The 48,877-nt window shown below is 74.5% G+C and carries 45 protein-coding genes and 2 pseudogenes; 27 read left to right on the top strand and 20 right to left on the bottom strand.

What is annotated here, in order from left to right:
- The 4 genes and pseudogenes from ACWDNY_RS20295 to ACWDNY_RS20280 form a co-directional block, all read right to left on the bottom strand.
- Positions 1-242, bottom strand: a pseudogene (locus tag ACWDNY_RS20295) (RNA polymerase sigma factor SigF); the annotation flags it as partial.
- Positions 243-414: 172 nt separating this feature from the next.
- Positions 415-870: a hypothetical protein gene (locus ACWDNY_RS20290; protein ID WP_451647162.1), complete on the bottom strand. Its 456-nt coding sequence runs from the start codon at positions 868-870 to the stop codon at positions 415-417.
- Complete coding sequence (locus ACWDNY_RS20285; RefSeq protein WP_451647161.1) at positions 867-1,916, bottom strand: YihY/virulence factor BrkB family protein; 1,050 nt, start codon at positions 1,914-1,916, stop codon at positions 867-869. The genes ACWDNY_RS20290 and ACWDNY_RS20285 overlap by 4 nt, the downstream gene beginning before the upstream one ends.
- Positions 1,917-2,072: 156 nt before the next feature.
- Complete coding sequence (locus tag ACWDNY_RS20280) at positions 2,073-2,636, bottom strand: Dps family protein (protein ID WP_451647160.1); 564 nt, start codon at positions 2,634-2,636, stop codon at positions 2,073-2,075.
- Positions 2,637-2,989: 353 nt separating this feature from the next.
- Between ACWDNY_RS20280 and ACWDNY_RS20275 the strand changes: the two genes are divergently transcribed.
- The 3 genes from ACWDNY_RS20275 to ACWDNY_RS20265 all read left to right on the top strand — a co-directional run bounded on the left by ACWDNY_RS20275 (position 2,990) and on the right by ACWDNY_RS20265 (position 5,828).
- Positions 2,990-3,970, top strand: coding sequence for a hydroxyacid dehydrogenase (locus ACWDNY_RS20275; RefSeq protein WP_451647163.1), 981 nt, complete (start codon positions 2,990-2,992; stop codon positions 3,968-3,970).
- A 672-nt stretch (positions 3,971-4,642) separates the two neighbouring features.
- Positions 4,643-5,290: a CBS domain-containing protein gene (locus ACWDNY_RS20270; protein WP_451647159.1), complete on the top strand. Its 648-nt coding sequence runs from the start codon at positions 4,643-4,645 to the stop codon at positions 5,288-5,290.
- Between the two features lie 25 nt (positions 5,291-5,315).
- Positions 5,316-5,828, top strand: coding sequence for a CBS domain-containing protein (locus ACWDNY_RS20265; RefSeq protein WP_451647158.1), 513 nt, complete (start codon positions 5,316-5,318; stop codon positions 5,826-5,828).
- A gap of 442 nt (positions 5,829-6,270) precedes the next feature.
- On the opposite strand, the gene ACWDNY_RS20260 is transcribed toward ACWDNY_RS20265, so the two are convergent.
- On the bottom strand, positions 6,271-7,968 hold the full coding sequence (locus ACWDNY_RS20260; protein ID WP_451647157.1) for a GAF domain-containing protein: 1,698 nt from the start codon (positions 7,966-7,968) through the stop codon (positions 6,271-6,273).
- Positions 7,969-8,325: 357 nt separating this feature from the next.
- On the opposite strand from ACWDNY_RS20260, the gene ACWDNY_RS20255 reads away from it, so the two are divergent.
- The 12 genes from ACWDNY_RS20255 (at position 8,326) to ACWDNY_RS20200 (ending at position 19,847) form a co-directional block, all read left to right on the top strand.
- Complete coding sequence (locus ACWDNY_RS20255; protein ID WP_451647156.1) at positions 8,326-9,984, top strand: multicopper oxidase family protein; 1,659 nt, start codon at positions 8,326-8,328, stop codon at positions 9,982-9,984.
- A 263-nt stretch (positions 9,985-10,247) separates the two neighbouring features.
- Positions 10,248-10,493, top strand: coding sequence for a ferredoxin (locus tag ACWDNY_RS20250; protein WP_451647155.1), 246 nt, complete (start codon positions 10,248-10,250; stop codon positions 10,491-10,493).
- Positions 10,483-11,877, top strand: coding sequence for an NAD(P)/FAD-dependent oxidoreductase (locus tag ACWDNY_RS20245; RefSeq protein WP_451647154.1), 1,395 nt, complete (start codon positions 10,483-10,485; stop codon positions 11,875-11,877). The genes ACWDNY_RS20250 and ACWDNY_RS20245 overlap by 11 nt, the downstream gene beginning before the upstream one ends.
- A gap of 54 nt (positions 11,878-11,931) precedes the next feature.
- The gene (locus ACWDNY_RS20240) at positions 11,932-13,170 is read left to right on the top strand and encodes a cytochrome P450 (protein WP_451647153.1); all 1,239 of its coding nucleotides are present in this window, start codon (positions 11,932-11,934) and stop codon (positions 13,168-13,170) included.
- 220 nt (positions 13,171-13,390) lie between these two features.
- Positions 13,391-13,594: a hypothetical protein gene (locus tag ACWDNY_RS20235; protein ID WP_451647152.1), complete on the top strand. Its 204-nt coding sequence runs from the start codon at positions 13,391-13,393 to the stop codon at positions 13,592-13,594.
- 45 nt (positions 13,595-13,639) lie between these two features.
- Positions 13,640-14,110: a hypothetical protein gene (locus tag ACWDNY_RS20230; RefSeq protein ID WP_451647151.1), complete on the top strand. Its 471-nt coding sequence runs from the start codon at positions 13,640-13,642 to the stop codon at positions 14,108-14,110.
- Between the two features lie 358 nt (positions 14,111-14,468).
- Positions 14,469-16,022, top strand: a complete 1,554-nt coding sequence (locus tag ACWDNY_RS20225) for an ATP-binding protein (RefSeq protein ID WP_451647150.1) — start codon at positions 14,469-14,471, stop codon at positions 16,020-16,022.
- Positions 16,019-16,423: a roadblock/LC7 domain-containing protein gene (locus ACWDNY_RS20220; RefSeq protein ID WP_451647149.1), complete on the top strand. Its 405-nt coding sequence runs from the start codon at positions 16,019-16,021 to the stop codon at positions 16,421-16,423. The genes ACWDNY_RS20225 and ACWDNY_RS20220 overlap by 4 nt, the downstream gene beginning before the upstream one ends.
- Positions 16,420-16,767, top strand: coding sequence for a DUF742 domain-containing protein (locus ACWDNY_RS20215; protein WP_451647148.1), 348 nt, complete (start codon positions 16,420-16,422; stop codon positions 16,765-16,767). The genes ACWDNY_RS20220 and ACWDNY_RS20215 overlap by 4 nt, the downstream gene beginning before the upstream one ends.
- Positions 16,748-17,374 carry a GTP-binding protein gene (locus ACWDNY_RS20210; protein ID WP_451647147.1) on the top strand — a complete coding sequence of 209 codons (627 nt, stop codon included), beginning with the start codon at positions 16,748-16,750 and terminating at the stop codon, positions 17,372-17,374. Before ACWDNY_RS20215 ends, ACWDNY_RS20210 begins: the two co-directional genes overlap by 20 nt.
- Entirely contained in the window at positions 17,371-18,594 is a 1,224-nt protein-coding gene (locus tag ACWDNY_RS20205; RefSeq protein WP_451647146.1) for a cytochrome P450, read from the top strand. Before ACWDNY_RS20210 ends, ACWDNY_RS20205 begins: the two co-directional genes overlap by 4 nt.
- Entirely contained in the window at positions 18,591-19,847 is a 1,257-nt protein-coding gene (locus ACWDNY_RS20200; RefSeq protein ID WP_451647145.1) for a cytochrome P450 family protein, read from the top strand. Before ACWDNY_RS20205 ends, ACWDNY_RS20200 begins: the two co-directional genes overlap by 4 nt.
- Before the next feature lie 89 nt (positions 19,848-19,936).
- Here the strand turns inward: ACWDNY_RS20200 and ACWDNY_RS20195 are convergent, their stop codons facing one another.
- On the bottom strand, positions 19,937-20,908 hold the full coding sequence (locus ACWDNY_RS20195; protein ID WP_451647144.1) for a pyridoxal-phosphate dependent enzyme: 972 nt from the start codon (positions 20,906-20,908) through the stop codon (positions 19,937-19,939).
- Between the two features lie 674 nt (positions 20,909-21,582).
- Between ACWDNY_RS20195 and ACWDNY_RS20190 the strand changes: the two genes are divergently transcribed.
- On the top strand, positions 21,583-21,990 hold the full coding sequence (locus ACWDNY_RS20190; RefSeq protein ID WP_451647143.1) for a peptidoglycan-binding domain-containing protein: 408 nt from the start codon (positions 21,583-21,585) through the stop codon (positions 21,988-21,990).
- Between the two features lie 146 nt (positions 21,991-22,136).
- Here ACWDNY_RS20190 and ACWDNY_RS20185 read toward each other — a convergent pair whose 3' ends face one another.
- The 3 genes from ACWDNY_RS20185 to ACWDNY_RS20175 form a co-directional block, all read right to left on the bottom strand.
- Positions 22,137-22,355, bottom strand: coding sequence for a DUF1918 domain-containing protein (locus ACWDNY_RS20185; protein ID WP_451647142.1), 219 nt, complete (start codon positions 22,353-22,355; stop codon positions 22,137-22,139).
- 189 nt (positions 22,356-22,544) lie between these two features.
- A complete protein-coding gene (locus ACWDNY_RS20180) occupies positions 22,545-22,838 on the bottom strand; it encodes a hypothetical protein (RefSeq protein ID WP_451647141.1) in 294 nt (97 codons plus the stop codon).
- Between the two features lie 536 nt (positions 22,839-23,374).
- Positions 23,375-23,794: an STAS domain-containing protein gene (locus tag ACWDNY_RS20175; protein WP_451647140.1), complete on the bottom strand. Its 420-nt coding sequence runs from the start codon at positions 23,792-23,794 to the stop codon at positions 23,375-23,377.
- 362 nt (positions 23,795-24,156) lie between these two features.
- Here ACWDNY_RS20175 and ACWDNY_RS20170 point away from each other — a divergent pair, with 362 nt between their 5' ends.
- From ACWDNY_RS20170 to ACWDNY_RS20145, 6 genes and pseudogenes are all read left to right on the top strand, one after another.
- Positions 24,157-24,531 (top strand): VOC family protein, encoded by a 375-nt coding sequence (locus tag ACWDNY_RS20170; RefSeq protein ID WP_451647139.1) that lies wholly within the window; start codon positions 24,157-24,159, stop codon positions 24,529-24,531.
- Between the two features lie 318 nt (positions 24,532-24,849).
- On the top strand, positions 24,850-26,574 hold the full coding sequence (locus ACWDNY_RS20165; RefSeq protein ID WP_451647138.1) for a SpoIIE family protein phosphatase: 1,725 nt from the start codon (positions 24,850-24,852) through the stop codon (positions 26,572-26,574).
- A gap of 178 nt (positions 26,575-26,752) precedes the next feature.
- On the top strand, positions 26,753-27,205 hold the full coding sequence (locus ACWDNY_RS20160; protein WP_451647137.1) for a hypothetical protein: 453 nt from the start codon (positions 26,753-26,755) through the stop codon (positions 27,203-27,205).
- A 265-nt stretch (positions 27,206-27,470) separates the two neighbouring features.
- Positions 27,471-28,637: a carboxylate-amine ligase gene (locus tag ACWDNY_RS20155; protein WP_451647136.1), complete on the top strand. Its 1,167-nt coding sequence runs from the start codon at positions 27,471-27,473 to the stop codon at positions 28,635-28,637.
- Between the two features lie 328 nt (positions 28,638-28,965).
- Complete coding sequence (locus ACWDNY_RS20150; RefSeq protein ID WP_451647135.1) at positions 28,966-30,750, top strand: N-acetylglutaminylglutamine amidotransferase; 1,785 nt, start codon at positions 28,966-28,968, stop codon at positions 30,748-30,750.
- A gap of 2,165 nt (positions 30,751-32,915) precedes the next feature.
- A pseudogene (locus ACWDNY_RS20145) lies at positions 32,916-33,887 on the top strand (alpha/beta hydrolase family protein); the annotation flags it as partial.
- A 130-nt stretch (positions 33,888-34,017) separates the two neighbouring features.
- Here ACWDNY_RS20145 and ACWDNY_RS20140 read toward each other — a convergent pair.
- Positions 34,018-34,398, bottom strand: coding sequence for a hypothetical protein (locus tag ACWDNY_RS20140; protein ID WP_451647134.1), 381 nt, complete (start codon positions 34,396-34,398; stop codon positions 34,018-34,020).
- Entirely contained in the window at positions 34,395-34,682 is a 288-nt protein-coding gene (locus ACWDNY_RS20135; protein WP_451647133.1) for a hypothetical protein, read from the bottom strand. The genes ACWDNY_RS20140 and ACWDNY_RS20135 overlap by 4 nt, the downstream gene beginning before the upstream one ends.
- 947 nt (positions 34,683-35,629) lie before the next feature.
- On the opposite strand from ACWDNY_RS20135, the gene ACWDNY_RS20130 reads away from it, so the two are divergent.
- Positions 35,630-36,079 carry a hypothetical protein gene (locus tag ACWDNY_RS20130; protein ID WP_451647132.1) on the top strand — a complete coding sequence of 150 codons (450 nt, stop codon included), beginning with the start codon at positions 35,630-35,632 and terminating at the stop codon, positions 36,077-36,079.
- Positions 36,080-36,272: 193 nt separating this feature from the next.
- Here ACWDNY_RS20130 and ACWDNY_RS20125 read toward each other — a convergent pair whose 3' ends face one another.
- The 5 genes from ACWDNY_RS20125 to ACWDNY_RS20105 all read right to left on the bottom strand — a co-directional run bounded on the left by ACWDNY_RS20125 (position 36,273) and on the right by ACWDNY_RS20105 (position 41,204).
- On the bottom strand, positions 36,273-36,680 hold the full coding sequence (locus ACWDNY_RS20125) for an SRPBCC family protein (protein WP_451647131.1): 408 nt from the start codon (positions 36,678-36,680) through the stop codon (positions 36,273-36,275).
- Between the two features lie 115 nt (positions 36,681-36,795).
- Positions 36,796-37,953 (bottom strand): AI-2E family transporter, encoded by a 1,158-nt coding sequence (locus ACWDNY_RS20120; protein ID WP_451647130.1) that lies wholly within the window; start codon positions 37,951-37,953, stop codon positions 36,796-36,798.
- Between the two features lie 462 nt (positions 37,954-38,415).
- Positions 38,416-39,159, bottom strand: coding sequence for an SOS response-associated peptidase (locus ACWDNY_RS20115; RefSeq protein WP_451647129.1), 744 nt, complete (start codon positions 39,157-39,159; stop codon positions 38,416-38,418).
- A 188-nt stretch (positions 39,160-39,347) separates the two neighbouring features.
- Positions 39,348-40,268: an amino acid kinase family protein gene (locus tag ACWDNY_RS20110; RefSeq protein ID WP_451647128.1), complete on the bottom strand. Its 921-nt coding sequence runs from the start codon at positions 40,266-40,268 to the stop codon at positions 39,348-39,350.
- Positions 40,269-40,286: 18 nt separating this feature from the next.
- On the bottom strand, positions 40,287-41,204 hold the full coding sequence (locus ACWDNY_RS20105; RefSeq protein WP_451647127.1) for a universal stress protein: 918 nt from the start codon (positions 41,202-41,204) through the stop codon (positions 40,287-40,289).
- Between the two features lie 428 nt (positions 41,205-41,632).
- On the opposite strand from ACWDNY_RS20105, the gene ACWDNY_RS20100 reads away from it, so the two are divergent.
- The gene (locus tag ACWDNY_RS20100) at positions 41,633-41,827 is read left to right on the top strand and encodes a hypothetical protein (RefSeq protein ID WP_451647126.1); all 195 of its coding nucleotides are present in this window, start codon (positions 41,633-41,635) and stop codon (positions 41,825-41,827) included.
- A gap of 198 nt (positions 41,828-42,025) precedes the next feature.
- Positions 42,026-42,673, top strand: a complete 648-nt coding sequence (locus ACWDNY_RS20095) for a CBS domain-containing protein (RefSeq protein WP_451647125.1) — start codon at positions 42,026-42,028, stop codon at positions 42,671-42,673.
- 299 nt (positions 42,674-42,972) lie between these two features.
- On the opposite strand, the gene ACWDNY_RS20090 is transcribed toward ACWDNY_RS20095, so the two are convergent.
- Both ACWDNY_RS20090 and ACWDNY_RS20085 read right to left on the bottom strand, forming a co-directional pair.
- Positions 42,973-43,857 carry a universal stress protein gene (locus ACWDNY_RS20090; RefSeq protein ID WP_451647124.1) on the bottom strand — a complete coding sequence of 295 codons (885 nt, stop codon included), beginning with the start codon at positions 43,855-43,857 and terminating at the stop codon, positions 42,973-42,975.
- 267 nt (positions 43,858-44,124) lie between these two features.
- Positions 44,125-45,087 carry an Acg family FMN-binding oxidoreductase gene (locus ACWDNY_RS20085; RefSeq protein ID WP_451647123.1) on the bottom strand — a complete coding sequence of 321 codons (963 nt, stop codon included), beginning with the start codon at positions 45,085-45,087 and terminating at the stop codon, positions 44,125-44,127.
- A 216-nt stretch (positions 45,088-45,303) separates the two neighbouring features.
- Between ACWDNY_RS20085 and ACWDNY_RS20080 the strand changes: the two genes are divergently transcribed.
- Both ACWDNY_RS20080 and ACWDNY_RS20075 read left to right on the top strand, forming a co-directional pair.
- A complete protein-coding gene (locus ACWDNY_RS20080; protein ID WP_451647122.1) occupies positions 45,304-45,561 on the top strand; it encodes a DUF1876 domain-containing protein in 258 nt (85 codons plus the stop codon).
- A 509-nt stretch (positions 45,562-46,070) separates the two neighbouring features.
- Positions 46,071-46,526 (top strand): Crp/Fnr family transcriptional regulator, encoded by a 456-nt coding sequence (locus ACWDNY_RS20075; protein ID WP_451647121.1) that lies wholly within the window; start codon positions 46,071-46,073, stop codon positions 46,524-46,526.
- A gap of 283 nt (positions 46,527-46,809) precedes the next feature.
- Here ACWDNY_RS20075 and ACWDNY_RS20070 read toward each other — a convergent pair whose 3' ends face one another.
- Both ACWDNY_RS20070 and ACWDNY_RS20065 read right to left on the bottom strand, forming a co-directional pair.
- Positions 46,810-47,250 (bottom strand): pyridoxamine 5'-phosphate oxidase family protein, encoded by a 441-nt coding sequence (locus tag ACWDNY_RS20070; protein ID WP_451647120.1) that lies wholly within the window; start codon positions 47,248-47,250, stop codon positions 46,810-46,812.
- A 138-nt stretch (positions 47,251-47,388) separates the two neighbouring features.
- Complete coding sequence (locus ACWDNY_RS20065) at positions 47,389-48,459, bottom strand: zinc-dependent alcohol dehydrogenase family protein (protein ID WP_451647119.1); 1,071 nt, start codon at positions 48,457-48,459, stop codon at positions 47,389-47,391.
- Positions 48,460-48,877: the final 418 nt, after the last annotated feature.

Raw genomic sequence — 48,877 nt, 5'->3', positions numbered from 1 at the left:
ATCTCCTCCGGCCCACGACTGCGGAACCGCGCCGCCGCGAACCGCACCAGCGACATGTTCATCTCGATCAGCGTGTTGCGCGCGTACTGGTACTCGGGCGTCCCCTCCTCCAGCACCGCCAGCTGATCGAAGAACACCCGGCTCAGCTCCCGCGCGTCCCGCGGAGCCACCTTCGAGGGATCGGCGACCTCCGGCAACCGGGTTGCTTCCGCGTCCGTCCTCGCCGTCGTCATCGCCGTCATGCTGTGCCCCTCCCTGTATGTTCACGTCACCGTGTCCGCCACAGTGCCCGACGAAGGGCCGCCTACCCCTGTTTCCGGGGTGCACACCCCCCGCTTCGCACCCGCCGCGCGTGGCGTGCGACACATCCGCCGCCGGCGTCCCGTGAGACGGCCCGGCGTCCCCCGTGCCGTCTCACGGCATGGGTCCGGTGTCCGGGCGTGCCGTGTGGTCGGGGTGCCCGCTGGTGCGGCGGCCCTCCTTCAGCTCCGCCTCGTACAGGTGGTCCTTGCCCTCGGCGAGGTCGCTCAGAGCGGCGGACTCGAGGTCCCTGAACGGCTCGTAGTAGGTGGTGTTGTAGGCCTCGACGATCTGGAAGGTCCAGTGGCCGGGGATGACGTTGCGGCCCAGCACCTCCCGTTCGACCCGCTCGGCCCACTCGTGGTGCCCGGCCCGGCGCAGCAGGTCCACCGCGCGGTCCAGTTCGAAGTCGGCGGTGCCGGTGAGCTGGTGGAAGGAGTACAGATGGCCTCGGGCCCGCTCGGTGGTCTCCAGCGCCTTCGACAGGGCGCCGAGCGCCTCGACGGTGGTGTCCGTGACACCGGCCGGCCGCCGGTGGGCCTCGTCCGGGCCGTCTCGTCGATCACTCATGTCCTAGGGCTCTCCTGCGTCGGCTGCGGTGCGTCGGCTGCGGTGGCACTGCTGTCTTCGGGGGACGACGCCCGGCCGGATGCCGGACCCCGGGGCGGACCCTGGTCCGCGGGCGGACGGTGGGCGGCCGCCGGGGGCGGCCGGTGCGAGGGTGCTTCGGTCAGTTCGGCCGTGAACTGGGCCCCGGACAGCAGGGCGAGGTTCGACAGCCACAGCCAGATCAGGAAGACGACGACGCCGGCGAGGGAGCCGTAGAGCCGGCTGTAGGCGCTGAAGACGGACGCGTAGAAGGCGAAGCCCGCCGACACGGTCAGCCACAGGGCCGCCGCCAGGAGCCCGCCCGGCAGGCTGTGCGCGCGGCGGCGGGCGGCGGGCGGTCCGGTGCGGAACAGGACGACGACGAGCAGGGCCACCAGGCACAGCAGCATCGGCCAGCGCAGCAGGCTCCAGGCCCAGGTCACGGTGGTGTCGAGACCGAGGAGGCGGCCCGCGCTCTCGGCGACGGGGCCGGTCACGAGCAGCAGGAGCGCGCTGAGCGCGAGCAGACCCAGCAGCGCGAGCGCGGTCAGCACGATGCGGTGGGCCGTGCGCCAGGCAGACCGCCGGTCCTCGGTGTGGTGCATGCGGTGCAGGGCGCGGCGGAAGACGGCCAGGTAGCTGGAGGCCGACCACAGGGCGCTCGCCGCGCCCACGAACAGCACGGTCCAGGCCGCCGAACTCGGCCTCAGCATCCGGGCCAGCAGTTCGTGCAGGGAGGACCCCGACTCGGCGGGCGCGTAGGCGGTGACGTGGGCTATGAAGTTTCTCGCCGTGCCCGGGCTGACGAGGCCGAAGGAGATCACCGTGACCAGCAGCGCGGGCAGCACGGCGAGGATGGCGTAGTAGGTGAGGGCGGCGGCATAGTCGGAGATGTCGTCGCGCCACATGGACGCCGGGGTGCGGCGGAGGGCGGGCCACCACGCGGCGGGCGTGGCCGGGCGGTGACCGGCCGGGTGCCTCGGCCGGCGTGTACGGCCGCCGGACACGGCGTGCGGCTCAGCGGACATGCTCCTCCACCTCGGCCCTCGACGTCGTGGCCGGCGTTCGGGCGGCCGACACGGCCGCCACGTGATGACGGCAGCGGACGGCGTCACCGTCCGCTGCCGCGCCTCGCTCCCGGCGGTGTCCCCCCGTGGGCCGGGGACCGGGGGGCGGGGCGGGGGTCAGCCGAGTTCGGCGCCGCGCGAGGCGGCGTCCGTCTCGGTCGAGACACCGGACGTGGCCAGCTTGCCGCCCGCGCTCTCCAGGTGTGCCCGGACGAACCACTGGAACTGCTCGAGGTCACGCAGCTGCTCGATGAGCAGGTCCTCCGTGGCCGGGTCGACCTCGCCGGCCTCCTTGACGGCCGCACGGACATCCGTGATCACACCCGTGTAGACCAGGTCCAGGGCGCCCAGGTGGGCGATGGCGTCGGCCCGGCCGATGGAGTAGTCCTGCCAGGTCCGCTCGCTGACGAGCGCGCCGGGCGTGCCCTGGGCCACGCCACCGAGCGCGGCGATGCGTTCGGCGACGTCGTCGGCCATCTCACGCACTCGGTCGACCTGGGGATCGATCATCTCGTGGACGGCGATGAAGTGGGGGCCCACGACGTTCCAGTGCACGTGCTTGAGCGTGAGGTGCAGGTCGTTCAGTGCGTGCAGGCGCGTACGGAGCACTCCGATGAGCCGGCCGGCGGCCTCCAGTTCGATGCCGGGAACGGTGTACTGCGGAGTGAGGTCCTGTGCCATGAGTTCTCATACCTTCCGTGTTGCATCGCTGGCCCTGGGGCCTGTCTGACACCCGTCTGCCGCGCGACGCCATGCACGCTCCCTCGGCGTGCGGCCGCCCTGCGGGCGACGACGGGAATTGTCGGACAGGCCCTAGCACTGGTGCCCCGAGATACCGTCGGCAGACACGCTCCCCGATGATCAGGGACCGTTCGGGCCAGTGACGCGCGACACGCGTGGGGCGCCTGTGAGGTGCGCACGTCCAGCGTCCCGCTCGGCGCCAAGCTCGGGGGCGTGCACGACGACCGAGCGAGGAGACCCCCGTGAACGCTGCGACACCGTCTTCCGGCTGCCGGCCCCGTGCGGTCGCGGCCATGTCCGCGGACGCCGCCGCGGCCGTCCTCGACCCGCCGTCGCTGCGTACCCTGCGGGCGGTCTGCGACCTGGCCCCGCTCCCCGCGCTGGACGACTTCGGCACGCCGCGCGCCCGGTCGCTGCTCGCCGAGGCCGATCTGCTGGTCACCGGCTGGGGCTGTCCGCCGCTCGACGCGGCGGTGCTGGACGCGGCGCCCCGGCTGCGGGCCGCGGTGCACACCGCGGGCAGCGTGCGCGGGCATGTCACCGAGGCGTGCTGGCGGCGCGGTCTGGAGGTCTCCTCCGCGGCCGCCGCCAATGCCCTGCCCGTGGCCGAGTACACCCTCGGCATGATCCTGCTGACCGGCAAGCACGTCCTGGAACGGGCGCGCGACTACCGTGCCTCCCGTGCCCGGGAGGACTGGTCGCGCACGCCCCGCACCGTCGGCAACTACCACCGCACCGTGGGCATCGTGTCCGCGTCGCTGGTCGGGCGCCGGGTCGTGGAGCTGCTGCGCCCGCACGACGTGGACGTGCTGCTGTACGACCCGTACGTCACCGACGAGGAGGCGGCGCGCCTGGGGGTGCGCCGGGTGGGGCTGCCGGAGCTGTTCGCGCGGTGCGACACCGTCAGCGTGCACACCCCGCTGCTCCCGGCGACCCGGGGCCTGGTGGACCGCTCGCTGATCGAGGCGATGCCCGCCGGCGCGGTGCTCATCAACACCGCCCGCGGTGCGGTCGTCGACCAGGGTGCGCTGACCGACGCCGTCCTCGCAGGGCGCATCCGTGCCGTGCTCGACGTCACCGACCCCGAGGTGCTGCCGCCGGAGCACCCGCTGTGGAGCTGCGACGACGTGCTGCTCACCCCGCACCTCGCCGGCTCCCAGGGCAACGAGTGGCGGCGCCTGGCCGGCCTGGCGGCCGCGGAGGTGGCGCGCTGGGCGTCCGGAGAAGGCTTTCTGCATCCCGTACTACGGGACAGGCTGGCCTTCACGGCCTGATCCTGCCGTTCGACTTCCCGCCGGGGACCGCGGGCTGAGCCCCCGCACCGGCCCCGCCCCCGGGCCGGGCGGCCGGGCAACGGTGGCGGACGGGGTCCCGGCCGGCGGAGCGCACCCGGCGGCGCCCCGCCCTACCGTGCCCGGCCGCGCGCGTTCCGGCAGCCGGCGGTGCGGACCTCCGTCCCGGCTCGGGGAAACACGGGACGGAGGCCCTGAGTCCATTCCGCCCCGCCTCCGGCCCGGGGCGCAACCGGACGGACACGGACGTGGCTGCCGCGGGCTCCGCCCGGAGTACCGGAGGCGCACGGCGGCGAGGACACGGCGCCGCGGTACGCGGACCCCGCGGACGGCAGCCCGTGCGCGGCCTCCTCGGCATGTGCCCCTCGCGGAGAGAGCGGCACCTCCGGCCCGGGCGGCCGGCGCGGCCGGTTCACCCGTTGCGGGCCGTGCTGCCGCGCCGTGCTGCCGCCCGGCCTGGCGCGAGGCGCGCCGGCAGCCGGTCCCGGAGCGGAGAGAGGCGCGGTCGCGGAGCCGCCGGGCCCGGTCGACGGCACGGTGATCCGTCCGCGGGGACCGGCGGGGACCGTTCGGCCCTGTGCGCGGTGCCGGGTCCGCGCACACCCTGGCTTCATACGGACGGGATCCGCAGGGCGACCGAGAGGAGCCGGCGCGATGAGGCACCGCAGCGTGAGTGACCTGATGACGCCGACCGCCGTGAGCGTCCAGCGAGGCACCGCGCTCAAGGAGGTAGTGCGGCTCCTGGAGGAGTACGACATCACGGCCGTGCCGGTCGTCGACGACGGCCGTCCCGTGGGTGTGGTCTCCGAGGCCGACCTGATGCGCCGGCAGACGGGCGGCGGGGCCGTGAGGGTGGCCGAGGACCTGATGACGAGCCCCGCGATCGTCGCCGAGCCGGACTGGAACGTGATCCGGGCGGCGCGGACGATGGAGAGGCACCACATCAAGCGGCTGCCGGTGGTGGACGGCCTGGGCCGGTTGATCGGCGTGATCAGCCGCAGCGACCTGGTGCAACTGTGGCTGCGCCGGGACCGGGCGATCCAGGAGGAGATCCTGGAGGAGATCATCGTCGGCACGCTCGGCCTGCCGCCGTCCGCCGTGACGGTGCAGGTCGATGACGGCACGGTCACGCTGAGCGGCACCGTGACCAGCAGCAGTCTCGTGCCGGTCGTGGTGCGGCTGTGTGAGGGCGTCGACGGCGTCGTCGAGGTGGTCGACCGGCTGGGCTTCCACCGGGACGACACCGTCGTGGCATCGGCCGGGTCCGACGGCTCCCGCCCCGGGCCGGGGACGCCGAGGTGAGGACCGCCGCCGAGGGAGCCGCCGTATGAAGGTGTCCGACATGATGAGCGCGCCGGCGGTCTGCGTCACGCCCGGGACCTCGCTGGCGGAGGTGGCGGGCCGGCTGGCCGGCGACGGCGTCGGTTCCGTGCTGGTCGTCGAGGAGGGGACGCTGCGCGGCATCATCACCGACCGCGACCTCGCTCTGCGCGGGCTGGGAGCCGGCGCGGGGGCGCGGGCCGACGCGGTGATGTCGCCGGACGTCGTCACGGTGCGCGCGTCCGACGACGTGCACGTGGCCTACCGCGCGTTCCGCAGGTGCGGGGTGCGCCGTCTGCCCGTGGTGGACGACGGCCGGGCGGTCGGCGTGCTGACGGTGGACGACGTGCTCCTGGACGTTTTCCAGCGGCTGGCGGACCTCCTGGGGCCGGTGGCCTGGAGCGTGCTGGAGGAACCGCCCGGCCCCCCGTCGGCGCCGGTGCGGCCGGGCGCACGGCCCTCCGGCCCGTCCCCGGCCGCCTCGGAGTCGGAGGCGGCACGGCGCGAGAGCGGCGTCTGAGCGCGGCTGCCGCACGGGTCGAGCCGGGTACGCGACGGTGCCCCCGCCTGACGGGTCGCCGACGCGCCACGGTCACGGCACCTCGGCGCGTCGTGGCGCCGTCCTCGCAGGTCCGGCACGCGGTGGGTCCCCGACCGTGCTGCCCACCGCGTCGGACTTCCGGCCCGGCCTCGTCCGACCGGTACGACCTCCGACCGGCATGACGCCCGACCGGCGCTGCGCCCAACCAGCACGGCCCCGACCGGCACGACGCCCAACCGGCGCTGCGCCCAACCAGCGCGACTCCCAACCGGGACGACCGCCGCCCGGCGTGACGCCCGGCCGACGCAACGCCCGACAGGGGGATGGGCCCGCGGCGCTTCCCCGGCGCTCCGCAGCGGTTTCCCCGGGCGGCGAAGCCGGCCGGTGCGGCCGTGCGGGACGGCCGTGCGGGACGGCCGGCTCACCCCGGGTCGCCGGGTCCCGGCGACCCGGCGGGCAGCGGCACGCTCCAGCGCAGAACGGTGCCGCAGGGCTGCCCGCGGGTGACGACGAAGCTGCCGCCGAGTTCCTCGGCCCGGCTGCGCAGGTTGGCCAGTCCGCTGCGCCGCGTCACGGCGGGGTCGACCCCGCAGCCGTCGTCGGCCACGACCAGCCGCAGCACACCGTCCCGCACGTCGACGTCGATCCGGACCGAGCCCGCGTCGGCGTGCCGGGCGGTGTTGGAGAGCGCCTCGCGCAGCACGGCCAGGAGGTGCTCGGCGTGCGTCGCGGGCACCTCGGTGTCCAGCAGACCGGTCATGCGCAGCGCCGGGCTGAAGCCCAGCGTCTGCGTCGCCGTGTCCGCCAGGGCCACCAGCTGGCCGCGCAGCCCGGTGCCGCGGTCCGGGCCGTCGCGGTGCCGCAGACCGAAGATGGTGGTGCGGATGACCTTGATGGTGTCGTCCAGGTCGTCCACGACCCGCTGGATCCGCACCACCGTCTCGGGCCGGTCGGCAACGCGTCCGAGGGCGGCCTGGAGGGTCAGCCCGTCGGCGAAGAGACGCTGGATGACCAGGTCGTGCAGGTCGCGGGCGATGCGATCGCGGTCGCCCGCCAGCGCGAGCTGTTCGGCGTGCTGCCGGTGCTCGGCCACCTGGAGCGCCAGGGCGACCTGGTCGGCGAACGTGCGCACCATCTCCAGGACGGTGTCGTTGAAAGGGGGACTGCCCGGCGCGTCGGCGACCTGCAGGACGCCGCGCACCCTCTCCCGGCCGCCGACGGGCACGAAGAAGCCCGGGCCGAGCGGGACGACCGAGGCGCTGCCACCGGAGGACCGGGAGTCTGCGCTGAGGTCGTCGCTGCTGATGGTCTCGCCCGTCGCGAACACCTTCGCCGCCAGCGTGGTCGGGGACAGCGCCAGGCCCCGCACCAGAGATGCCGCCTCGCCCGCGGCCGTCTCCACCACCAGGTCACCGCTGTCCCCCACCGGCAGGGCGAGCGTCACCAGGTCCGCGCCGGTCATCTCCCGTACGGTGTCGGCCAGCGAGCGCAGCGTCTGCGCGGGGGGCTCTCCGGACAGCAGTGCCCGGGTCAGGTCGGCGCCCGCGGTCAGCCGGCGCTCGCGGTGCCGGCTCTCCTCGTACAGGCGCGCGTTGTCGACGGCGACGCCGGCGGCCGCGGCCAGGCTGCGCAGCACCGACTCGTCGTCCTCGTCGAAGGGCCGCCCGCCCCGCTTGTCGGTCAGGTACAGGTTGCCGAAGATCCTGTCCCCGACCTGGACGGGAGTGCCGAGGAAGCCGCGCATGGGCGGGTGCCCGGCGGGGAAGCCCACCGCCTCCGCGTGGGCACCGAGGTCGTTCAGGCGCAGCGAGCGGGGCTCGCGGATCAGCAGGCCGAGGATGCCGTGGCCCTCCGGGTAGTGGCCGATCCGCGCGATGGTCTCCGCGTCCATGCCGACGGTGACGAACTGCTTGATGCGCCCCTCCTCGCCGAGGACGCCGAGCGCGCCGTAGCGGGCGTCCACGAGATCGACCGCGGACTGCACGATGCGCAGCAGCAGGTCCTCCAGCCGGAGGTTGCTGCCGATGGCCACGACCGCGTCCAGCAGCGTCTGCATCCGGTCCCGGCGGCCGCGCACGCGCTCGACGTGCTCCTGCAACTCGCTGAGCAGCGCGTCCATTCGCAGGCAGGGAGCGGTGCCTTCGCCCCCCGTGCCCGGTCGGTCATTCACCGCGACCGTCCTCGCCTTCTGGCTTCGTCACATGTCGACGACACGCCGCACGGCCTTACAGAACACGACACCATGGTGCCGCGAACGCGGCAAACCCGCCGCACGGCGGGCCGGCCGGATGTTCCCGGCCGCCGCGGTCCCCCCGGGCGCGGGGAGGCGGCGTTCCCCTTCCGTGCGGCGGCCCGGCCGCCATGGGTCCGCGTCCCTCCCGCCGACGCCCCGAGCGTGGGTGATCACGACCCGTCTTCCCGAGACGCGCCGCCCCGGTTACCGCGCACATCACCACCCAACGTGTGTTATTCATCCATGCACACACCTTCGCGGCGCACTCTGCTCAGTGCCTCGATGGCGGCCGCCGGCTCGGGAGCCCTGGCCGCCTGCTCCGGGGCCGACTCGCCCTCGCGTCCCGGTGCCGGGTCACGCTCGCACCCGAGGGCCGCCCCAGGTGTCGGTCGCGGCCCCTTCGTCCCCGAGGGCCCGAAGGGGTACGTGAACCCGTTCGACCCCGAGGTGATCGCCGCCGAGCGGAAACGTGGTTCGGGTCCGGTGCGCAAGGTCCGGTTGACCGCCGCCGAGGGCTCCTTCGACCTGGGCGGGCGGACGGTCAGGTCCTGGGGGTACGGCGACTCGCTGCCCGGCAAGGAGGTCCGGGTCACCGCGGGGGACATCCTCGACCTGACGCTCGCCAACCACCTGCCCGCAGCCACGACGCTGCACTCGCACGGCGTCCGCCTGCGCTGCGACATGGACGGCGTTCCGGGTCTCACCCAGCACGACATCCGGCCCGGCGCCGACTTCCGGTACCGCTTCGCCGTGGCACACCCGGGCACGTACTGGCTGCACTCCCACTCCGGCATGCAGCTCGACCGCGGTCTGTACGCCCCGCTGATCGTGGACGACCCCAGGGAGCCGCTGTCCTACGACAAGGAGTGGGTCGTCGTGCTCGACGACTGGCTGGACGGCGTGGACGGCTCCACCCCGGACGAGGTGCTCGTGCAGCTGCGCAAGGGCAGGCCCGCGCCCATGTACATGGGCGGGGCTCCGGGCGAGGCCGCCGGAGGCGACGGCTCCGGCCATGGCACGGCCGGTGGGCACGGGCCGGCCGGGAAGCGGTCCCGGGGCGGCCCGTCCCGCGTGCTGCAGCACTCCCGCAGCGACATCCTGCAGAGCCACGGCGGGCACGTCGACTTTCCGTACTATCTGGCCAACGGCCGGCTGCCGAAGGCTCCGTCGGTGTTCCGGGCCCGCCCCGGCGACCGCATCCGGCTGCGGATCATCAACGCGGGGGCCGAGACCCCTTTCCGCGTGGCGCTGGGCGGCCACCAGATGACCGTGACCCACACGGACGGCTACCCGGTCGAGCACAGCACCACGGACGCGCTGATCATCGGCATGGCCGAACGCTACGACGTACTGGTCACCGCCCAGGACGGGGTCTTCCCACTGGTCGCCCTCGCCGAGGGCAAGCGGGGACAGGCGGTGGCGGTGCTGCGTACCGGCGGCAAGGAGGACCTTCCCGGGCCCTCGGTGCGCCCGGAGGAGCTCGACGGCCGCATCGTGCCGGCCCGGCGACTGGTGCCGCACGAGTCCGTGGCCCTGCGCGAGGACGAGCCGGACCGTGAGCTGCGGATCAGGCTGACCGGCAACATGAAGAACTACGACTGGGGCTTCGACCACCAGCCGTACTCGGTGAAGCAGCGCCACCCCGTCCGTCAGGGTGAGCGGATCCGGGTGACGCTGATCAACGCCACCGACATGTGGCACCCGATGCACCTGCACGGCCACACCTTCGCCATGACCGGCCTCGACGCGTCCGGCGCCCGCAAGGACACCGCGATCGTCCTGCCGCACCGCAAGCTGGTGATCGACTTCCGCGCCGACAATCCGGGGTTGTGGATGCTGCACTGCCACAACCAGTACCACTCCGAGTCGGGCATGATGACGATCCTCGGCTACCGCAAGTGACGAGCGGCCGCCGGGCCGCCGCCGCGTCTGCCGACGCCTGCGGCCGCGGCGCGGTCCGCGTTCACCGGAACACCGTGACGCCGTGACGCCGTGACGCCGTGGGCCCCGGTACGGCGGCGGTGCGGCCGGTCACCCCGTCGGCGGGTGCCGGCGCGCGGACGCGCTGCGGGTCCCCGATGCTGGCCGGGGGACGACCGCCGTCCGCGGGTGCCCGGTGCGGGGTGGGACCCCGCGGACCTGACTCCCGGAAGGGCGCTGCGGTGATGAGGCTCGTCGTCGATCTCAACCGGTGCCAGGGTTACGCCCAGTGCGCCTTCCTCGCGCCCGACGTGTTCGTGATGCACGGCGAGGAGTCACTGGTCTACAACCCCGGGCCGGACCCGGGACAGCGGGAGAAGGTGGCACGTGCCGTCGCCGCCTGCCCGGTGGGCGCCATTACGGCCGACGGGCCCGGCACCCCGCGGGGCAGGTCCGGGGAGCAGGCACGGGAGACGCCCGATGCCTCCTGAGGACTTCCACGCATGGCTCCGCCGGGAGGGCCGGATCGTCATCGTGGGGGCCTCGCTGGCCGGTCTGCGGGCCGCGGAGACGCTGCGCGCCGAGGGCTTCACCGGTTCCCTCATGCTGGTCGGCGACGAGCCTCACGAACCGTACGACCGGCCGCCGCTGTCCAAGGCGGTCCTGCTGGGCAGGGCACGGCCGGACCGGACGGAGCTGCCGAGGCGCCGGGAGATCGACGCCACCTGGCGTCTGGGGGTGGCGGCGACCGGGCTGGACATGACCGCCGGGCGGGTCCGGCTGGCCGACGGCGACGAGGTGCCCTACGACCGGCTGCTGATCGCGACCGGTGTCCGCGCACGGCCATGGCCGCAGGAGGGGGAGGCCCAGCTCGACGGGGTGTTCGTGCTGCGGACCCGGGACGACGCGGTTCGCCTGCACCGGCGGTTGCGGGCGTCACCGCGCCGGGTGTTCGTGATCGGCGCCGGGTTCACGGGTTCGGAGATCGCGTCGGCCTGCCGGTACCGGGACGTCCCGGTCACCGTGGCGGAGCGGGCGGGCGCGCCCCTGGTGGGCGCCCTCGGCGGGGTGATCGGCGCGGTGGCCGCCGACCTGCACCGGGACAACGAGGTCGACCTGCGCACCGGTGTGACGGTGGCCGGGCTGGAGGGGGACGCGGCGGGCCGGGTGCGGGCCGCTCATCTGTCCGACGGCGCCGTCGTGGACACGGACGTCGTGGTGGTGTCGCTGGGCGCCATCCGCAACACCGACTGGCTGGCCGGCTCCGGGCTGGGGGCCGGCCCCCGCGGCATCGCGTGCGACGCGGGATGCCGGGCCTTCGACTTCCGGGGCATCGTCACCGACGACGTCTACGTCGCGGGCGACGTCGCCCGGTCCCCGCACGCGCTGTTCGGCTATCAGTTCCTGTCCCTGGAGCACTGGGGCAACGCGGTGGCCCAGGCCGAGGTGGCGGCGCACAACATGATCAGCCCCAGCGCGGAGCGCCGCCCGCACCTGTGGATGCCGGCGTTCTGGTCGTCGCAGTTCGGCGTGAACATCAAGTCCGTGGGGGTGCCGTCCATGGGCGACCACATCATGATCACGCAGGGGTCGCTCGCCGAGCGCCGGTTCGTCGGCGTCTACGGCTACCAGGGGCGGGTGGTCGCGGCGGTGAGCTTCGACAGCGCGCGGTGGCTGGAGTTCTACCAGCGGCTGATCGAGACGGGGGCGCCGTTCCCGGTGGAGTTCCCGACGGTGGACCGGCGGCCGGAGGGCCGGCGGCCGGTCCCGGCGGACTTCCCCGACCCGTCCCTGCCGACGCACGGCCCCACCGTGACGCTCAGCGGCTACTCACCGGCCGACCGGCGCCTGGTGTTCACGCCGGCCCGCGCCTGACCGGGCGCCGCCCGCCCGCGCCGCCCCACGACCTCCACGCCCGAAGGACGCCTCATGACGGACGCCCCGCTTGTGCACCGGATCACCGACTACGCCCACCGCGCGAACCCGTACCCGCTGTACACGGAACTCCGCCGGACCCCGGTGCTGCACGAGGAGGAGGGCGGCCCGTACGTCGTCAGCTCGTACTGGGACATCGAGAGCCTGCTCCACGATCCGCGGATCAGCTCCGACGCCGCGAACCTGGCCGAGCCGGACGACGACGAGCTCGCGGGGGCACAGGAGACGGGCCTGCCGCCGAGCTTCATCCGCCTGGACCCTCCCGAGCACGACCGGCTGCGGCGGATCGCCAACCGCTCCTTCGGCCCGCCGCACCGGCCGCACCGGATCGACGCGATGCGCGGCGAACTGAGCGGGATCGTCTCCGGCCTGATCGACGGTCTCGGCGACGCCCGGCAGATCGACGTGGTCGACGGGTTCGCGTATCCGTTCCCCGTGACCGTCATCTGCCGGCTGCTGGGAGTGCCGCGCGAGGACGAGCCGCGCTTCCGCGGCTGGGTCGACCCGATCGTCGCCGGCCTGGATCCGGACACCCGCAGGGAAGGGGGCGCCGGCGCCGGGCGCGCCGCGCAGGAGGCGCGGATGCAGCTCGGCATGTACCTGGTCGGTCTGATCGAGCGGCGCGGCCGGGAACCCGGGGAGGACCTGCTGTCGGACCTGACGGTGAGCCACGGGCCGGACGGTCCGATGTCGGTCATGGAGGTGCTCAGCACCGCGGTGCTGCTGCTGATCGCCGGCCACGAGACGACGGTCAACCTCATCACCAACGGCATGCTGACCCTGCTGCGCCACCCGGACATGCTCCAGCGGCTGCGCGAGGAACCGGGATGGGCCGTCGACGTCGTGGAGGAGCTGCTCCGTTACGAGCCGCCGGTGCAGCTTCTGCCGCAGCGCACCTGCATCGCCGACATCGAGGTGCACGGGGTGACGATTCCGAAGGGTTCGAGGATCTGGCTCGTCCTCGCCGCGGGCAACAGGGACCCGGAGCGCTTCCGGGACCCCGACCGCTTCGACCCCGACCGGGAGGATCTGCAGCACCTCGGGTTCGGCGGCGGCGTCCACAGCTGCTTCGGAGCGCCGCTGGCCCGGCTGGAGGCGCAGATCGCGCTGTCGGAGCTGGCCCGCCGTCTCGTAAGTCCCCGCCTGTTCGAGGACCCGCCGCCCTACCGGCGCAACGCGGTCCTGCGGGGCCCGCGCCATCTGAACGTCGCCGTCGACGGGATCCTCCCGTGAGGCCGGGTCCTCGCCGCCGGCGGGATGCGCCCGTGACCTGTTTCCCGGCTCCGCCCGGACTCGCCCGTGGCCTGTTCGTCGGCCTCGACGGCTCCCGTGTCCGCGGCACCCGCCTGCCACAGCAAGCGGAGCGTTCATGACCCAAAGTAGTGATAGACATCTCACGAAAATCGGACAAAATGGACGCACCCCCACTGCAACTTCTGAGGAGCCGCCCCCTATGGCGCACGGAGCCCGTCACAGCCCCACCCCGCCGCCCCACGCCGACCTCGGTCCGGCTCGCGACTGCGAGCAGTGCCTCGGCTGGGGAACCGTGATCACCCACGACGGTCACCACGAACTCTGCAGCACCTGCCAGTCGCAGAACGACGACGAGGATGCCCACTCCGCCGCACGAGTGGTGCGTCCCCCGACATGGTCGTAGCGTCGGTACAGGTTCGCTCGTCGTCAGCGGGAGGACGGTACGCCCATGGGTGCACACACAGTGAGAGCAGCGGTGATGGTCTGTACCGCCGCGTCGCTCGCGACGCTGACGGGAACGGCGACCGCCGCGCCGGCGGTGACCGGGTCGGACCCGGGCGCCGTGACCCGGCAGCAGTCCCTGCGACCGGTGCTCGTCGACTGCTTCTGGCACCCGCGGCAGCGTCCCGACGGCTTCATCCTCGCCTGCGGTGACGGCAACAGCCGGCTGGAATCGCTCAGTTGGTCGCACTGGAGCCGGAACTCGGCGACGGCCAGGGGCGTCAACATGGTCAACGACTGCGTGCCGTACTGCGCGGTGGGCACGTTTCACGCGTACCAGGTCGTCGTGCGGCTCGACAGCCCGAAACCCTGGAAGAAGCACCCCTCGCTGCAGCACTTCACACGCATCAGCCTGGCCTACCCGGACGGCAGGCCGGACGGCTTCGAGCGCGTCATGATCATCCAGCTGTGGGACTGATCCAGCCCCGCTTCACCCCGACGCCCCCCGGGGCCCGCGCAGCCCCACGGCCGCACGGGCCCTGAGGCGTTCCGCCGGGCCCGGGCCTCTGAACGCGCGGCGGCACCGGAGGGCGCCCCCGGGACGCCGGCACCCGGGCGGTTCCCGGCGCCTCATGGCCGGGTGGGCGCGTTTCTGCTCCCGATTGTCGCGATGTCGCTGACGATGGCCGTGAAGCGTTGCCCATCTGATCAGGAACTCTCGTATAGTGACGGCGAGTTGAGCCCCACGTGTCACGTCCCATCAACCCCGGACCTGTGTGTCCGGGACCGGACCGATGGCCTCCCGCGACGAGGGCGGCCGCCCTAGGACCCGATTGATGACCGCGCCCACGCATCACGGCGAGCGACCCACCGTCCGCACCGTCGCCCCCCTTCCCGTACTCACCGCCGTCCTCGCGGCGGCGGCGGTCGCGGCGGCGGTCGCCGCGGCTCCCACGGCGATGCGGATTCCGCTCCTGTGGGGCGCGGGTGGCGGCGCCCTGGCGCTGTGTGCGGCCGTCACCTGGGCGGTGCACGCCAGTCAGACGGCCCGCGTTGCACGCCGCCGGCTGGAGGCGGCGGCCGACGACGCCGGCCGGCTGGCGCGGGAGCGGGCCAGGGACGCCGAGGAGGCCCGCCGGGAGCAGCAGCGTCTGATCGACGAACTGGCCCGGCAGCGAGCTGAGTTCGCCGACGCACTCGCCCAGGAGAAGGACCGTCTGCAGAGCGGGAGCGACCGCCTCGCCCGCGACAACGCCCGTCTCACCGAGCAGCTGCGGCAGGCCGCCCGCGAGCGCGCGACGGCGATCTCCGCGACCTCCAACGCGGCGGCGCGCCTGCAGGCCCTGGCCACCGCGACGCTCGCTGACCTGAGGTCCATGGAGGAACGTCACTCCGACGAGGACGTCCTCGCGGACCTGCTGCACCTCGACCACCGCACCGCCCAGGCCGGCCGGCTGGCCGACTCCGTCGCCGTCCTCACGGGCGCCCGCTCGGGCCGCCGCTGGGCCCGCCCCATCGCGATGGAGTCGATCCTGCGCGGCGCGATGGGCCGTATCAGCGGCTACCAGCGGGTGCGCGTCCACGCGACGAGCGAGAGCGCCGTCGCCGGCCACGCGGCCGAGGGCGTGATGCACGCGCTCGCCGAACTCCTCGACAACGCCGCCAACTTCTCGCCCCCGACGGCCGAGGTCCACGTCTACGTCGAGGAGGTGCCGGCCGGCGTCATCGTGTCCGTCGAGGACAGCGGGCTGGTCATGAGCGACGTGCAGCTGCGGCGGGCCGAGCAGGCCGTCTCGGGCGACACCTCGGGGCTCGGCGGCCTCACCGGCACCCGGCTGGGTCTGTCCGTGGTCGGCCGGCTGGCCAGGAAGTACGGACTGAAGGTCTCCTTCCGCCCGTCCGCGCGCGGCGGCACCGGCGTACTGATGCTCATCCCGCAGGACATTCTCACCAGCCCGGCCGCCCCCGAGCGGCCCACGCAGGGCCTGCCCCGTCCGGCGGCCGGGCAGCCTCCGGCGGCCCGCGCACCCCACCTCGACGCCGCCCCCGTCCACGAGGCGGCCGCCGACGACGCGGACGAGCGCCCCGCGGGCCTGCCCAGGCGGCGCCGCGGACGCACCCTGGCGCAGGCCGAGCGGGCACGGTCCACGGCCGGCTCCGCCGAGGCGCGCGCCACTCCCGTCCCCGAGGACGCCAGGGCAAGGGCCGCCCGCTTCAGCAGTTTCCGCGAGGCGGTCCGCACCTCCGCCCAGCACCAGGCGACCGGGCAGGCCCCGGTTCCGCGTCCCGGCACGGAACGCGAGGCACACAGCGCGTCCGAGCAGCCGGGCACCACCTCCGGCACCCCCACTCATCCGTCCGCGCACCCGGAAGGCGACACCACTTCATGACCGGCACCACTGCCGACGAGAAGCTCACCTGGCTCATCGAGGGGCTCCTGGAGCGCACCCCGGGCGCACGGCACGCTCTCGTCCTGTCCCGCGACGGGCTGAAGCTGTGCCGCACCCCCGAACTGACCGTCGACCAGGCCGACCAGCTCGCCGCCATCGCCGCCGGCATCCAGTCGCTGTCGCACGGGGCGTCCGTGGAGTTCGGCGACGGCAGCGGAGGCGTGCGCTCGGCTATGACGGAGTTCTACGGAGGCGTGCTGTTCATCGTCGAGGCAGGTGACGGCGCGCACCTGGCGGTCGTCACCGCCGAGGACGCCGACGCCGGGCTCGTCGGGCACAACATGAGCGAACTCGTGGAGCAGATCGGCGAGCACCTCACCGCGCAGCCCCGGACGTCATGAGCCGTCCCGGCAGGGACGACGCTCCCGACCGCCTCTACACCATCACCGGCGGGCGCAGCAGTTCCGGTCCCGACAACCCCTTCGACCTGGTGACGCTCGTCGTCGCCGAGTCGGGACCCACGCCCGGGATGCAGTCGGAGCACGCGGACATCCTGCGCATCGCCGAGCTCCCGACGGCCGTGGTCGAGATCGCCGCCGAGCTGAGTCTGCCCGTGAGCATCACCAAGGTCCTGCTGTGCGACCTCCTCGCGGCGGGCCGCGTCAGCGCCCGCCATCCGCGCAGGGCAGCCGTCCCCGACCCCGACATCCTGGAGCAGGTGCTCGTTGGACTCCGCAATCTCTGACGCGCGCACCCCGCTGGGTGCCTCCGCCGACAACGGCCTGAAGATCGTGGTGGTCGGCGGCTTCGGCGTCGGCAAGACCACGCTGGTCCGTTCGGTGAGCGAGATCCGTCCCCTCAACACCGAGGAGACGATGACCCAGGCGGGCGCGACGGTCGACGACGTCAGCCAGGTGCGCGGCAAGACCGGCACCACCGTGGCCTTCGACTTCGGCCGCATCACGCTCGACGCGCGCAACGTGCTGTACCTGTTCGGCGCGCCCGGCCAGGAGCGCTTCTGGTTCCTGTGGGACCGGCTGTTCTCCGGCACCCTCGGCGCAGTGGTCCTGGTCGACACCCGGCGCATCGACGACTCGTGGTACGCCATCGACCGCCTCGAACACCACGGCACGCCCTTCGTCGTGGCGTGCAACGACTTCGGCGGTCCCGCGTACGCCCCCGGCGACGTCCGCGCGGCCCTCGACCTCGACCCGCAGGTGCCGCTGCTGACCTGCGACGCGCGCTCCCGCGAGTCCAGCAAGCAGGTCCTCATCACGCTGGTCCGGCACGTCCGGGACCGGTACGCCGGCCAGGCCGCCCCGGCGGCCCTGCCCCGACAGGAGTTCGTGTGACGTCCGACGCCGTCCCCCTCAGCGGCCCCCGGTTCCAGACCGAACCCGCGCGCCTGTACCGGGAGATGCGCAAGGAGCACGGGGCCGTCACCCCGGTGCTGCTCGACGGCGGCATCCCCGCCTGGCTGGTGCTCGGCTACCGCGAGCTGCACCAGGTCACCGGCGACCCGGTGCTGTTCAGCCGGGACTCCGGTCTGTGGAACCAGTGGGAGAACATCCCCGACGACTGGCCGCTGCTGCCGATGATCGGCCGTCAGCAGCCGTCGATCCTGTACACGGTGGGCGAGCGCCACCGCGAGCGCGCGGCGATGGTCAGCGACGCGCTGGAGGCCGTCGATCCCTCCGAACTGCGCCATCACGCCGAGCGCTTCGCGGACGAGCTGATCGACGCGGTGTGCCTGCGGGCCGAGGCCGACCTCGTCGCCGACTACGCGATGCTGCTGCCGGTGCGGGTGCTCGCCCGGCTCTACGGCTTCTCCGACGAGGAGGGGCCGGGGCTCGTCACCGCGCTCAACGACATGATCGACGGCCGTGAGCGGGCGATCGCGGGCCAGACGCACCTGGCCGCGTCGATGGCGCGGCTGCTCGCCGAACGCAAGGCGCATCCGGCCGACGACGTCGCCTCGCGGATGCTGGCCGACGTCAGCGGCTTCAGCGACGAGGAGATCGCCCAGGACCTGATGGTGATGATGGCGGCGGGTCACCAGCCGACGGCGGACTGGATCGGCAACTCGCTGCGCCTGATGCTGACCGACAGCCGCTTCGCGGCCTCGCTGTTCGGCGGCCGCAACAGCGTGGCCGAGGCCATGAGCGAGGTGCTGTGGGAGGACACGCCCACCCAGAACGTGGCCGGACGCTGGGCCTCCCGCGACACCCGGCTGGGTGATCGCGCCGTCCGCGCCGGCGACCTGCTGCTGCTCGGCCTGCAGGGCGCGAACTCCGATCCCCAGGTCCGCACGCACGGATCCGCGCTCACCGGCGGGAACCACGCGCACTTCTCCTTCGGCCACGGCGAGCACCGCTGTCCGTTCCCGGCCCAGGAGATCGCCGAGGTGATCGCGCGAACCGGCATCGAGGTCGTGCTGGACCGGCTGCCCGACATCGACCTGGCGGTGCCCGCCGGGGCCCTGACCCGCCGCCCCTCGCCCTGGCTGCGGGGGCTGACCGAGTTGCCCGTGCGGTTCACCCCGACCCCTGCCCTGGGAGGCACGTCACGATGACGCCCGGCACCGAACGAACCAGCACCGAAGAAACGTGCGTCGACACCACCCCGATCGTCCTCGACCCCTTCGTCACCGACCTGGACGGCGAGAGCGCCCGGCTGCGCGCGGCCGGCCCGCTGGCCGCCGTCGAACTGCCGGGCGGCGTCGCCGTCTGGGCCGTCACCCGCCACGCCGAGGCCAAGGCACTGCTCACCGATCCGCGGCTGGTCAAGGACATCTCGGTGTGGGGCGCCTGGCAGCGTGGCGAGATACCGCCGGACTGGCCGCTGATCGGCCTGGCCAACCCGGGCCGCTCCATGCTCACCGTGGACGGCGCCGACCACCGCAGGCTGCGGAGCCTGGTGGCCCAGGCGCTCACCCCGCGCCGGGTGGAGCGGATGCGCGAGCGGATCAGCGAGCTCACCGAGGAGCTGCTGGACGGCCTTCCCGCGGACGGGGCGGTCGTGGATCTCAAGGCGGCCTTCGCCTACCCGCTGCCGATGTACGTGGTCGCCGAGCTGATGGGCATCGACGCCTCGCTGCTGCCCCGGTTGAAGGTGCTGTTCGAGAAGTTCTTCTCGACGCAGACGCCGCCCGAAGAGGTCGGCGCCACCCTCGTGGAGCTGGCGCAGATCATGGGCGAGACGGTCGCGGCCAGGCGCGCGCACCCGGGCGACGACCTGACCAGCGCCCTGATCCAGGCGTCCGAGGACGGCGACCGGCTGACCGACGAGGAGATCGTCTCCACGCTCCAGCTCATGGTCGCGGCGGGCCACGAGACGACGATCTCGCTGATCGTCAACGCGGTCGTCAACCTGTCCGCACACCCCGGCCAGCGCGCGCTCGTGCTGTCCGGGCAGGCCGGCTGGCCGGCGGTGATCGAGGAGACGCTGCGCTGGTCGACGCCGACCTCGCACGTGCTGATCCGGTTCGCCACCGACGACGTGCCGGTCGCCGGCAAGGTCATCCCGAAGGGTGACGCGCTGATCGTCTCCTACGGTGCGATAGGCCGCGACGAGCAGGCCCACGGGCCCACCGCCGGGGACTTCGACATCACCCGGGAGACGAGGAACCGCCACATCTCCTTCGGGCACGGCCCGCACGTCTGCCCGGGCGCCGCCCTGTCCCGTCTGGAGGCCGGAGTGGCGCTGCCCGCCCTGTACGCCCGCTTCCCGCGGCTGGAGCTGGCGGTCGCGGCGAAGCAGCTGCGGAACAAGCCGGTGGTGACCCAGAACGACCTTTTCGAGCTGCCCGTGCGGCTGAACCCGTAGGACCGCCCGGACCGCGCGGGGAGGGGACGTCCGTGGACGTCCCCTCCCCGGTCCCAACCGGCCTGCGCGGGAACGGATCCGATAAGCCGTCAGCTCGCGCCGATGAGCTCGGCGAACCGACGGGCCCCGATGTTGCCGCCGGAGACGATGACGCCGACGCGGCCGGGCACCGGGTCGATCCGGTGGGCGAGGAGCGCGGCCAGAGCGGTCGCGCCACTCGGTTCGACAACTATTTTCATGCGCTCGAAGGCGAACCGCATCGCCTCGCGGATCTGGTCGTCGTCGACCAGGGCGACGGCGTCCGCCAGGCGCCGGTTGATGGAGAAGGTCAGCTCCCCGGGTGTGTCGGCGGCCTGACCGTCGGCGATGGTGCGCGGCACGGGGATGGAGACCCGGCGGCCGGCCTCCAGGGACCGCTTGGTGTCGTCGCCGTCCTCCGGTTCCACGCCGATGACGCGCACCCCGGGCAGGAGCCCCTTGGCGGCGACGGCGGTGCCGGCGAGCAGCCCGCCGCCCCCGGCCGGGACGAGCAGGGCGTCCAGCTCGCCGGCCTCCTCAATCAGCTCGAGGGCCGCCGTCCCCTGACCGGCGATCACGTGCGGATGCTCGTACGGCGGGACGAGAGCGAGACCGCGGTCGGCGGCGAGTGCCTCCCCGATGGCGACCCGGTCGCCGGTGTAGCGGTCGTACGTCACGATCTCGGCTCCGTAGCCGGCCGTCGCCTCCTTCTTGGAGGCGGGGGTGTCCTCCGGCATGAGGATCACGGCGCTGGTGCCGAGCTCGCGGGCGGCCAGGGCGACGGCCTGCGCGTGGTTGCCGGAGGAGTAGGCGGCGACGCCCTTGGCCAGCTGCTCCGCGGGCAGGCGTGAGACGGCGTTGTAGGCCCCGCGGAACTTGAACGCCCCGACGCGCTGGAAGTTCTCGCACTTGACGAGGACTTCGGCCCCGACCAGGGCGTCCAGGGTGCGTGAGCGCAGGACGGGCGTCCGGTGCGCCACGCCCTGGAGGCGCGCGGCGGCGTCGCGGACGTCCTCCAGGGTCACGGGCGGGGTGTCGGTCATGCCTGTTCTCCATCCTGGCCGGTGCCGGCGGGCGCGCCGCCGTCCGGACCGGGCACGTCGTTCGTGTCCCTCGTCCTCGCGAGGCGGTCCTGGGCGGACATCCTGTCAGTCCTCCGCACGAGGTCGTTGCGACGCTGCTCCCCCGCGTTCTGCGAGGGAGTGTCCGCGTCGTGGTACACGGAGCCGACCGAAGACGGCCCGGGCCGAGGACGCCGGCTGCCCCAGGACGCGTTCGGGCGGGGTGCACCGGATCCGCTCCAGCTGCTCCTCCACCGTGGGAGCGGGCCCCGGGGGATGCGGGCTGAGGAAGTCGGGCACATAGCCTCCCTCGTCCCGAGCCAGTTCCGACAGCAGGGGCAGTCGCGCCCGCCGGAGTGTGCGCCGGGCGCGAGCGGCCCACGAATCGGCGTCGGGGCCCGGTCTCGCACCCCGGGGCAGCAGCGTCGTGACGACCTCGTGGAGCGGCGAGACGGCGAAGCGGCAGCGGGCGAGCCCGACGGCGTCCACGGTGAGCTCGATCAATGATCCTCCCCCTGCCCGGCCTGGCACTGCTGGTTCCGCGGCCGCCTGTTCGAACGTGCTCGAATCGTGGCACAAACGGTCGCGCCGGCAGGGGTGATTGCCGCACTGTGATCCCCGCAGTCGCCACTGGATCACCACACGAGGGAGACGACATGGCATCACGGAGAAACATCGCGATGGCCCTGACCGCCGCGGCGCTGATCGCCGGCACCGTCACCGCCCCCGCGGCCTTCGCCGGCACCGCCACCGCTCAGGCCTACACCTGCCACTACTCCGAGTCGGGCTACAACGGGTACGCCGGCCATTACAGCGGTATGACGGTGATTCCCAGTTCCACCGGAATGTCGAGTTCGGGCATCGAGGCGCAGTGTCTGCTCAAGAAGGTCGGGTTCGACCCCGGCACGATCGACGGTGTCTTCGGGAGCAAGTCCAAGTCCGCCACGAAGGCTTTCCAGGCCTATGTGAACGACAGGTCCGGGTACACCGTGATGACGGTCGACGGTGTCGTCGGCAGTGTGACCTGGTCCAACCTGCGGTACTACGCGGCGATGTACATATAGCTCGCATGGCCGTCATGGGCCACGGTGCCCGCAGGCGGGAGCATTCGCGCGGCTTTCGCACTCACCCGCTCGCTGGAGCCGCTGTCGTGTGAGCCGGAGGCCGAGGCGGCGGCACGACGCCCGCCCCGCCGTCTCGGCGGCCGGTGTCACCGCTGCGGCCGCGGCGCCCCCACCGTGTGGTCGGGGCGGTTCTCGACCAGGCATCCGGGGCCCGGGTAGATCTCCGTCTCGTGGCCGTCCTCGTACCGCACCCGGTACGGGGGCTCCCCGTTCAGGCCGAGCACCTCGACGACCGTGGCATGGTGCTCCGGCGTTCCCACGGTCCTGCCGGTGAACCGCAGGACGTCGCCCACGTGTACCTGCATGCCCGCTCACTCCTCACATCGCTCCGACCACCCCGTCCCGGTGTGTTCCCTGCCGGCACGGCGGTGTGCGCGTGCCGCGGGACGACGGGCGATCTGTCTTCCGGTTTTCTCGGTTGTCTCCCCCGGGTCCCGGCAGGCCGGCGCCCGGGGGGCTCCTCTCGTTCCGGTCAGGCCGGGCCCGGCCTGGGGTCACCGGCGGCTCCACCCGTACAGCTCGGGGACCCCGGCGCCACCGCCCGCCCGTACGGCTTCCACCACCACCTGGTGCAGGTCGCGGCTGTCTCCCTCGGACAGGCACTGGACCGGACTTCCGGTGAGGGTGAACCACTGTGACGTGCCGCTGTACTGGACCGTCACATCCGCCTGGGTGCCGTGCCAGGTGGTGTGGACGGTCAGGTCGCCGGTCAGGATCCCGGCCTCGTCCGTCCGGACGCCCCCGCGCCCGGCGAACACCCCCGTCGTCGTCCATGATGCCCAGGTCATGCCTCACCGTTCCTCTCCGGGCGCGGCGTCCCGCACTGGCCGCGCGCTGCTCCCCGCGGGTGCGGTCCGCGTACCGGAGGCGGCTCGGGGCTCGGCGCCCCTGCCCCGCGACCGGCACCGCCGGCGCTCCCGGCCCGCCGGTGACGCTTCGCCTCCTCCGCTCGGCGGCACGGCCGGCCTGACCCGCTGACGGTCTCCCTTCGATCGTGCACCAGCGGACCGTGCCGCGCCTGGGCCCAGCGGCCCCGGCCCGGCGGGCCGACCGGTCCAGGTCGAGATGGCTTCGGGCAGGCGGGGATGGGAGGGAACGCACCGGCCGGGCGGCGGAGGGCAGGGAGGGAGCGGGCGCCCGCCGGGTTCGCGGGTCGCGATGAAGCGGAGAAGGGCGAGGAACGGGCGCGGGGAGTTCGTCGTGACGTCACTGCCGGCCCACGGTGACGCGGAGGCCGACCCGAGCCTGCCGCAGGCTCCGCCGGCCGGCCCTCGCCGGGTCCGGTCACCCCCGGTGGGAGGCCCCTGGCCGCCCTCGTGGCACCTCAGCCCCGCGCGGCCGAGGGGACGAACAGGTCGGTCGTGCCGGTCAGTTCCAGGACCCGGCCGACGGTGGGATGAGCGGCCCGGATGGCGACGTCCTTGCCGGACCGCAGCGCCCGCCGGCGCAGTTCGAGCAGGACGTTGAGGCTGGAGCAGTCCCAGAAGGCCACGTCGCGGAGGTCGAGGTCGACCCCTTTACCGGCACGGCGCAGCGCGTCGTCCAGGGTGCGTCCGAGGACGTCCGCGGCGTCCCGGTCGGCCTCCCCGCGGATCGTCACCACCATCCTGTCGCCGTCCGGCCGGCAGCCGAGCGTCAGCGGATAGGGCAGCCCCGCGGTCCCGTCCGCCACAGCGGCCTGCCGGGCCCGCGCCGAAGCCTTGCACGCGGAGCCCTTCGGCATCGCGGCCTTTCCCCAGGACACCCGTCCTCCTCTCCGGTCCCTCGCCACCGCAACATGCTGTGGGATACACGAATTCTATGTCAGGTATCCGGCCCGGCCAAGGGAGGGTGCGCCGACGGGGAGCAGGCCCGTCCCGATCGACCGCTTCCCCGCGTCCGAGCGGCATCCGCGCCGCCCGTTGTCCCGGCCGGGCCCATCGCGTAGGGTCACCCGACATGAACACCGGACCGGCGCCACGCCACACACGGATCGGCGATCCGGTGGAGGGCTGACCGCACGGCGGGGGTGCCCAGTGCACCCCCTCGGTCCGGCACGGGGACCTCCTCACGCTCGCGCACCACGAGTCCCCTTTCCGTGCCGGACCACAGAGCGAGGTCAGCCGTATGACAGTCACGTTCAACCACACCATCATCGCCGCGCAGGACCGCGAGGAGTCGGCCCGCTTCTTCCGCGAACTCCTGGAACTGCCCGCAGCACCGTCCTGGGGCCCCTTCACCAACATCCAGCTCTCCGACGGCGTCCTGCTCCAGTTCGCCGAGCCTCCGGTGGAGATCCAGATGCAGCACTACGCGTTCCTGGTCGACGACGACCTGTTCGAGCGGGCGTACCGGCGGCTGTGCGAGCGCGGTGTCGAGCACTGGGCCGATCCGCAGATGCGGCGCCCGGGCGAGACCAACGACGAGCACGGCGGCCGGGGGGTGTACTTCAAGGACCCCGCCGGTCACGCGATCGAGCTGATCACCCGGCCGTACCTGTAGCCGGGGACGCCCTGCCGGGCGCCCGGAAGGCGGTGCCCGGCCGGGCGGAGCGCGGGGTCGCTGGGCCGTGGCCGGCGCCACCGGCGGCCTGCCACCGGGTGGAACCGGCCCCGGGGAATCCGGCCGGCCGTGGTCCGGGCACTCGGTTCCGCAGGCGGCGGACACGGCAGCGGGGTACGGCGCGCCCAAGCGACGGTGCGAGGAACCGGTCGTGTGGGGGACACTTCGAGACAGACGCACCTCACTGGTGTGCCGAGTGCGGCGGAGCGTTCCGGTACCGGCCGGAACCAGCGCCCGTCGCGGACGAGGAGGCAGGACGTGCAGAGCCCGGAGGCTCACGATGCCTTGGACCGGCCGTCCCAGGTCGACACGGAGCGCGTGCTCTGCGAGTCCCTGGATGCCATCGGTACCGGCGCGTACGTGGTGGACGAGGACGGGCGCATCGCGGCCGCGAACGCCCGGGCGCAGCGCCTGCTGGGCTACCCGCTGGAGGGACTCCTCGGGCAGGACGCGCACGAACTGCTGCACCGCACCCGCCACGGCGAGCACGTGTTGAGGACGCAGTGCGAGATGCGGCACGCCCTCCTGGCGCGGCGCCCGGCGGAGACCGGGGAGCAGTGGCTGGAGCGCGGAGACGGCTCGCTGCTCCGGGTGGCGTGGCTGCAGACCCCGTACCGGGTCGCGGACCGGCCCTCCTGCACCCTGGTGCTCTTCCATTCCCTCGACGAGGCCGGGCCGCTCGGCGCGCCGCAGGAGGACGGCGCGCCGGGGTCGCTCTCCGAGCTGGAACGCCTCGCGCTGCTCGCGGAGACAACCACGCGTCTGGCGTCCACGCTGGACGTCGACGAGGCACTGCGCCGCCTGGTGCGCCTGGTGCTGCCCCGGCTGGCGGACTGGGCGATCGTCGACCTGATCACCGAAGGTGACGAGGTGCGGCGCTCCCTGGTGGTGCAGGCGACCAACGGCGACCTGGTGACCCGGGAGGATCTCCAGGGACCGATGCCGCCCGTGCCCGAGCAGTCGCCGATGCCTCTGTCGCGGGCGCTGCGAGGGGTGGCGTCCACGCTCACGGGTCCGGAGGCCTACCGGCGCGAGCCCGATTCCGGCATCGCGGTCGAGCAGCGGCGCTTGTTCGAGGTGACGGGCATCCGGTCGGCGGCGATCGCGCCGATCCGCACCCTGCGGGAGGTCCTGGGCGCACTGACCCTGGGCCGTGGCGCGGGGCGCCCGGCGTTCGCCGTCACCGACCTGGCGCTGCTGGAGGACATCACGCGCCGGGCCGGCCTGGCGCTCGGCAACGCCCGGCTCTACCAGCGCCAGCGCAAGGTCGCCGAGACCATGCAACGGCACCTGCTGCCCCAGCTGCCCCGCGTGCCGCGGCTGGAGATGACCGCCCGGTACGTTTCGGCGCCGGACGCCTCGAAGGTGGGCGGGGACTGGTACGACGCGTTCTCCCTCTCGGACGGCGCCATGGCGCTCGCCATCGGCGACGTCGTCGGGCATGACCTGGACGCCGCCGCCGGCATGGCGCAGCTGCGCAACATGCTGCGCGCCTACGCGTGGTCGGAGAAGCGTCCGCCGAGCAAGATCGTCGAGTGGCTCGACCAGGCCACGGAGCACATCAGCGAGGTGTCCATGGCCACCGTGGTCCTGGCCCGGATGACCACCGGCGACGACGGGCTGTGGAGGATGTCGTGGACCAACGCGGGGCACCCGCCGCCGCTGCTGGTCACCCACGACGGCGTGACCCGCTACCTCACCGAGGGACACGGCATCCTGCTGGGCACCCGGACCCGGCGCTCCCGCGAGGACGCGTCCACGGTACTGCCGCCCGGCGCCACTCTCGTGCTGTACACCGACGGCCTGGTCGAGTCCCCCCGGCACTCCATCGACGAGGGTCTCGACCGGCTGCGCCGGCACGCCGCCGCCCTCGCCCACCGTCCGCTGGAGTCCTTCACCGACGCGCTGCTCGCCCGGGTCCGTCCCGACGACAACGACGACGACGTCGCGATCCTCGCCCTGCGTACGCCCACCCTCCCCTGAGGCCGCTCGCTCACGCGGGGGCCCGCCCGCCCCTTCCCGCCCACACGGGCACGCCCGCCCGCTCCTGGGTCGCTTCCGCTCACGCGCGGTGATCGCGCACTTTTCGCCGGCCGGCCCGCGGGGAACCCGGGAGCCGTCCGCAGGGGGCGGGTACGTGACGCGGAAGGGAGCACCTCGGATGCACGCAGTGACCAAGGGCCTGCTGGCCGGAGCGGTGGGGACCCTCGCGCTGGACCTCACCACGTACGGCGACATGCTGGTGCGCGGACGCGGATCCAGCGGAGTGCCCGCGCAGGTCGCGGAACGGCTCGCCGACCTGGCCGGCGTCGGGCTCGGCGAGGACGAGACCCGGTCCCACCGCGCGGAGGCCGCGGGCGCATTTCTCGGGTACCTCAACGGCCTCGGCGTCGGAGCGGCGTACGGCCTGCTGCGGCAGCGGGGCGGGCCCCTGCCGGTCTGGGTGGCCGGCCCGCTGCTCGGGGCGGCGGCCATGGCCGGCAGCGACGTCCCCGCCACCGCGCTGCGGGTGACCGACCCCTCCTCGTGGGACGCGACGTCCTGGGTGTCCGACGTGGTCCCCCACCTCGTCTACGGCTTCACCACCGCCTCGGTGTACCGGGCGCTGCGCTGACGCCGCAGACGTCCGAGGCCCTTCCCTTCCTCCGTCGTCCTTCCTTCGTCGACCGTCTTCCTCCGTCGGCCTCCTTCCGTCGTCGACGGCCCGGCCGCGCACAGAGGCCACCCGACACGTTCTGTGCTCATCTGAGAGCTATATGGCATCAGATGCGCAGGCACGCTTGCCGCCGCGCCGGTCGGGGCACTCGGAAGGTCCGGACCCGAGAGGACCGGGAGGCCGGACGCGTAGGCCGGCCGGATCAGTACGCAAGGGGAGAACGTTGACGTTGCGCATCGGGGCAGAGGAAGAGTTCCACGTGCTGGACGTCGAGAGCGGCCGGCTGGTCCCACGGGCCCGCGCCCTGCTCGACCGGCTGGACGGCGAAGGGTTCACCGCGGAGCTGCAGCAGTCCGTCGTGGAGAGCAACAGCCGGGTGCACACCACCCTCGACGACCTGTACGCGGACCTGGCCGGAGCCCGCCGGAGGCTGGACGCCGCGGCGTCCTCGCTCGGGCTCGCGGTGGTGGCGGCCGGTACCGTCCCGCTGGCCCGCGTGACCTCCAGGGAGGTCACCGAGGACGCCCGCTACCGGCGCATGGTCGACGAGTACCGCCGGATAGCGGACGAACAACTGATCTGCAGCGCGCAGGTGCACGTCGACGTCCCCGACCGGGACACCGCCGTGCGCGCCATGTGCCTGGTCTCGCCCTGGCTGCCCCCGCTGCTGGCGCTGTCCGCCAGCTCGCCGTTCTGGCTCGGCACGGACACCGGGTACGCCAGCTGGCGGACCATGCTGTGGCAGCGCTGGCCCACCTCCGGCCCGGCGGGCTGCTACTCCGGCGCCGCCGAGTACGACGCCGAGCTGGAGGAGCTGATCCGCTCGGGCGTCATCAGCGACGCCGGCATGGTGTACCACGACGTACGGCCCTCGGCGCACCAGCGCACCCTGGAACTGCGGATCTGCGACGCGTGCCCGCGGGTGGAGACGGTGGTACTCGTCGCCGGGCTCTTCCGCGCCCTGGTCCACGACGCCTGCGAGCGGCTGGCCCGCGAGGACGGCCCCGTCTGCGACGGCCGTCACGGCTGGCTGCGTGCCGCCACATGGCGCGCGGCCCGCTCCGGCCTCGAAGGGCCCCTGGTCGATCCGGTCACCCGGCGCGCCGTCCCGGCCCGCGTGGCCCTGCACGGGATGCTGGCGCGGCTCCGCCCGGCACTGGAGGCGACCGGCGACTGGGACATCGTCCACGAACTGCTGGCGGAGGTGCTCGCCACCGGCAGCGCCGCACACCGGCTGCGGCGCGCGGCCGACGCGGAGGACCTGCTCGCGAGCGTCGACCTCATGGTCGCCGAGACCCGCGGCGAGGCGGCCCCGCGTACCGCCACCGCGACGGCGTCCGGGCCGCGTCCGGCCCGCCGTCCCAGCCCCGTCGCCGGCGCGGGCGCCTGAGCCCGGATCCCCCATGTCGCGCGCCGAGTTCCCGGAGCCCGGCGCCCCCACGCGGCCCCGGCTGTCCGGCACGCGCTGTGGCCGGCCGGACGCCGTTCCCGGGACTACCGGACCGGCCACGGCCACCCCGGCGGGTGCCGCCACGGCACCGGCCCTCGTCACCAAGGAGAGCTGTCACCGTCATGTCACACGTCCCCACTCCCCCCACCGACGCCGCTCCGCACGCCGCCGCCGCGGGAGCGGGCCTCCGCGGCGGCAGTCGACCGAGGCGCGCCGGCGCGTCGCCGCCGGCCGGGCGCGAGGAGATCGCGGAAGGGGGGAACGCCTGATGTGCGGGCTCAGCGGCGAGATCCGCTTCGACGGCCGCAAACCCGACCTGGCGGCGGTCGAGCGCATGACCGACCGGCTCGCACCCCGCGGCCCCGACGGCCGCGGGGTGTGGTCCCAGGGGCCGGTCGCCCTCGGACACCGCCGGCTGAAGATCATCGACCTGTCGGAGAGCGGCGCCCAGCCGATGGCCGACCCGCACGCCCGCATCGTCGGCGTGTTCAACGGCTGCGTCTACAACTACCGTGAACTGCGCGACGAACTGGCGGGTCTGGGCCACCGGTTCTTCTCGGACTCCGACACCGAGGTGGTGCTGAAGGCGTACCAGGAGTGGGGCACCTCCTGCGTCGAGCGGCTCCACGGCATGTTCGCGTTCGTGGTCTTCGAGCAGGACACCGGCCGGGTGGTCCTGGCCCGCGACCGCCTCGGGATCAAGCCGCTGTACCTGGCCGAGACACCGGGGCGGCTGCGCTTCGCCTCGTCGCTGCCGGCGCTGCTGGCGGCCGGCGACGTCGACACCACCCTCGACCCCGTCGGCCTTCACCAGTACTTCAGCTGGCACGCCACCGTGGCCGCGCCGCACACCGTGCTGAACGGCGTACGCAAGCTGCCGCCGGCGACCGTCCGAGTGATGGAGACGGACGGCACCCACGAGGACCACTGCTACTGGCAGCCCTCCTACACGCGGCGGCCCGAGTACGCCGCCCTCACCGCGGAGGACTGGACGGACGCGGTGCTCCAGGCACTGCGCACCGCCGTGCGCCGCCGGATGGTGGCCGACGTGCCGGTGGGCGTGCTGCTGTCGGGCGGCCTGGACTCCAGTCTGATCGTGGCCCTCCTGGCCGGCGAGGGGCAGAGCGACCTGGCCACGTTCAGCGTCGGCTTCGAGTCCGAAGGGGGCGAGGAGGGCGACGAGTTCCACTACTCCGACCTGGTCGCCCGGCACTTCGGCACCGACCACCACCAGCTGATGGTCCCCTCCGACCGGGTCTCGCAGGCCCTGGACGGGGCGGTGCTCGCCATGAGCGAGCCCATGATCAGTCACGACGTGGTCGCCTTCCACCTGCTGTCCGAGCAGGTGGCCAAGGAGGTCAAGGTCGTCCAGAGCGGCCAGGGCGCCGACGAGGTGTTCGCGGGCTACCACTGGTACCCGGACATGGCGGGCGTGCCCCGGCCCCGCGCGGCCGAGGCGTACATCGAGACCTACTTCGACCGGCGGCACGAGGACCTGGCCCGCATCCTCGAACCGGGCCTGCTGCCCGAGCGCGACCTCTCCGGCGACTACGTGCGCGCGCACATGGCGGTGCCGGGGGCGCAGACGGCCCTGGACGCCGACCTGCGACTGGACACGCACGTGATGATGATCGACGACCCGGTCAAACGCGTCGACAACATGACGATGGACTGGGGCCTCGAGGCCCGGGTGCCCTTCCTCGACCACGAGCTGGTGGAGCTGGCGGCCGCCTGCCCGCCGGAGCTGAAGCTCGCGGACGGCGGCAAGGGCATCCTGAAGGCCGCCGGACGCAAGGTGCTGCCGCGGGACGTCGTCGACCGGCCCAAGGGATACTTCCCGGTCCCGGCGATCAAGCACATGGCCGGACCGGTGCTGCACCGGGTCCGCGAGGCCCTCACCGCCCCGGAAGCCGTGTCCCGCGGTCTCTTCCGCCAGGATCACGTGGCCGAGCTGCTGGCGGAGCCGAACGCACACCGCACCAAGAGGGGGGCGAACGCCCTGTGGCAGGTCGCCCTGCTGGAGATATGGCTGCAGACGCACGGAATCCGCTGACCGGGGCCTCGGCATCCGACCAGGCGGGACGCGGCCGCCCGGAGAACCCCGGGCGGCCGGGTCCCGCGGACCGTCCGCCGTGGGGCGAGCACCCGGCGCGGACGGACCCCGCGGACCACTCGGCGGACAACGGCCCCGCGGCCCACGCGGCACGGACGGGCCGCCCGGTGCGCCCGGACCGTCCGGACGGGCGCCAGATCCACTCCGTGCGGCCGGCCGGCCCGCGGCGGCCGGCCACCCCGTGGGACCCGGCGTTCGGCGCCGGCCCGGCGGGCACCAAAGAGCCCGGGCGTACGCGGACCGAGGCGCCGGCAGGCCAGGGCCGGGCGGGTGCCGGCACGGCGCCGCCGGGCAGGCCGGCCCGGACGCGGGCTGTCCGGGCCACGGAGCTGCCCGACGGCACGCCCCAGGCCGGGCCACGGCCCGCGCCCACGCCCACGCCGCTGCCGGACACCGCCGCGCCCCACGACATGCCGCCGCTGCTGCCGGCCCACGGCTGCTGGTACCCCTCCGTCGACCCCGGCGGCCGGTACGTAGCGTTCATCTGCGACCGGACCGGCGTCCCGCAGCTGTGGGCCGCGCCGGTCGACGGTGACGAGGCCCATCTCCTGGACGCCGGTCCGCACCCCGTGACCGAGGTGTCCTGGTCGCCCGACGGCCGCTGGATCGCGTACACCACCGCGCCGGGCGGCGGTGAGCACACCCGGGTGCTCTGCGTGCGTCCGGACGGCACGGGGCGGCGGATCCTGGCGGGCGGCGCCCCTGACAGTTCCGCCTATCTGGGCTGCTGGCAGCACGACGGTTCGGCGGTCGCGGTCACGGTGGCCGAAGCCGTCCCGCACCCCGGGCCGGAGGATGCCGCGTCCGCCGGCCTGGACGTGGCGGCGCTGTACCGGCCGGGCGGCCGGTACAGCGCCCGGAGCCTGGGGACCACCCTGCACAGCGCGGCGGCCCCCGCCCGCGGGACACCCTCGCAACGGCTGCGGCCACCGTACGGTGCCGCCCTCGGCGCGCCCTCGGTCCCCGGCGCCGCCGGCGGCGGTCCCCGGGCCCCCCGTACCGCGCGGGTCGGACCGTCAGCGGCCGCTCCGCGCGCCGCGCGGGACCGCTCGGGCGAACCCGCGCCGAAGACGCTGTCGGCCTACCTCGTCGATCCGGACGGCGTGGCCGCGCCCGTCCTGATCGCCAGCGAGCGCGGGGGCGCGACCCTGCGCGTCTGCGACCTGAGCCGGGACGGCCGCTTCGCCCTGGTGCGCCGGGGCCCGCGGGGGCGCCGCGAGGCCCTCGTCGTGCGCGTCCCGGACCTGCGGGTGACCTGCGCGCTGCGGGTCGCCGACGGGGACCCCTGGATCGGGGGCTTCTCGCCGGACGGCCGTACCCTGTGGCTGCGCAGCGACCACGAGCGGGAGTACGCCGCGCTGTACGCGGCGCGGCTCGACGCGCGCGGGGAGATGCTCGGTCTCGCGGTCGCCGCCCACCGCGACGACTGCGACCTGGAGCTGCTGGCCCTGGACCGCAACGGCCGCGGTGCCGTGCTGTCGTGGAACGTACGCGGGGTCAGCGAGCTGGAGGTTGCCGCGCTGACCCAGCGCGGCGCTTCCGGCGGCCGGGCCACGTACAGCTCCGCGCGGGAGAGTCCCACCGATGCCGGGGACACCGCGGCGTGGGCACCTGGTGCCGGGACGGCGGGCGTCGCCTCCTCGGCACCTCCTGCCGCAGCAGCGGACGCTGCGGTTGTGGCAGTTCCCGCCGAGACGGCGGACGCCGCGGTGGCGCCTCCGGCCGAGACGCCGGACGCGGCCGTGGCGCCTCCCGCCGGCGCGACGGGGCCCGCCGCCGGGGCACATTCTGCCGGTGCGACGGATGCGGCCGCCGTGCCACGCCCTGTCGACGCAACACATGCCGCCGCCGGGGCACGTACTGCCGAGGCGACGGAACCCGGCGCGGCGGAGGTCGCCGGTCCGGCGTACTCCTCCGGTGCGCCGGCACCGCCTGCCGGCCCGGACACCGCCGCGCCGGATCGCCCCGCCGCGCGGGAGGGCGCGGTGAGGCCGTCGGCCGGCACCCGGGCCGAGGACGCCGTCGAGTCGCCAGGCCCCGCCCACGCGGAGGATGCCGCCCGGCCGCCGCGTGTCACGGACGGCGTGCCGCCGGAGGTGGCGGTCGGGCCGCCCCGTGGCGTGCCGCTGCCGCACGAGGTCGTCACGAGGGTGGCGGTCGGCTCGGACCCGGACGCTCCCGTCGTGGCGCTGTCCGGCTCGCAGCGCCGTCCCGGCGTGTGGTGGCTTCCGCAGGGGACTTCCCTGCGCACCCCCTGGTCCTCCGGCGACGAGGCCGTGGCTCTCACCGGGCACCGGCCCGTGCGCCCGGTGCCCCTGCGTCCCGTCGCCCGCGACGGGCTTCCCCTGGGCGGCTGGTACTACCGGGCGCCGGGCCGCCCGGCGGGCGCGCCGGCGCCCTGCGTGCTGTACCTGCACGGTGGGCCGGAGGACCAGGAACGCCCGGTGTTCCAACCGCTCTTCCACGAGCTGCTGGGCCGCGGGCTGGACGTGTTCGCCCCCGACGTGCGCGGCTCGTCCGGCTACGGCCGTTCGTTCGTGGACGCGGACCTGGGCGCGGGCCGGTTCGCCGCCATCCAGGACGTGGCCGACTGCGCGGCCCACGTGGTGATCGCGGGCCTGGCCGACCCGCGACGGCTGGCCGTCCTCGGACACTCGTACGGCGGTTACCTGGTGATGGCGTCGCTGGTCCGGCACCCGGAGCTGTTCCGCACCGGTGTCCCGGTCTGCGGAATGTCGGACTTCGCGTCCTTCTTCGCCGGCACCGAGCCGTGGATCGCCGAGTCGGCCGCGCACAAGTACGGGCACCCGGTCCGCGACCGGGAGCTGCTGCACGCGCTGTCACCCATGAGCCGGGTCGACGCGCTGCGCGTCCCGGTGCTGGCGGTACACGGTGAACACGACACGAACGTGCCGCCCGGCGAGTCCGAGCAGTTCGTCCGGGCGGCCAGGGAGCGGGGCCTGGAGGCGGAACTGTTCGTCCTGCGCGAGGAGGGCCACTACTTCCGGCGTGCCGACACCCGCCGCCTGTTCCGCCGGAGGGTGGCCGACTGGATCGAACAGCACCTGGCCGGCTGACCCGCGACCGGCGCGCCCCACGCCGGCCGGCAGGGGCACGTCCCCGCCGGCCGGCCCGCGTGCGGCGCGTCTCCCAGGATCTGTCGTTTGGATCAGGCCGGCGAGCCCGGCGTGATCCAGACCAGAGGCCCTAGCTGTCCCGGGTCAGTGCGCACAGCACCGTGACGAGAGTTCCCGCACCGGCCAGCAGGGCGCACGCGAAGGCCGCATGACGTCTCAGCAGTTCCCGGCGCAGTGCGGCGTACCGCGTCTCGTACTCGTGCCGCAGCTGCTCGGCGCGGTCGGCGATCGTACGCAGCGTCTGGCGGGTGATGTCCAGTCGCTGCCGCACGTAGTGGTGGGTGACGTCGTCGGCCTGCGCCCCGGTCAGCCAGGGCAGGCGCGCGCAGAGGGCGGCCGCCTCACGCCGCGCCCGGTCACGTTCCGCCTGCGCGAGCAGGTAGCCCTCCACCTCGTTCACGAGCCGGGCGGGCTGCTCGGCGGGCGGGAGGTCGCGGCCCGGGCCGGTCATGACCGGCTGCCTTCGTGTCCCGCGGCGTCGAGGGCGTGGCGCCGGCCGGTGTCCTGCTTCCGGTCCGGCCAGGAGGTCTCCGGACGGTGGAGATCGAACACGGGCGCCGCCGACGCGGCCGCCGGCACGGGGAGGGGCGGCAGGACGGGCACCGAGGCGAGCGGGGCCTCACGGCCGCATCCCGCAGCCGTCGGCGTGCCCCGGCCCTGCACGGCCGAGGACCGTCCCCCGCCATGGCGTTCGGCGGTCGGCCCCCAGCTCGTCGGCTCGCCCTGCACAGCCATCGGTGACCCCTCTCGATGAAAGATCCAGGAAGTCGGGCAATGCTCCAAAGGTTCCGCATTCAGGGCAGGTGCGCACGGACATCACGGCGTGCGGACGTCCGTGTCGGCCGTCCCGTCGCGCCGGACCACACCCCGTGGTCGCCCCGGTGCCGAGCGTGCGGCTCCGCGGTGCCCCCAGCGTGGCGGCCGAGCGCCGTACCGGACGCGCGGTCCGCGCCGCCCGGTCCGCCCGGATCCGGCGGACCCGGTCGTCGTTCGGATCACCCCGGCGTCGCGGCGGCGTCCGGCACGCACACCTGCCGCGCTGTCGCCGACGCTTGCCGACGCTCCGCGTGGACGCCTTGCCGCGCCGTGCCGCCGTACGCACCGGCCCCCTCACCCGGGCCGCGCCGTGTCGCCGGTTCTCTCCGGCCTGATTCGCCGGACAGTCATGACCCGTTCGCCTGAACATCGCGTCTGCCCGGGCTCCGGCGGATCGACGGCGGGTGCCCTGAGGCGGCCGCGCGGACCATCTGGACGAGCGCGGTGCATGACCGTGCGACGGACCGGGCGCCGAGTCGCCGGCGGGCGCCGAACGCCCTTGCGCCGCCCAGACATCGGCCACACGTGCTCTGCCGTCGGGCGGGCCCGTTCCGTAGGGGACGGTGTCCTCCGTTCGGGTTGCTCGTTCAAGATGCCGACTGGCGCTTTGGCGACTAGCGTTTACAAGTGACAGCCGCAATACGGGGTACGTTCCCGTTCCGGCGAGGCCCCGTGGCGGGGCCCGTGCCGTGGGGACGGCTGCGCAACCTGACGCGGCCGGCATCGCGGTGCCACAGGGCGGGACGTGCCTCGCACATCCAGCGGCGACGCCTGAGACCGCGCCGCACACACATCTCCCGGCGGCGGCGGCCATCACTCTCGCGCCCATGCGACTGCGCGAGACGATGGAAAAGAAAGGTAGATCCATGCGAGCACAGCGCGTGAAGCGTCTTTTTGCGGTCTCCGCAGCCGGCGTCATGCTGGCCGGCGGCGCCGCCATCGGCGCGGCGGGAACCGCTTCCGCGGCCCCGCAGAGCACCTCCCACAACTACAACCGTCACTGCGACCACTGGGGTAACGGCTGGTGGGGTGACGACGACTGCGACGGCTGGGGCGGCGGCTATGGCTGGCGCTGGGGCGGCGACGGCTGGGGCTACGACCATGGCTATGGCGGCTACGGCGGCCACGGAGGCTACGGCGGCCACGGAGGCTATGGCGGCTATGGCGGCTACGGAGGCGACCACGGCGGCGGTTACGGAGGCGGCTACGGCGACCACGGCGGCGGCTACGGCGGCGGCTACGGCGACCACGGCGGCGGATACGGCGGCGGCGACCACGGTGGCGGCGGATACGGCGGCTACGGCGGCGGTTACTGACCCTTGAACCACGAGCGGTGTGAGACCTCGTCACGGGGCCTCACACCGCCTCGCGTGCCGCAGCCCCGGACGGGACCTGTCGGCGCCGACCCGGCCGCGGAACTGCTGAATCCGGCAATTGGGCAAGGACCGTGACGGCCCCGCGGACTGCCGGGCCGTCACCTCGCACCTCGCCCGCAGCGCCTGGCGTCCGTCAGTCAGCCGGATTGCCGGAACGCACCTGCTGCTCCAGGCGCCGCAGGCCGGCCTCGAGGGCGTCGGCTGCGGCCTGCTCACCCGGATCGTGGCGGTTGTCGAAGAACGACAGGTGGACGGTCACCTCGCTGGCGCCGCTGCCGATGCCCGCGACCTGGAGCCAGCCGGCGTAACCGCCGTGTTCGCGCGTGCCCCACTCGATCCGCATCTGGTCGGGCTCGGCGCGCAACAGGGCGGGGGTGTCCTGGCCGGTCCGGCCCTCGTGAACGGTGACGGCGGGGGGATCCTCGGCGCGCACGTGAATATCGTGCGGCAGCCAGGAGTCCAGGCGGCCGACGTCGGCGGCCTGGTCGAAGATCCGCTCCGGCTGGGCGGACATCGTGCGTGAACGCTCGTACTCGGCCATTACGGCTCCGTTCCTCCGCTCGGGGGTCGTACGACGGACGCGTGCCCCATTTCGCCGGGGCCGAAAAGCCCCCGTCCGGGACAGCGCGAGACGTAATCCCCGTCCCCGCGGTCCGTCACGCCGGGGTGCGTACCGACCCCAGCACCGCCCAGGCCACGGAGACGAACGGGACGGCGACGACCGCGCCGATCACCCCCGCGACGATGCTGCCCCCGATGACGGAGACGGCGACGACGAGCGGGTGGAGGCGGACGGCCCAGCTGAGGACCAGGGGGTGCAGGACGTGCCCCTCCAGCTGGCCGATGACGACGATGAGCACCAGGACGGCGGCGGCCACCAGGGGGCCCCGGCCGGCGAGGGCGACCACCGTGGCGACGCCGAGCGCGATCGGCGAGCCCACCAGCGGGACGAACGCGGCGAAGAACTCCAGCAGGGCGAGCGGCAGCGCCAGCGGCACCCTCAGCACCAGCAGGGTGACGCCGACCAGCACGGCGTTCGTGGCTGCCACGATGATGATGCCGCGCGTGTACCCGGCGAACGCGCTCCAGGCCGCCCGTCCCGCGCGGTCCCACATCGGACGTGCCCCGCCGGGCAGCAACTGGTCGCGCGCCCAGCGCCACTGGACCTCCCCGGAATGGATGAAGAACACGGAGGCGAAGAGTGCCAGTGCGCCGCCGGTGACCACTTCGACCACCGTGCCGAGGCCGCTGACGGCGCTGCTCAGCAGGCCGGCCCGGTGGGAGGAGACGTAGTCGAGGATCCGCTGCTGGAGGTCGGAGAGGGTGCCGGGACGCAGCCGGAACGGCGGGCGCTCCAGCCAGGCCTCGATCCGGTGGACGCCGCCGCGGAACTCACCGGTCAGCCGTGCCCACTCCCCCGCCACCGCGTGGCCGACGAGGGCGAGCAGGGCGAACAGGACCAGCATGCTGCCGACGAGGGCGACGGCGATCGCGAGCGGTCGCGGCAGGGCGCGGTTCAGCAGGTCGGCCAGGGGACGCAGCACCGACGTGATGACGAGCGCGGCGAACAGGGACACGGCGACCAGGTGGAATCGGCCGAGGACGGTGAAGACGCCGTAGACGGCGACGCCCACGGCGATGAGGCGCCAGGCGTAGGCGGCGGCGACGCGCAGCCACGTCACCGTGTCCTCGGCCTGCGGGGCCACCGGGCGGGAGCGGACGCGCGGCGGGAACCGGACGGAGCGCGCCGGCCGGCTGCCCAGGACCGCGCCGCCCGCCCGGCGCCGACGGCCCCGCCCGCCCGCATCCGCCACCACGCCTCCCGACCTCGCTCCGGTGACTGCCCGTCCCGTGCTGTGACCGGAGAGGTCCACCGGGTCGCGACGCCCGGCACGGCACCTCGCCGCGTTGCCGGATCGTCCGAGTACTTCCCGTACGCGGGCGACGCTCCGCCGTGCGACTCCCCCACAGCCCGAACGGCGTGGGAGGTACCCACGCCCCGCGGCCCGAACGGCGTGGGGACCCAGCCAGCACCGGATGTCGCGAGCTTCCCGGCGAACCCTTCCGGTCACAGCTCTGGGGCCTGTCAGACCATTCCCGTCCGCCGCGTTGCGGGCGACGACGCGAACGGTCAGACAGGCCCTAGAGCACGGTAAGCGCACGGGGGTCGGGGCGGGACGCAACGCGCCCGGCGAGGGCGGGCGGCGGCGGGCACCGGACGGTTGCGGCCCGGGCGCCGTCACCCGGTGCCGCGTCCGTGGGCCGGCTGCCCGGCCTCACGGCGTCACCTCGTCCAGGAGCTGCGGCCCGTTGTTGCGGACGTTGTTGACGGCCGGTGAGACGGGCCGGGCGTCCAGGTGCCCGTCCGCCGGCTGTGTCAGCAGCGCCCGCAGCGCGGCGGGGTCCTCGTGGTGCGGGTCGAGCCAGGCGTCGTAGCGGTCCGGGCTCAGGGCGAGCGGCATGCGGGGATGGACACGGCCGGCCGCGTCGGTGGCCTCGGTGGTGATGATCGTGCAGGTGGTCAGCCAGGCGGCGGGATCGTCGTCCCGGGCGGTCTCCGGGTCGCGCCAGTACTCGTACAGCCCGGCGAGCGCCATCACCCCGTCGTCCTCGGGGTGGATGAAGTAGGGCTGCTTGCGGGCCCTTCCCGTGCTCTCGGCCCTGGTCTGCTGCCACTCGTAGAAGCCGTCGGCCGGCAGCAGGCAGCGGCGTCCGGCGAAGGCGCGGCGGAAGGCCGGCTTCTCGTGCAGGGTCTCCACCCTGGCGTTGATCAGCCGGCTGCCGATCCTGACGTCCTTGGCCCAGGACGGCACCAGCCCCCAGCGCACCGGCCGCAGCTGCCGGCGCGCGGGCGCGTCGTCGCCGCCCCCGCGCGGGGTCCGTTCGAGGACGGCGTAGACGTCGTCGGTGGGGGCGACGTTCCAGCTCGGCTCCAGCTTCTCCTCGGGGTGCCATTCACTGACGCCGAAATGCTGGACCAGGTCGTCGGGACGACGGGTGGAGACATAGCGACCGCACATCCTGCCAGGGTGCCACGGGCGGACGCCGCCGCCCCCGCGCGCCCGCGCTGTGCCGGTCGGTGCGTGGCCGGGCCATGGGTGGACGGTCGCCGTGTGGGCGGTCAGGCCGTGGACGCCGACCGCCCGCCGCCGGTTCGCCGGGCTCTTCCGGCGGGCCGCCCACTCCCCCGGCCGATCCGGCCGGCGCCTCAGCCCACGGCCAGGCCGGGGCGGACCAGCGTGCCCGACCTGCCGTGGACGATCTCGTAGGCCGCGTCCAGGGCGCCGATGGCGGCCGGCGCGCCGGTGCCCTCGACGAAGCGGGCGGCCGCCTCGGCCTTCGGTCCCATGGAGTCCGCGGCATAGCGGCCGGCCCGCAGCTCGCCGGGGGTGGCGTCCAGCACGGGCCGCTGGCGGTGGGTGCCGTAGTCGTCGTAGACGTTCGGCACGTCCGTGAGGACGAGCAGGAAGCCGGCCCCGACGTCCTGGGCGAGCCGGGCGGCGGCCAGGTCCTTGTCGACGAGCCCCTCCGCGGCGCTCAGCAGGCCCTTCTCCGCGACGACGGGCACGCCTCCGCCGCCCGAGCAGACGACGACGGTGCCGCTGCCCAGCAGCTCCTGGACCGTCTCGGTCTCCACGATCCGTAGGGGGGACGGTGCGGGCACCACGCGCCGCCAGCCGCCGTGGCCGTCGTCGGCGATGTGCCAGCCGCGCCGGCGGGCGAACGCCTGTGCCAGCTGCCGCGGGTAGGCGGGGCCGACGGGCGTGGTGGGCCGGCCGAACGCCGGGTCGTCGGCGCGGACCAGGACATGGGTGACCAGGGCGGCGACGCGGCGGCCCGGCAGGGCGTCCCGCATGGCGCGCGCCAGCAGGGAGCCGATCATGCCCTGGGTCTGGGCGGTGAGCAGGTCCAGCGGGTAGGGCGCAGTGAGCTCGGGGTCCGTCGTGGTCTCCTCGGCGAGCAGGTCGACCTGCGGGCCGTTGCCGTGGGTGATCACGAGGTCGTGGTCGTGGGCCAGGGGCGCGATCGCGGTGGCCACCCGGACGACGTTCGCCCGCTGGACGGCGGCGTCGGGGCGGTCGCCCCGCAGGAGCAGGGCGTTGCCGCCGAGGGCGATCACGATCCGCATGGCACGGTCCCCGTCCTGTCAGGGGTGCGGGACGACGGCGACGGGGCAGCCGGCGTGGTGGAGGACGGCGTGGACGACCGGCCCCAGGTGCGCCCCGAGGCGGCCGGCGGCCCGGCGCCCGACCACCACGAGTCCCGCGGCGCTCGCGGCGTGGACGACCTCCGCGGCGGGCCGCCCCGCCGTCACCGTCCGGGTCACCGGGACCTCGGGGTACTTCTCGCCCCAGGGACGCAGCGTCGCGGCCAGTTCCTTCTCGCGCTCCGCGAACGCTTCGGCACCCGGCGGGGCCTGCGGGTCCGGGGCCGGGCCGGCGTGGGTGCCGGGCTCTCGCGGAGCCTTGCCGGCGTGCACGACGCGCAGGTCGGTGCCGCGCCGCCGGGCCGCGTCGAAGGCGAACTCGATCAGCTCGTCGTGAGGCTGCTCGACGTCCAGGCCGAGGACGACGGCACGGTAGGGGGTCTCGGGGATCTCGTCGGGCGCGACCCCGTCCACGGCGGGCAGGTGCTCGTCGGCGGCGCTCTGCCCCGCGCGCACCAGCACCACGGGACGCGACGACCTCGCCACCACCCGCTGGGACACGGATCCGGTCACGAACCCGGTCACCGTGCCGAGCCCGAGCGAGCCCACGACCAGCAGCTCCGCGTCCGCGACGGCGGCGAGCAGGGCCGCGACCGGAGTGTCCTCGATCAGGCGGCCGCCGACCGCCAGTGTGGGGTGCGCGGCGCCGACGCTGTCGACGGCCTGTCGCAGGATCAGTTCGGCCCAGTCCTGGTCGGTGGTGTCCCAGACCACGTACGGCGCCGGACCGGCGGGCCTGCGCCATGCGTGCACGATGTCGAGCCCGGCGCCCCGGCGCAGCGCCTCCTGGGCCGCCCAGTGCGCGGCCGCCAGACTCTCGGGAGATCCGTCGACTCCCACGGCGACAGTCCGAGGCATGGCACGTCCCTCCCGCTGGTCCTCCTGCTGCTTCGAGCCTCCTGCCGGGCGGGACGCGCGCCCATGGGCCGCACGGCCCCGCCTCGGTCCCTTCGGCCCCACCGGGGTGCCCGGCTCCGTGGACCGGGCGCACCCTCCGGACACCGGCGTCACCGGCGCGCGGGGGAACCGGGTCCGCCGCGCCGTCCCGGCCCGGCGGAGGCCATCGGCCCCGCCGGGCCGGGCGCGGCCGGGGCCGACCGGCCCCCTGCCCGGGACCGGCGGGACCTCCCCCCGGCGGCCCCGGCGGCCGGAGGGTGGAACGGACGAGAGGTCAGCGGACCGGTCCGGCGTCCGGGCCCCGGTCCCGGGGCCCGGCGGCCCTGGTACCGCGGCGGCGCGGACCGGAGGCTGAAACCCACGGACGACTGCCGAAGGGAGTGGAGCACATGTCCGCCGGAGACTTCGGCACCGGGGACGTCGCCCTGCGTGCGCGGACCGAGGACGGCGTGGACGGTCTGCCGCCCGTCGGCGGCGCGGCGCGGGTCGCCAGGGCGCCGGCTCCCCGCGCCGGGCGGGCCGATCCGCTCGGGCCGGGGTCCGGCTGGACGGCGGCCATGTGGTCGTGCACGCCCGTTCGGTGATCCCCACGGGAGCCACGGGAGCCGGCCGACCGACTGCGCGCCCGGACCGGGCGGGCCGCCCGCGGGCACGGCTCGCAGGACGGCCCCGGCCACCGCCGTGGCGCGGCGGTCCACAGCGCTGAGGCGTCCGCGCCGGGCATCGGACGTGGCGGGGAGGGGACGGGTCCCTCCCCGCCTTTTCGCTCAAGGAGAAGTGCCGTGACATCGCAGACGGTCGGCGAAGTGATGACCCGTGAGGTGGTCCACGCCCGCCGGACAACGCCGTTCAAGGAGGTGGTCCGGTTGCTGGACCAGCACCACATCGGGGGTCTTCCGGTGATCGACCGCGACGACAGGGTGATCGGCGTCGTCTCCGGGACCGACCTGGTGCGCGAGCAGGCGGCCCGGGACGGCGGAGGTCCCGACCGCGCGGTCGTCGCGGGAGACGTGATGTCGACGCCCGCGGTGACAGTGCATCCGGAACAGAGTATTCCGGACGCTGCGCGGTTGATGGAGCGTCACGGGATCGAGCGGCTGCCCGTGGTCGACGAGGAGGACCGCCTCATCGGCATCGCCACTCGCCGTGACCTGCTGCGGGTGTTCCTGCGCGCGGACGACGACATCCGCCGCCAGGTGACCGACGAGGTGGTGGCCCGCGAGCTCGGGCTGCCGCAGGAGGCCGTCGGCGTCTCCGTCCGGGACGGGGTGGTCCGGCTGGACGGGCGTGTGCGGTTGCGCAGCGACGTTCCCCTGGCGGTCCGCTCAGCGTGGCGGGTGGACGGCGTCATCGGCGTGATCAACGACCTCGCCTTCCAGGTCGACGACTGCGAGCCGCACGCGATGCCCGGGGCGCCGGGCAGGCGGTGACACCACCGTCGGACGGCCGGCGCGGTCCCGGTGGCACGGAGCGTGGCCGGTGGTCGTCGCCGCGACGGTGTGCGGGAGCGCGATCCCGCCCGCGGAGCCGTCTCGCGGACGGGCGGGCCCGGGCCACGGAGCGGAGCCCGCGCGGAACGGCGGTGACGCCTGCTGAGCGGGTGATGCGTGCCGTCGACACGCCGGTTCGGCCGTCGCCGGTCTCCGCGGCGTTGTGGCACCGCACGGCCCGGACGCTGCGCGGGCCGCGGCCCCTCGGCTCCCCGAGAAGGCGGCACGGCCTGTCCGTGTCACGTCGTCCCACCGGAGCGGGCCACGGCGACGGGGCACCGCGCGTGGTGGAGGACCGCCTGGCTCACCGATCCCAGCAGCATGCCCGTGAAGCCGCCCCGGCCGCGCGCGCCGACCACCAGCAATTGGGCGCCGGCGCTCGCGTCGACGAGCGTGGCGCGCACCCGGCCCCCGACCAGCCGGCGGTGCACGGTCACGTCCGCCCAGGTATCCGGGTGGCCGGCCAGCGCCTTCGCCAGCAGGCGCTCCTCCGCGTCGCGGAGCCGGCTCTCGTCGTAGGTGGCGAGGGACGGGTCGGCCAGACCGTCGGGGACCCTCTCGGGCCAGGACTTCCACACGTGCAGGGCCACCAGGTCGGCGCCGCGCAGGGACGCCTCGGCGAAGGCGAACTCCACGGCCCTCTCGGCCGCCGTCGAGCCGTCCACCGCCAGCAGCACGGGGCCCGCCGGATCCGGCCTGCCGCGCACCACCAGGACCGGGCAGTGGCCGTGGGCCGCCAGGTGCACGGCGGTGGAACCGAGCAGCAGACTGCCGAAGGCGTTCAGGCCGCGGCTGCCGACGACCGCGAGGCAGGCGGTGCGCGACTCGATCTCCAGGACCATGAGCGGCTCGCCCACGGTGACCTCCCGCGTCAGGTCCACGTGGGGTGCGGCGCCACGGGCCCTCCGCTCGGCGTCCGCCAGCGTGCCGTCGATCAGTTCGCGCACGCCCGCCGAGCCGGGATTCCACGGAGGCCCGCCCGGCGGCAGGTGCAGCCCCGGCCATCCGAAGGCATGCACCATGCGCAGTCCCACGCCCCGCAGGCCGGCCTCCCGCGCCGCGACCTCGACCGCCTCCAGGCTCGACGCCGAGCCGTCCACTCCGACCACCACGGGTTCCGCCATGACGGCACCTCCTCCAGCCAGCGTCCGTCGCCGTGCCGGCGACCGCATCAGAGGGTCCGGCCGGTCGTCGGGCCGATAGCCGCCGCTCGCCTCTCCGGACGCCCGGCGGCATCCCTGGCGGGCGTCTCGGCGCAGCCCCGCCCGCGGGCTGGGCGGTCGCGGACGGGCGTGCCGGACCACGTCTCCGGCTTGAGCCGCCCGGCCCCCGGCACTGTCGTCCGACGTGCGTCCACCCCTCGGGCGACGACGCGAGTCCGACGACAGGGTCTAGGACACGGCGCGTCCGCCCGGCGCGTAGCCGAGGCGGAGCACCATCTGCGGGTACTCGCCGGCGCTGAGCGTCTGCCTCATCCTGTCCCGCAACGGCGGCAGTTCCAGGGGCTGGGTGTGGAAGGCGGCCGTCACGGCCTGCGCCGCCGCTGCCAGCAGCACCCGCTCGAGGGCCTGCCCGGACCGCAGCCAGGCCGGCGGATCGTCCCGGTCGGTGCCGAGCACGGCCACCAGCCCGGTGCGCGCGGGCCACCGCCGCGGCGGCGTGGGGTACAGGCGGGTCAGGGCCGCGTACTCCCGTTCCGCCGCGCCGGTGCGGTCGGGGTGGAGAAGGCCCATGTCCGGGGGGACATCCGCGGGGACGCCGTCGCCCCGCGTGCGGGTGAGCCGCCAGGTCCACCGGGACTGGCGGGCGGTGTGCTCGGGATCCGCGCGGTGGGCGTCCTCGCCCGCCCGGACCAGCTCGGCCAGGTCCCGGCGGCCCGTGCTGTCGTCGACGAGGTGCAGGCCGGCGCCCTCGTCCTGGGCCTGCTCCCGCAGCGCGCCCACCAGGGCGGTGGGCAGCGGATCCGGCAGGAACGGCCCGCGCACGGCCGGCCGCCGGCGCAGGGCACCGTACATGCGTTCCTCGTCGGGTGTGGGGCGGGCGTAGGCGCCCCAGGCGACCCGCGCCAGGAACGCCGGGTCCCGCGGGTCGGGGAAGGGCTGCTCGACGGGCTTGAACCCCAGATGGCGCATGGCGAGACGGACGTTGAACAGGGCGGCGCCGCAGCTGATGACCAGGTCCCGGCCGTGGGGGCCGGCGAGCAGCCGGCGGTCGGCGTCCGCGTGCAGCTCCACACCCCGGTCGCCGTCGGCGACGAAGACCCAGGCCGGGGTCTCATGGGCCGAGGGCGCGGTGACGGCCGCGCGGGCCAGGTAGGTGGAGGCGTGGCCGGGGGGTGCGGTGACGACGGACATGAGCGGTGCCGCCCTTCTGGAGCTTCCTGGGCCTGCCTCCCTTCATGCTCGTCCGCCGCCACCGGTGCGGGCATGGGCCACATGACCCCCACCCGGGCCGAGGGGCCTTGCAGTGCGGGGATCCGGGAGACGGAAAGGGGCCGTTCGGCTCTGGTCGGGCACCGGGCTCCGCGCGCAGGGTGGGAAGGAGGGCAAGCGCGTACGGAAGTGATCACCATGGAAGCCAAGCAGTGGACCGTGCAGATCTACATCACGGAGGACGGTGACGACACGCACGCTCGTGCCGTGCTGAGCACCCGCGACAGCTCGGGCGTGACCGGCCGCGGCGTGGCGCGCCGGAATCCGATCGACCGGCCGATCCCCGAGATCGGCGACGAACTGGCCGTGAGCCGGGCCCTGGAGGACCTCGCCGTCCGGCTGCACGACGTGGCCGCCGACGACATCGTCGAGATGGCCGGGCCCGTACAGGTGTGACGCCGTTCTCCTCCGGCGGGAGACACCCTCGCCAGGGTCGTTCGACCCTTGTGCCGGTGCGGCCGGTGTGATGCGCTCGAAGTGGCGGGAAGGACACCGGACAGACGCGGGGAAGCGGCCGGCAGCCGCGCACCGCGCAATCAAGATCCGCGAGAAGCGGGTGGTCCTTCCCGCCTTCTCGCTGTCGGCGCTCCGGTTCCTCGCCGTACTCCGCCGCCTCCGGCCCATGACCGGCGTTGCGCTGCGCGCCCCTCCGCACCGGCCGGCGCCGTGGCGCCCCGCGGGTCCTTCGGGCCCATGGGCCGCCCACACAGCGCCCCATGGGCCGAAGGACCCGCGATCGGGACCGGGCGGCCCGTGGCACCCCACCCCACCCGGGGTCAGGCTGAGGTCGACAGCCTCACGCGGCGGTGCCGGGGCGTCCGGCACCGCCGGGAGGGCGACGGCACCCCACGAGTACGGCGTACTCGCCGACCGGCTGCGGCGGCGGACGGAAAGGAACCGGAGCAATGACCTCCACCACTACCCTGGCCGCCGCCCTCCCCGCCGAGCAGCGCGAACAGCTGATGCGAACCGCCCGCGAGATCTCCTTCGACGTGGGCACCCGCATCTTCGAGGAGGGCCACCGCGCCGACCGGTTCTGGATCATCAAGACCGGGACCGTCGCGCTCGACCTGCACGTCCCCGGCCGGCGCGCCGCCCTCATCGAGTCCCTGGGCCACGGCGAACTGGTCGGCTGGTCCTGGCACTTCCCGCCCTACGTCTGGCAGCTGGGCGCCGAGGCCACTAGCCCGGTCAGAGCCTACGAGTTCGACGCGGACACCGTGCTCAGGATGTGCGAGCAGGACGCGGAGTTCGGCCGCGCCATCGCCGTCTGGGTCGGCCGGGTGGTCGCCCACCGGCTGCACGCGGCCCGCGTCCGGCTGCTCGACCTGTACGCCCCCTACGGCAGCGGGGGCGGTTGACGGGGGAAGGCGCGTGGGATCGGCGCATCCGAGCCACCCTCACCCGCACGCCGTGCGCCCCGGCCGCGGCGCACGGCGGCGCGGACCGCGCCGCCGGAGCAACGCCTCGTCCCGCCCGGCCGCAGGGAGCCCCCGGGATGCCGTTGGGGTGTTGCCCGCAGCGCGGGCCGGCGGTCGGCCGGGACCCGTCGTCGAGTGCGTCCCGCTGCGGTGACGTGTGCGCCCGGTGGCGGTGGGCCGCCCCGCCGCCACCGGGGCCGGGCACCGGCCGTCCCGCGACGCCTCAGGGGGACAGGTCCAGGCCGTACAGGGTGCGCCCGCCGACGAGTTCGCGGCCCGTGACGAGCTCCGGCTCGATGCGCACGAAGACCTCCCGCGGTGACGGCACCCAGGAACGGGGACCCTCACGGACGAGGCGTGCGTGCTCCGCGGGATCGGCCACCACCGAGGCGGAGCCGGTGACGACGACACTCCAGCCCGCCTGGGCGACGGCGTCGACCTCGTCGGCCTCGAAGGCGACCACCGCGCCGTCGATCGCGGAGACCAGTTCGGAGGCGGCCGAGGTGCACAGCAGGACCGCGCCGTCGTCGGCGAGGCAGAAGTTGACCGGCAGCACGGCGGGCAGCGCCCGGCGGGTGTGGACGATGCGTCCCACCGGCACCTGGGCCAGCAGTTGCAGGCACTCCTGGCGCTCAAGCTCGCGGAATCCGTCGTTCGCATACATCGGCCGGCTCGTCTCTCGCCTGGTACGGCGCTACAGCGTGCGTCCATCCTGGCTGGGCGGGCCGGCCCGGGGCTTGGGCCGTCCGTCCCGGCGGTGCCGGAGAACGGCCCGGTTCCCCTCGCCGTCCGGACGGGCCCGTCAGGCCTCGTTCACGGCGACGACGTCGTGCCGCTCCCCGCCGAGCACGACCTTGAGCGCCCCGGTGTCGGCGGCGTTGGCGAAGACGTCGTACGCCTCCTCCATGTGGTGGAACGGGAAGGTGTGGGTGACCAACTGGGAGGTGGGCAGCCGGCCGGCGGCCGCCATTCGCAGCAGGGTGGGCGTGGAGTAGGTGTCGACGAGGCCGGTGGTGATGGTCACGTTCCTGCTCCACAGCTCCTCCAGACGGAGGGTGGCGGGCTTGCCGTGCACGCCGACGTTGGCCACGTGCCCACCGGGCCTGACCATGCGCGTGCAGACCTCGAAGGTCTCCGGCACGCCGACCGCCTCGACGACCACGTCCGCGCCGAGTCCGCCGGTGAGGTCGGCGATCAGCTGCTCGGGAGCCTCCCGGGCGTCGGCCACGGCCTCGGCGCCGAGCTTCCGCGCGGCCTCCAGACGCGGCGCGGCCAGATCCACCGCGACGACCCGCTCGGGCGCGAACAGCCGCGCGGTGGCGATCGCGGCGAGTCCGACGGGTCCGGCCCCGACGACGGCGACGGTGTCGCCGGGACGCACGTGCCCGTTGAGGACACCCACCTCGTACGCGGTCGGAAAGATGTCGGCCAGCAGCACACCGTCCTCATGGGTCACGACGCTGGGCAGCGGATGCACGGAAAGGTCGGCGTAGGGGACGCGGACGTACTCGGCCTGGGTGCCGTCGATCAGGTGACCGATGATCCAGCCTCCCCCGCCGCGGCACTGGCCGTACATCGCCTCGCGGCAGAAGCGGCACCTTCCGCAGGCGGTGATGCACGACACCAGCACGCGGTCGCCCGGCTGCACAGTGCGCACGTCGCCGCCGACCTCGACGATCTCACCGACGGCCTCGTGTCCGAGCACGGTGCCGGGAGGCACCTCGGGCACGTCGCCCTTGATGATGTGCAGGTCCGTCCCGCAGATGGTCACGGCGTCGACGCGCACGATCGCGTCGGTCGGCTCCTGGACGTCCGGGTCGGGGACGTCCTCCCAAGCGGACTGTCCGGGGCCGTGGAAGACGTAACCCTTCATGCCGATCCTCACCCTCTCGCGGTCGGACGGGTTCCGGACGCGGCGCGCCGCGAGCCGGAATCCAGCGGGCTGCCGGGACTGCCCCGCCCCTCCAGCTTGTCCGGCACCCGGGCTGTCCGCTTGGGCCGGTCGGCCCCACCGGCCGACAGCCGCCCGGAACCACCGGCACCCGCCGCGGAAAGCGCACCCGATCCCCGGTTCCGCCTCGGTGTGCCGGCACGCGAGTCCGCCTCGCTGTGCCGGCACGCGAGTCCGCCTCCGTGTGCCGGTGATGACCGCCTCGCCTCCGGCCCGGTGTGCGCGCGGCGTGCGGGGTGGGGCGGGGGCGCGCCGGGGGGTGCCCGTCCTCGGACCGGCGCGAACGAGGTGGCTCGGCAGCGCACCCCGCGTGGACGCGCCGGCCGCTGCGGGCGGGCAC

This window comes from Streptomyces sp. NPDC003697 (genome assembly GCF_053587115.1).
Note: the sequence above shows the minus strand (reverse complement) of the source record. Positions and strands in the feature narration are given on the sequence as shown.

Bases quoted from the DNA above. Each gene is read 5' to 3' on its own strand.
- ACWDNY_RS20290 (WP_451647162.1), bottom strand. From the start codon at position 870: ATGAGTGATCGACGAGACGGCCCGGACGAGGCCCACCGGCGGCCGGCC.
- ACWDNY_RS20285 (WP_451647161.1), bottom strand. From the start codon at position 1,916: ATGTCCGCTGAGCCGCACGCCGTGTCCGGCGGCCGTACACGCCGGCCG.
- ACWDNY_RS20280 (WP_451647160.1), bottom strand. From the start codon at position 2,636: ATGGCACAGGACCTCACTCCGCAGTACACCGTTCCCGGCATCGAACTG.
- ACWDNY_RS20275 (WP_451647163.1), top strand. From the start codon at position 2,990: ATGTCCGCGGACGCCGCCGCGGCCGTCCTCGACCCGCCGTCGCTGCGT.
- ACWDNY_RS20270 (WP_451647159.1), top strand. From the start codon at position 4,643: ATGAGGCACCGCAGCGTGAGTGACCTGATGACGCCGACCGCCGTGAGC.
- ACWDNY_RS20265 (WP_451647158.1), top strand. From the start codon at position 5,316: ATGAAGGTGTCCGACATGATGAGCGCGCCGGCGGTCTGCGTCACGCCC.
- ACWDNY_RS20260 (WP_451647157.1), bottom strand. From the start codon at position 7,968: ATGGACGCGCTGCTCAGCGAGTTGCAGGAGCACGTCGAGCGCGTGCGC.
- ACWDNY_RS20255 (WP_451647156.1), top strand. From the start codon at position 8,326: ATGCACACACCTTCGCGGCGCACTCTGCTCAGTGCCTCGATGGCGGCC.
- ACWDNY_RS20250 (WP_451647155.1), top strand. From the start codon at position 10,248: ATGAGGCTCGTCGTCGATCTCAACCGGTGCCAGGGTTACGCCCAGTGC.
- ACWDNY_RS20245 (WP_451647154.1), top strand. From the start codon at position 10,483: ATGCCTCCTGAGGACTTCCACGCATGGCTCCGCCGGGAGGGCCGGATC.
- ACWDNY_RS20240 (WP_451647153.1), top strand. From the start codon at position 11,932: ATGACGGACGCCCCGCTTGTGCACCGGATCACCGACTACGCCCACCGC.
- ACWDNY_RS20235 (WP_451647152.1), top strand. From the start codon at position 13,391: ATGGCGCACGGAGCCCGTCACAGCCCCACCCCGCCGCCCCACGCCGAC.
- ACWDNY_RS20230 (WP_451647151.1), top strand. From the start codon at position 13,640: ATGGGTGCACACACAGTGAGAGCAGCGGTGATGGTCTGTACCGCCGCG.
- ACWDNY_RS20225 (WP_451647150.1), top strand. From the start codon at position 14,469: ATGACCGCGCCCACGCATCACGGCGAGCGACCCACCGTCCGCACCGTC.
- ACWDNY_RS20220 (WP_451647149.1), top strand. From the start codon at position 16,019: ATGACCGGCACCACTGCCGACGAGAAGCTCACCTGGCTCATCGAGGGG.
- ACWDNY_RS20215 (WP_451647148.1), top strand. From the start codon at position 16,420: ATGAGCCGTCCCGGCAGGGACGACGCTCCCGACCGCCTCTACACCATC.
- ACWDNY_RS20200 (WP_451647145.1), top strand. From the start codon at position 18,591: ATGACGCCCGGCACCGAACGAACCAGCACCGAAGAAACGTGCGTCGAC.
- ACWDNY_RS20195 (WP_451647144.1), bottom strand. From the start codon at position 20,908: ATGACCGACACCCCGCCCGTGACCCTGGAGGACGTCCGCGACGCCGCC.
- ACWDNY_RS20190 (WP_451647143.1), top strand. From the start codon at position 21,583: ATGGCATCACGGAGAAACATCGCGATGGCCCTGACCGCCGCGGCGCTG.
- ACWDNY_RS20185 (WP_451647142.1), bottom strand. From the start codon at position 22,355: ATGCAGGTACACGTGGGCGACGTCCTGCGGTTCACCGGCAGGACCGTG.
- ACWDNY_RS20180 (WP_451647141.1), bottom strand. From the start codon at position 22,838: ATGACCTGGGCATCATGGACGACGACGGGGGTGTTCGCCGGGCGCGGG.
- ACWDNY_RS20170 (WP_451647139.1), top strand. From the start codon at position 24,157: ATGACAGTCACGTTCAACCACACCATCATCGCCGCGCAGGACCGCGAG.
- ACWDNY_RS20160 (WP_451647137.1), top strand. From the start codon at position 26,753: ATGCACGCAGTGACCAAGGGCCTGCTGGCCGGAGCGGTGGGGACCCTC.
- ACWDNY_RS20150 (WP_451647135.1), top strand. From the start codon at position 28,966: ATGTGCGGGCTCAGCGGCGAGATCCGCTTCGACGGCCGCAAACCCGAC.
- ACWDNY_RS20140 (WP_451647134.1), bottom strand. From the start codon at position 34,398: ATGACCGGCCCGGGCCGCGACCTCCCGCCCGCCGAGCAGCCCGCCCGG.
- ACWDNY_RS20135 (WP_451647133.1), bottom strand. From the start codon at position 34,682: ATGGCTGTGCAGGGCGAGCCGACGAGCTGGGGGCCGACCGCCGAACGC.
- ACWDNY_RS20130 (WP_451647132.1), top strand. From the start codon at position 35,630: ATGCGAGCACAGCGCGTGAAGCGTCTTTTTGCGGTCTCCGCAGCCGGC.
- ACWDNY_RS20125 (WP_451647131.1), bottom strand. From the start codon at position 36,680: ATGGCCGAGTACGAGCGTTCACGCACGATGTCCGCCCAGCCGGAGCGG.
- ACWDNY_RS20115 (WP_451647129.1), bottom strand. From the start codon at position 39,159: ATGTGCGGTCGCTATGTCTCCACCCGTCGTCCCGACGACCTGGTCCAG.
- ACWDNY_RS20110 (WP_451647128.1), bottom strand. From the start codon at position 40,268: ATGCGGATCGTGATCGCCCTCGGCGGCAACGCCCTGCTCCTGCGGGGC.
- ACWDNY_RS20105 (WP_451647127.1), bottom strand. From the start codon at position 41,204: ATGCCTCGGACTGTCGCCGTGGGAGTCGACGGATCTCCCGAGAGTCTG.
- ACWDNY_RS20100 (WP_451647126.1), top strand. From the start codon at position 41,633: ATGTCCGCCGGAGACTTCGGCACCGGGGACGTCGCCCTGCGTGCGCGG.
- ACWDNY_RS20090 (WP_451647124.1), bottom strand. From the start codon at position 43,857: ATGGCGGAACCCGTGGTGGTCGGAGTGGACGGCTCGGCGTCGAGCCTG.
- ACWDNY_RS20085 (WP_451647123.1), bottom strand. From the start codon at position 45,087: ATGTCCGTCGTCACCGCACCCCCCGGCCACGCCTCCACCTACCTGGCC.
- ACWDNY_RS20080 (WP_451647122.1), top strand. From the start codon at position 45,304: ATGGAAGCCAAGCAGTGGACCGTGCAGATCTACATCACGGAGGACGGT.
- ACWDNY_RS20075 (WP_451647121.1), top strand. From the start codon at position 46,071: ATGACCTCCACCACTACCCTGGCCGCCGCCCTCCCCGCCGAGCAGCGC.
- ACWDNY_RS20070 (WP_451647120.1), bottom strand. From the start codon at position 47,250: ATGTATGCGAACGACGGATTCCGCGAGCTTGAGCGCCAGGAGTGCCTG.
- ACWDNY_RS20065 (WP_451647119.1), bottom strand. From the start codon at position 48,459: ATGAAGGGTTACGTCTTCCACGGCCCCGGACAGTCCGCTTGGGAGGAC.